Annotated in this window: 57 protein-coding genes (2 of these 57 only partly in view); 43 read left to right on the forward strand and 14 right to left on the reverse strand. The window is 37.7% G+C overall.

Annotation, left to right across the window (positions count from 1 at the left end; translation table 11 throughout):
• The 12 genes from IGJ46_RS04915 to IGJ46_RS04970 all read left to right on the forward strand — a co-directional run.
• Nucleotides 1-454, forward strand: the 3' end of a protein-coding gene (locus IGJ46_RS04915; protein ID WP_010707664.1) for a helix-turn-helix domain-containing protein. Its footprint begins 1037 nt before the window's first position; the window shows 454 of its 1491 coding nt (coding positions 1038-1491); its start codon lies off the left edge, out of view; its stop codon occupies nucleotides 452-454.
• Nucleotides 405-1079: a hypothetical protein gene (locus IGJ46_RS04920; RefSeq protein ID WP_218391572.1), complete on the forward strand. Its 675-nt coding sequence runs from the start codon at nucleotides 405-407 to the stop codon at nucleotides 1077-1079. The genes IGJ46_RS04915 and IGJ46_RS04920 overlap by 50 nt, the downstream gene beginning before the upstream one ends.
• 257 nt (nucleotides 1080-1336) lie before the next feature.
• Entirely contained in the window at nucleotides 1337-2227 is an 891-nt protein-coding gene (locus IGJ46_RS04925; protein WP_002402044.1) for a metallophosphoesterase, read from the forward strand.
• Nucleotides 2228-2518: 291 nt separating this feature from the next.
• Nucleotides 2519-3430 (forward strand): ABC transporter permease, encoded by a 912-nt coding sequence (locus tag IGJ46_RS04930; protein WP_002382199.1) that lies wholly within the window; start codon nucleotides 2519-2521, stop codon nucleotides 3428-3430.
• Between the two features lie 14 nt (nucleotides 3431-3444).
• The gene (locus IGJ46_RS04935) at nucleotides 3445-4326 is read left to right on the forward strand and encodes a carbohydrate ABC transporter permease (protein WP_002357901.1); all 882 of its coding nucleotides are present in this window, start codon (nucleotides 3445-3447) and stop codon (nucleotides 4324-4326) included.
• Between the two features lie 17 nt (nucleotides 4327-4343).
• Nucleotides 4344-5942: a sugar ABC transporter substrate-binding protein gene (locus IGJ46_RS04940; RefSeq protein WP_218391507.1), complete on the forward strand. Its 1599-nt coding sequence runs from the start codon at nucleotides 4344-4346 to the stop codon at nucleotides 5940-5942.
• 56 nt (nucleotides 5943-5998) lie between these two features.
• On the forward strand, nucleotides 5999-6592 hold the full coding sequence (locus tag IGJ46_RS04945; protein ID WP_002357898.1) for a DUF624 domain-containing protein: 594 nt from the start codon (nucleotides 5999-6001) through the stop codon (nucleotides 6590-6592).
• On the forward strand, nucleotides 6585-7502 hold the full coding sequence (locus IGJ46_RS04950; RefSeq protein WP_002385975.1) for an acetylxylan esterase: 918 nt from the start codon (nucleotides 6585-6587) through the stop codon (nucleotides 7500-7502). Before IGJ46_RS04945 ends, IGJ46_RS04950 begins: the two co-directional genes overlap by 8 nt.
• On the forward strand, nucleotides 7483-8247 hold the full coding sequence (locus IGJ46_RS04955) for an endonuclease/exonuclease/phosphatase family protein (protein ID WP_218391509.1): 765 nt from the start codon (nucleotides 7483-7485) through the stop codon (nucleotides 8245-8247). The genes IGJ46_RS04950 and IGJ46_RS04955 overlap by 20 nt, the downstream gene beginning before the upstream one ends.
• Nucleotides 8248-8251: 4 nt before the next feature.
• A complete protein-coding gene (locus IGJ46_RS04960; RefSeq protein ID WP_002413406.1) occupies nucleotides 8252-10402 on the forward strand; it encodes a glycoside hydrolase family 3 N-terminal domain-containing protein in 2151 nt (716 codons plus the stop codon).
• Nucleotides 10403-10419: 17 nt separating this feature from the next.
• Nucleotides 10420-13695 (forward strand): GH36-type glycosyl hydrolase domain-containing protein, encoded by a 3276-nt coding sequence (locus tag IGJ46_RS04965; RefSeq protein ID WP_218391511.1) that lies wholly within the window; start codon nucleotides 10420-10422, stop codon nucleotides 13693-13695.
• Between the two features lie 15 nt (nucleotides 13696-13710).
• On the forward strand, nucleotides 13711-14676 hold the full coding sequence (locus IGJ46_RS04970) for a LacI family DNA-binding transcriptional regulator (RefSeq protein ID WP_002357893.1): 966 nt from the start codon (nucleotides 13711-13713) through the stop codon (nucleotides 14674-14676).
• A 32-nt stretch (nucleotides 14677-14708) separates the two neighbouring features.
• Here the strand turns inward: IGJ46_RS04970 and IGJ46_RS04975 are convergent, their stop codons facing one another.
• On the reverse strand, nucleotides 14709-15239 hold the full coding sequence (locus tag IGJ46_RS04975) for a DUF5067 domain-containing protein (RefSeq protein ID WP_002384665.1): 531 nt from the start codon (nucleotides 15237-15239) through the stop codon (nucleotides 14709-14711).
• Between the two features lie 270 nt (nucleotides 15240-15509).
• Nucleotides 15510-16223: a GntR family transcriptional regulator gene (locus IGJ46_RS04980; protein ID WP_002366529.1), complete on the reverse strand. Its 714-nt coding sequence runs from the start codon at nucleotides 16221-16223 to the stop codon at nucleotides 15510-15512.
• A 241-nt stretch (nucleotides 16224-16464) separates the two neighbouring features.
• On the opposite strand from IGJ46_RS04980, the gene IGJ46_RS04985 reads away from it, so the two are divergent.
• The 3 genes from IGJ46_RS04985 (at nucleotide 16465) to IGJ46_RS04995 (ending at nucleotide 19904) form a co-directional block, all read left to right on the forward strand.
• The gene (locus IGJ46_RS04985) at nucleotides 16465-17898 is read left to right on the forward strand and encodes a glycoside hydrolase family 1 protein (RefSeq protein WP_002357890.1); all 1434 of its coding nucleotides are present in this window, start codon (nucleotides 16465-16467) and stop codon (nucleotides 17896-17898) included.
• A 24-nt stretch (nucleotides 17899-17922) separates the two neighbouring features.
• The gene (locus tag IGJ46_RS04990; protein WP_002394374.1) at nucleotides 17923-18972 is read left to right on the forward strand and encodes an oxidoreductase; all 1050 of its coding nucleotides are present in this window, start codon (nucleotides 17923-17925) and stop codon (nucleotides 18970-18972) included.
• Nucleotides 18973-19445: 473 nt separating this feature from the next.
• Entirely contained in the window at nucleotides 19446-19904 is a 459-nt protein-coding gene (locus tag IGJ46_RS04995) for a DUF441 domain-containing protein (RefSeq protein WP_002357887.1), read from the forward strand.
• Between the two features lie 38 nt (nucleotides 19905-19942).
• Here the strand turns inward: IGJ46_RS04995 and IGJ46_RS05000 are convergent, their stop codons facing one another.
• The 3 genes from IGJ46_RS05000 to efbA form a co-directional block, all read right to left on the reverse strand.
• A complete protein-coding gene (locus IGJ46_RS05000) occupies nucleotides 19943-20284 on the reverse strand; it encodes an iron-sulfur cluster biosynthesis family protein (protein ID WP_002391631.1) in 342 nt (113 codons plus the stop codon).
• 73 nt (nucleotides 20285-20357) lie between these two features.
• Nucleotides 20358-20621, reverse strand: coding sequence for a hypothetical protein (locus IGJ46_RS05005; RefSeq protein ID WP_002381957.1), 264 nt, complete (start codon nucleotides 20619-20621; stop codon nucleotides 20358-20360).
• Between the two features lie 155 nt (nucleotides 20622-20776).
• On the reverse strand, nucleotides 20777-22489 hold the full coding sequence (efbA, locus tag IGJ46_RS05010) for a fibronectin-binding protein EfbA (protein WP_002397201.1): 1713 nt from the start codon (nucleotides 22487-22489) through the stop codon (nucleotides 20777-20779).
• A 219-nt stretch (nucleotides 22490-22708) separates the two neighbouring features.
• Here efbA and IGJ46_RS05015 point away from each other — a divergent pair, with 219 nt between their 5' ends.
• The 4 genes from IGJ46_RS05015 to IGJ46_RS05030 all read left to right on the forward strand — a co-directional run bounded on the left by IGJ46_RS05015 (nucleotide 22709) and on the right by IGJ46_RS05030 (nucleotide 27179).
• Nucleotides 22709-23368 carry a hypothetical protein gene (locus tag IGJ46_RS05015; RefSeq protein ID WP_002397202.1) on the forward strand — a complete coding sequence of 220 codons (660 nt, stop codon included), beginning with the start codon at nucleotides 22709-22711 and terminating at the stop codon, nucleotides 23366-23368.
• 1145 nt (nucleotides 23369-24513) lie between these two features.
• Nucleotides 24514-25503: a tryptophan ABC transporter substrate-binding protein gene (gene trpX / locus IGJ46_RS05020; RefSeq protein ID WP_002391629.1), complete on the forward strand. Its 990-nt coding sequence runs from the start codon at nucleotides 24514-24516 to the stop codon at nucleotides 25501-25503.
• Nucleotides 25504-25527: 24 nt separating this feature from the next.
• Nucleotides 25528-26415: an ABC transporter permease gene (locus tag IGJ46_RS05025; protein ID WP_002357879.1), complete on the forward strand. Its 888-nt coding sequence runs from the start codon at nucleotides 25528-25530 to the stop codon at nucleotides 26413-26415.
• Nucleotides 26412-27179, forward strand: coding sequence for an ABC transporter ATP-binding protein (locus tag IGJ46_RS05030; RefSeq protein WP_002357878.1), 768 nt, complete (start codon nucleotides 26412-26414; stop codon nucleotides 27177-27179). Before IGJ46_RS05025 ends, IGJ46_RS05030 begins: the two co-directional genes overlap by 4 nt.
• Nucleotides 27180-27209: 30 nt before the next feature.
• Here the strand turns inward: IGJ46_RS05030 and IGJ46_RS05035 are convergent, their stop codons facing one another.
• Complete coding sequence (locus tag IGJ46_RS05035) at nucleotides 27210-27671, reverse strand: threonine/serine exporter family protein (protein WP_002357877.1); 462 nt, start codon at nucleotides 27669-27671, stop codon at nucleotides 27210-27212.
• 11 nt (nucleotides 27672-27682) lie between these two features.
• On the reverse strand, nucleotides 27683-28459 hold the full coding sequence (locus IGJ46_RS05040; protein WP_002378231.1) for a threonine/serine exporter family protein: 777 nt from the start codon (nucleotides 28457-28459) through the stop codon (nucleotides 27683-27685).
• 231 nt (nucleotides 28460-28690) lie between these two features.
• On the opposite strand from IGJ46_RS05040, the gene IGJ46_RS05045 reads away from it, so the two are divergent.
• Nucleotides 28691-28897 (forward strand): hypothetical protein, encoded by a 207-nt coding sequence (locus IGJ46_RS05045; RefSeq protein WP_002357875.1) that lies wholly within the window; start codon nucleotides 28691-28693, stop codon nucleotides 28895-28897.
• 17 nt (nucleotides 28898-28914) lie between these two features.
• Here IGJ46_RS05045 and IGJ46_RS05050 read toward each other — a convergent pair whose 3' ends face one another.
• Nucleotides 28915-29694, reverse strand: a complete 780-nt coding sequence (locus IGJ46_RS05050; protein ID WP_002363786.1) for a Cof-type HAD-IIB family hydrolase — start codon at nucleotides 29692-29694, stop codon at nucleotides 28915-28917.
• A gap of 214 nt (nucleotides 29695-29908) precedes the next feature.
• Between IGJ46_RS05050 and IGJ46_RS05055 the strand changes: the two genes are divergently transcribed.
• Nucleotides 29909-30628, forward strand: coding sequence for a response regulator transcription factor (locus tag IGJ46_RS05055; RefSeq protein ID WP_002381953.1), 720 nt, complete (start codon nucleotides 29909-29911; stop codon nucleotides 30626-30628).
• Nucleotides 30628-32097 carry a sensor histidine kinase gene (locus IGJ46_RS05060; protein WP_002357872.1) on the forward strand — a complete coding sequence of 490 codons (1470 nt, stop codon included), beginning with the start codon at nucleotides 30628-30630 and terminating at the stop codon, nucleotides 32095-32097. Before IGJ46_RS05055 ends, IGJ46_RS05060 begins: the two co-directional genes overlap by 1 nt.
• A 37-nt stretch (nucleotides 32098-32134) precedes the next feature.
• Here IGJ46_RS05060 and IGJ46_RS05065 read toward each other — a convergent pair whose 3' ends face one another.
• From IGJ46_RS05065 to IGJ46_RS05075, 3 genes are all read right to left on the reverse strand, one after another.
• A complete protein-coding gene (locus IGJ46_RS05065) occupies nucleotides 32135-32686 on the reverse strand; it encodes a hypothetical protein (RefSeq protein WP_002360506.1) in 552 nt (183 codons plus the stop codon).
• 14 nt (nucleotides 32687-32700) lie between these two features.
• Complete coding sequence (locus tag IGJ46_RS05070) at nucleotides 32701-33402, reverse strand: hypothetical protein (protein ID WP_002360505.1); 702 nt, start codon at nucleotides 33400-33402, stop codon at nucleotides 32701-32703.
• Nucleotides 33403-33507: 105 nt separating this feature from the next.
• Nucleotides 33508-35616 carry an LTA synthase family protein gene (locus IGJ46_RS05075; RefSeq protein WP_002366543.1) on the reverse strand — a complete coding sequence of 703 codons (2109 nt, stop codon included), beginning with the start codon at nucleotides 35614-35616 and terminating at the stop codon, nucleotides 33508-33510.
• Between the two features lie 257 nt (nucleotides 35617-35873).
• Here IGJ46_RS05075 and IGJ46_RS05080 point away from each other — a divergent pair, with 257 nt between their 5' ends.
• A complete protein-coding gene (locus tag IGJ46_RS05080) occupies nucleotides 35874-37046 on the forward strand; it encodes a class I SAM-dependent rRNA methyltransferase (protein ID WP_218391515.1) in 1173 nt (390 codons plus the stop codon).
• A gap of 66 nt (nucleotides 37047-37112) precedes the next feature.
• Here the strand turns inward: IGJ46_RS05080 and rnhC are convergent, their stop codons facing one another.
• The gene (gene rnhC / locus IGJ46_RS05085; RefSeq protein ID WP_002391377.1) at nucleotides 37113-38030 is read right to left on the reverse strand and encodes a ribonuclease HIII; all 918 of its coding nucleotides are present in this window, start codon (nucleotides 38028-38030) and stop codon (nucleotides 37113-37115) included.
• Nucleotides 38031-38248: 218 nt separating this feature from the next.
• Here rnhC and IGJ46_RS05090 point away from each other — a divergent pair, with 218 nt between their 5' ends.
• The 9 genes from IGJ46_RS05090 (at nucleotide 38249) to IGJ46_RS05130 (ending at nucleotide 48431) form a co-directional block, all read left to right on the forward strand.
• The gene (locus tag IGJ46_RS05090; RefSeq protein WP_002393199.1) at nucleotides 38249-40669 is read left to right on the forward strand and encodes a cation-translocating P-type ATPase; all 2421 of its coding nucleotides are present in this window, start codon (nucleotides 38249-38251) and stop codon (nucleotides 40667-40669) included.
• A 141-nt stretch (nucleotides 40670-40810) separates the two neighbouring features.
• Complete coding sequence (locus IGJ46_RS05095) at nucleotides 40811-42679, forward strand: Ig-like domain-containing protein (RefSeq protein ID WP_430613974.1); 1869 nt, start codon at nucleotides 40811-40813, stop codon at nucleotides 42677-42679.
• 223 nt (nucleotides 42680-42902) lie between these two features.
• Complete coding sequence (gene rimP, locus IGJ46_RS05100; RefSeq protein WP_002357863.1) at nucleotides 42903-43376, forward strand: ribosome maturation factor RimP; 474 nt, start codon at nucleotides 42903-42905, stop codon at nucleotides 43374-43376.
• Between the two features lie 143 nt (nucleotides 43377-43519).
• On the forward strand, nucleotides 43520-44719 hold the full coding sequence (gene nusA, locus IGJ46_RS05105; protein ID WP_002357862.1) for a transcription termination factor NusA: 1200 nt from the start codon (nucleotides 43520-43522) through the stop codon (nucleotides 44717-44719).
• Between the two features lie 20 nt (nucleotides 44720-44739).
• Entirely contained in the window at nucleotides 44740-45039 is a 300-nt protein-coding gene (gene rnpM, locus IGJ46_RS05110) for an RNase P modulator RnpM (RefSeq protein WP_025194437.1), read from the forward strand.
• Entirely contained in the window at nucleotides 45029-45334 is a 306-nt protein-coding gene (locus IGJ46_RS05115; protein ID WP_002357860.1) for a YlxQ-related RNA-binding protein, read from the forward strand. The genes rnpM and IGJ46_RS05115 overlap by 11 nt, the downstream gene beginning before the upstream one ends.
• A gap of 12 nt (nucleotides 45335-45346) precedes the next feature.
• Nucleotides 45347-47743, forward strand: a complete 2397-nt coding sequence (gene infB, locus IGJ46_RS05120; RefSeq protein ID WP_002357859.1) for a translation initiation factor IF-2 — start codon at nucleotides 45347-45349, stop codon at nucleotides 47741-47743.
• A gap of 24 nt (nucleotides 47744-47767) precedes the next feature.
• Nucleotides 47768-48118, forward strand: a complete 351-nt coding sequence (gene rbfA / locus IGJ46_RS05125; RefSeq protein WP_002360497.1) for a 30S ribosome-binding factor RbfA — start codon at nucleotides 47768-47770, stop codon at nucleotides 48116-48118.
• Between the two features lie 82 nt (nucleotides 48119-48200).
• Nucleotides 48201-48431, forward strand: a complete 231-nt coding sequence (locus IGJ46_RS05130) for a hypothetical protein (RefSeq protein ID WP_010713476.1) — start codon at nucleotides 48201-48203, stop codon at nucleotides 48429-48431.
• Nucleotides 48432-48490: 59 nt separating this feature from the next.
• On the opposite strand, the gene IGJ46_RS05135 is transcribed toward IGJ46_RS05130, so the two are convergent.
• Both IGJ46_RS05135 and IGJ46_RS05140 read right to left on the reverse strand, forming a co-directional pair.
• Nucleotides 48491-48976: a toxin gene (locus IGJ46_RS05135; RefSeq protein WP_002382232.1), complete on the reverse strand. Its 486-nt coding sequence runs from the start codon at nucleotides 48974-48976 to the stop codon at nucleotides 48491-48493.
• 34 nt (nucleotides 48977-49010) lie between these two features.
• The gene (locus IGJ46_RS05140; RefSeq protein WP_002360496.1) at nucleotides 49011-49493 is read right to left on the reverse strand and encodes a helix-turn-helix domain-containing protein; all 483 of its coding nucleotides are present in this window, start codon (nucleotides 49491-49493) and stop codon (nucleotides 49011-49013) included.
• Nucleotides 49494-49661: 168 nt separating this feature from the next.
• Here IGJ46_RS05140 and IGJ46_RS05145 point away from each other — a divergent pair, with 168 nt between their 5' ends.
• From IGJ46_RS05145 to IGJ46_RS05195, 11 genes are all read left to right on the forward strand, one after another.
• Complete coding sequence (locus IGJ46_RS05145) at nucleotides 49662-49844, forward strand: hypothetical protein (protein WP_073459191.1); 183 nt, start codon at nucleotides 49662-49664, stop codon at nucleotides 49842-49844.
• Nucleotides 49845-49889: 45 nt separating this feature from the next.
• On the forward strand, nucleotides 49890-50645 hold the full coding sequence (locus IGJ46_RS05150; protein ID WP_218391574.1) for a DnaD domain protein: 756 nt from the start codon (nucleotides 49890-49892) through the stop codon (nucleotides 50643-50645).
• Nucleotides 50646-50663: 18 nt separating this feature from the next.
• Complete coding sequence (locus IGJ46_RS05155) at nucleotides 50664-51506, forward strand: ATP-binding protein (RefSeq protein WP_002407040.1); 843 nt, start codon at nucleotides 50664-50666, stop codon at nucleotides 51504-51506.
• 66 nt (nucleotides 51507-51572) lie between these two features.
• The gene (locus IGJ46_RS05160; protein ID WP_002360492.1) at nucleotides 51573-51965 is read left to right on the forward strand and encodes a hypothetical protein; all 393 of its coding nucleotides are present in this window, start codon (nucleotides 51573-51575) and stop codon (nucleotides 51963-51965) included.
• 19 nt (nucleotides 51966-51984) lie between these two features.
• Nucleotides 51985-52392 (forward strand): RinA family phage transcriptional activator, encoded by a 408-nt coding sequence (locus tag IGJ46_RS05165; RefSeq protein WP_002360491.1) that lies wholly within the window; start codon nucleotides 51985-51987, stop codon nucleotides 52390-52392.
• A 220-nt stretch (nucleotides 52393-52612) separates the two neighbouring features.
• Complete coding sequence (locus IGJ46_RS05170) at nucleotides 52613-53029, forward strand: hypothetical protein (protein ID WP_002382237.1); 417 nt, start codon at nucleotides 52613-52615, stop codon at nucleotides 53027-53029.
• A 12-nt stretch (nucleotides 53030-53041) separates the two neighbouring features.
• Complete coding sequence (locus tag IGJ46_RS05175) at nucleotides 53042-53554, forward strand: phage major tail protein, TP901-1 family (RefSeq protein WP_002381948.1); 513 nt, start codon at nucleotides 53042-53044, stop codon at nucleotides 53552-53554.
• 32 nt (nucleotides 53555-53586) lie between these two features.
• The gene (locus IGJ46_RS05180; RefSeq protein ID WP_002357848.1) at nucleotides 53587-53946 is read left to right on the forward strand and encodes a tail assembly chaperone; all 360 of its coding nucleotides are present in this window, start codon (nucleotides 53587-53589) and stop codon (nucleotides 53944-53946) included.
• A gap of 17 nt (nucleotides 53947-53963) precedes the next feature.
• Nucleotides 53964-54332: a hypothetical protein gene (locus tag IGJ46_RS05185; RefSeq protein ID WP_002365551.1), complete on the forward strand. Its 369-nt coding sequence runs from the start codon at nucleotides 53964-53966 to the stop codon at nucleotides 54330-54332.
• Nucleotides 54322-57255: a phage tail protein gene (locus IGJ46_RS05190; RefSeq protein WP_218391518.1), complete on the forward strand. Its 2934-nt coding sequence runs from the start codon at nucleotides 54322-54324 to the stop codon at nucleotides 57253-57255. Before IGJ46_RS05185 ends, IGJ46_RS05190 begins: the two co-directional genes overlap by 11 nt.
• A 1-nt stretch (nucleotide 57256) precedes the next feature.
• Nucleotides 57257-57671, forward strand: partial view of a distal tail protein Dit gene (locus IGJ46_RS05195; protein WP_002365553.1) — the 5' end (the start) only. It continues 512 nt past the right edge of the window; 415 of the gene's 927 nt are visible here — the first part of the coding sequence; its start codon is at nucleotides 57257-57259; its stop codon lies beyond the right edge, outside the window.

Here is a 57671-nt window from a genome sequence, read left to right on the forward strand (position 1 = left end):
TCATCGCGCCTTAGATGGTTTTATACAAAAGACAGAGTCGCTGTATCAAAAACGATTTTTAATGTATGAACGCGTGCATCTATACTATGATTTTATGTTTTGTTTGTTAAATGATCGGTCTTTTTGCGCAATTGAAAAAACGATTCATGTATTTGTTGATTTTTCTGGTGGGGAGGATTATAACCGCTTTATTGCAAAAATTATTGCTTCTTTCAATTATATGGATGTCATGATTGATCACAAATTAACCTTAGAAACCGATTTGTATTTGTCCGATTTTTATAGTTCGAAAGTACGGTGTCGTCAATTGACATGGCGTCATTTGCCGGAAACAAAAGATTGGCAAGTATTTGCTGAGGTAGTCAGAGAACTAAGAAAGGGAGAGACTCAGAAAAATGAGCACTATGGGAGAGACCCAATCGAGATGTGGCGAGAACAAGAATACGAAGGATAGTCAATTGAGACAAGCAGGTAACTATAAAGATTTAACTGGTCAAAAGTTTGGTGAGTTGACAGTAGTAGCACCAACGGCAAAAAGAAAAGAAGGGCTAATTGTTTGGGCCTGTCGCTGTTCTTGTGGGAGCTATACAGAAGCTTCAAGAAGACAACTAATTCGTGGGTATCGAACCAAATGTGCGCACCATCGCTATCAAACAATGTTGAAAAAAAACTATCATGAATTGGTCGTGGTACGGATCGAAAGTATTCAACAGACAATGAAAGCGTATTGTCTGTGTTCGTGCGGACAATCTTGCTGGGTTCGCTGTGAAAATTTGTTGAATGGCCATACCAAAAGTTGCGGTCATCGTAAAAAGAAGGATTACCGACAAAGAGTTGCTGGTGTAATTCCAGGGAAGTTGCAAAGTAAACGCCCCAAAAATAATAGCAGTGGACACAAAGGGGTGAGCCAGACCGCTTCTGGGAAATGGCTGGCTTATATCTCTTTGAAAGGCAAGCGCCATAACTTAGGTATCTTTACGAAAAAAAGTGAAGCAATTTTAGCAAGAAAATTAGCAGAACGTCGTCTATTTCAACCAATTTTACAACAAGAAATAGTGACTATAAATAAGGAAATTTAGTAACAGAGAGGATGCGAAAGATGTTAGCAGGCTTATTTTCAGTAACTGGAATGATTTTATTGGGGATTTTATTTTGCTTAATTGGTTATCAAACGTTTCGAAAACATCATCATTAAGAGAAGAATGTTCTAGCTAGATAATTTCATCGACAGATGAAATTATCTAGCTTTTTTTATAAAAAAGCTAAGAAAAGGATAAGAGATTGTGGAAATTCTTTAGGTTGTTTAACAAAGCCTTAATTTCCTTTGTTTTAGATTGTGGTTAAGAAGATTTTTCTCTATACTAAGTCTTCGGAAATCAAAGAAAAGAAAGGAGCGAGTGATGTGGTTAAAAAAATTGGTTTAAGTATAATGCTCTTATTTTTTTTCTTAATTATCGCACTCCCAATCTATGCGTGGAAGATTGAGCCGAATTTAGTTCACGTTAATCAGGTGACTTTGGGAAAGAAAAATCAACGAGAACCATTGAATGTTGTGCAACTTTCGGATATACAAGTTTCAGAATTTTATGAGACGAAGCGGTTAGATAAAGTCATAAAAAAAGTCAATCGTGAAAAACCAGATATTATCGTTTTTACAGGTGATTTATTTGACAATTATGCCAAAAATCCGCAACAAAAAGAACCGATGATTGAAAAGTTAAAACAGTTACAAGCGACAATTGGAAAATATGCAGTTTGGGGAAATCATGATTATGGTGGCGGTGCTTCTGCGGTGTATGATGAAGTCATGGAGGCCAGTGGCTTTACCGTTATGAAAAACCAAGGAGAAACAGTAACCCTAGCAGATGGACGCCGTCTTTTTATTGGTGGTTTAGATGACTCGTTATTAGGAAATCCTTCCGTTTCAGAAACATTATCCTATCGAGAAACGTATGACTATGCGTTATTAATGACCCATGAACCAGATGTCGCGGATGCATTTATTGGTACGGGTACACAGTTAGTTTTAGCAGGACATAGCCATGGCGGACAAATTTGGATTCCTTTTTATCCAATCACAAATGTTTTAGCAGAAAAGTATACCAGAGGATTGTATCAGTTGGACCAAGAAACGCAACTATATGTTAATACAGGCTTAGGAACGACCGCCATTCATGCCCGTTTTGGGGTGATCCCTGAAATTACACATTTTACTATCTATATTTAAAAAGTCTGGTCAATCCGACCAGACTTTTTTCTGTTATTTAACAGAATTATTTTTAAGAAAAAGATGTTCATATTTTGGTGAAACGTTTCTATAAAATGCTTTAAAATATCTAGAAAAGAGTATTTTTATGGAAAAAGAAGCAGGGAAAACAATTTCTTTATAAATGGTCTATAGCGCTTTTTAATGCTGTTATTTTTAAATAAAACCATAATGTAAGGGTTTACAACTGTTTGAAGTGAATGTATAATCTGTTTGTAGAAACGTTTCACTAAAAAGAAAGGAACCCTGCTTATGAAAAAACTAAAAAAGTTTTATGATCAGCGGCAATTGCATTGGATGGTACTTCCGGGTGTAGCATTCATGATTGTCTTTAACTACATTCCAATTTATGGAATTATCATTGCTTTTAAAAATTATACGATTGTTGACACGGTTTCTTCTGCACCATGGGTTGGACTTGAAAATTTTCGAATCATTATGGAAGATAGTTTTTTTTGGGAAGCAGTTCGTAATACCTTAGCGATTAGTTTAATGAAACTTTTTTTAGGATTCGCTATTCCGATTATCTTAGCGGTAATGATTTTTGAAATGAGAGATGGACATTTAAAAAAAGTGATTCAGACAATTTCTTATATTCCGCACTTTTTTTCTTGGATCGTTTTAGGCGGGATGTTGATTTCGTGGCTTTCAACAAATGGCTTTATCAACCAAGTCATGATGTCGTTAGGCTTAATGAATCAGGGCGTCAATCATTTGTTAGATCCTGATAAGTATTGGTGGATTGCTGTTCTTTCTGATTTGTGGAAAGAAGTAGGTTGGGGCACGATTCTCTATCTTGCTGGCATGTCTCGCATTGATCCAACGTTTTATGAAGCAGCGAGAATTGATGGTGCTTCAAAATTAACACAAATCCGAACGATTACTTTGCCCTTATTAGCGCCGATTATTTCGTTGAACTTAATTCTAAATGTTAGCGGTTTATTGGGATCGAACTTAGATCAAACGTTGGTTTTAATGAATGCTCAAAACCAAAACAAATCAGAAGTAATTAATTCATTTGTTTATCGTATGGGGCTAACGCAAGGGGACTTTTCTTATGCGACGGCAGTTGGTTTAGGGATTTCTGTTATTTCAATTGTTTTATTAGTCATTACAGATCGCATTACTAGAAAAATGAACAATGGTCGGTCGGTTATTTTATAAAGGAGGCAACAGCTGTGATTAAAAGAAAATCAAAAGAAAACAAATGGTTTTACTTTTTCAATACGTTAATTCTTGTGTTGTTTTCTTTATTAATTATCGTGCCAATTTGGAATATTTTAGTTTCCTCAGTTTCGTCAAGTTCGGGTTTAGCCGGTAAAGGCTTGGTTTTATGGCCGAAAGGATTTACGCTAGAAAATTATCGGAAAGTTTTTTCGGATAGTAGCATTCCGCGAGCGTTTTTGATTTCTGTTTTAAAAACAGTCATCGGTGCGTCGACGCATACACTGTTCTGTGCGATTGTCGCCTATGGACTTAGTAAATCTAGACTAGTCGGGCGTAACATTTATACAACGATGGGTGTCATTACAATGTACTTTGGTGGGGGCATGATTCCCACGTATCTTTTGATTAAGTCATTAGGACTCTTAGATACCTTCTGGGTATATATCATTCCAGCTTTATTTAGCTATTATGATGTAGTTATCTTAATGAACTTTTTCCGAGAAATTCCACCATCTTTAGAAGAATCCGCCAAAATAGACGGCGCCAGTGAGTTTCAAATTTTTTATAAAATCTTTTTACCTTTAACAAAACCGGCATTAGCCACTATTATTTTATTTAATGGGGTAGGTCAATGGAATGACTTTATGACCACGAAATTATATATTACCAAAGAATATCTGTATCCATTGCAGATGAAAATTTATGAAATTATTGTTCAATCAAACTTGAGTACCATGACAGAGAGCGGCAGTACAGATATGGTGGTGCAGGCAACGACACGTGGTGTTCAGCTGGCAACAATTGTCATTACAACGATACCAATTTTAATCATTTATCCATTACTACAAAAACACTTTATCGGCGGTATGATGGCCGGTGCAGTAAAAGAATAAAGAAAGTAGGGAACAATATGAAAAAAGTTTTAGGCGGTTTATTGGTGGCAACGGCGCTCGTTAGTTTAGCGGCCTGTAGCGGAGGGGAAAAGAAAGCTAGCTCAGATGTCTCAATTAAGGATCGGTATGAATTAGATGAAAAGACGCCTGCTTGGAAGTTAGATAAGAAGAAAGAACCGACCAAGATTAAATGGTATATTAACTCAGATTGGACGGCGCTGCCTTTTGGAAAAGACGTGACCACTGCGCAGATTAAAAAAGACTTAAATGTGGATATTGAATTTATTTCCGGCGATGATTCAAAATTAAATGCCATGATTTCAAGTGGAGATATGCCTGATATCGTGACATTAACTGAAAAAACTGGACAAGCAGCATTGAAAGCAGATTCTTGGGCCTATTCTTTAAACGATTTAGCTAAAAAATATGACCCCTATTTAATGAAAGTTGTTAACCAAGATACGTTTAAATGGTATGCCTTAGAGGATGGAAAAACATATGGTTACCCTAATTACTCTAATACAAAAGCGGATTATGAAAGTGGAAATATCCCAGTAAATGATAATTTTGTTATTCGTGAAGATGTCTATAATGCATTAGGCAAGCCAGACGTTTCAACACCAGAAAATTTTGAAAAAGTCATGCAACAGATTAAAGAAAAATATCCTGAGATGACCCCAATGGGCTTCACCACAGTGGGCGATGGTGCAGGACCATTTTTAGACAAATTACAAGACTTCTTAGGTGTTCCTTTAGAGGATAAAAATGGTAAATACTATGATCGAAATTTAGATAAAGAATATTTAGAATGGTTAAAAACATTTAATGATGTTTACCGAGCAGGCAATATTAGTGATGATAGCTTCACAGATGATGGAGCGACGTTTGATGAAAAAGTGAAACAAGGAAATTATGCAACCATGCTCGTTGCCGGAACCAGTGGTCAAGGTGGGAACTTCACAGAATTTATGAAAAAATCTGGCACACGTTATATAGCCATTGATGGACCAAGTAGCACTTCTGGCCGAAAACCAACATTAAATCAAACCGGCATTTCAGGTTGGTTAAGTAATTACATTACGAAAGATGCGAAAGATCCAGCGAAAGTCACTCAACTATTCACATATTTAATTGATGAACCAGGACAAATTTTAACAAAATATGGCGTTGAAGGAGTTACTTATGCGTACAATGATCAAGGAAAAATTGATTATTTACCAGAAGTGAAAAAATTAGAACAAACAGACAATGATGCCTATAACAAAAAATATGGCATTAGTCGTTTCCTATACTTTAACAATGACCGTGTTAATAAACTAAAAGTGCCAATGGAAAGTGCTTTAACGCAAATGCAAGAATGGGGCAAAGGAAAATTAGTCCCACATTTCGTAATTGAAAATATTAATCCAGATGCGGGAACGCCGGAAGCTCGGGCGAATGAAGCGATTGAAACCAAACTAAATACAACCGTTATTTCAATGATTCGTGCGAAAGATGATACAGCCTTTGACAAATCTTTAGAAGACTACAAAGCATTCTTAAAATCAAATAAATGGGATGCAATTGAAAAAATAAAATCTGAGAAAATGGCGGAAAACAGAGACAAACTTAAGTAAGAGAGGAGGAGAGAAAAGCGGATAAAGCAACGAGAAATCCGCTTTTCTCTTTTAATATGAATAAGCTATTTGCATATGAAGGTTGGTATTATCGGATTTTTTCTTTTATTGCCAACTTGATCATTATTAATTTTCTCTTTTTAATTACCTGTATAACAGGCATCTTTAGCGGTGTCGGCTTAATTGCGTTGTATCGAACGATCTATCGTTTGTATCGTGAAAAAGATATTCCTGTTTTGCGAACGTTTTGGACAGCATTAAAAAATAACATCATGCGAGGTTTTATTTTAACAGGTGTCTTGTTCGTTGCTTTTTTACTGGGCGGTATTGTCGTAACAAGTTTATTTAAAATAGCCACTAGTTTAGGTTTCTTAGCTATTTTTCTATTAAGTTTTGTTGCATTATTTTTGACGAGTTTTCTTTTTCTCTTTTCCGTTTTTAATTGGTCCGTTAAAAAGACACTAGGTGAGACGGTTTATGTGGTCTTAAGTAATAGTGCAAATGCGATTATTTTGTTTATTTTACCTCTTTTAACGTTTGTTTTTTTCTATAAGCTTAATTTGTTTTTATATATTGCGTTAGGATTCGGGACAACGGCTTTTCTTCAAGTTGCGTTTTTTCAGAAAGTGTTAGGTGTGGAACATGAATGAGTATTTTGAGTTTTGGGAAAAGACCAAGGAAGAACTTCAAAAAATACCGCTAGATATCCATCGGCGGGTCATTGACTATCCATTGGAAAATGTTCAAGTGGAACAGGTCGACTTTTTAAGTTTCCTAGGTGAGCGCATCTTTGGCTATTTGTTACTTCCTAAAACGGCGGGGAAACAGCCAATAGTGATTGACTGTTTAGGCTATATGAATCATATTCAAGAACCTTGGCAATTTGCTCATTGGACACAAATTGGTTGTGCTTGTTTTGTCATTGATAATCGAGGTCAAGGGGGATTAACCAAAGATCGCGTGCCATATCAAACAATTTGGCATGAAGCACCAATGGGACGAGGATTTCTAGACAAAGAAGATTGGTACCAACGCCGCTTGTTTGCCGACCATTTACGTAGCGTAGAAGTGGTGCGGACCTTTACTGAAATTAATCAGGACCAAATCATTCTTCGTGGTGGTTCCCAAGGGGGTGGCGTAGTGTTAATGGTGAACAGTTTAGTCGACTTCCCGATTTTAGCTACTTTTGCAGATGTTCCAAGTCATTCTTGTTTAGAAAATAGAGTAGCAGAAGGAACGGGTTCGTATCAAATTATTCATCAGTACTTACAAGAGCATCCTCAAGCGCATGAAAAAATTGCCGCGGTCCTTCCTTATTTTGATAGTCGTCACTTTGTTTCGCAAATTAAAAATCCAGTCTTTGCTTCTGTTGGGAGTCACGATCCGATATGTCCAATGAAAGATTTTTTCCCTTCTTATCATCAGATAAAGGCAAGAAAAGCAGTCAGAGTGTATTGGAAAAAAGGCCATGGCGGCGGTGAAACAACCCAGATCCGTCGTGAGATGCGTCAAATTCAACAACTATTGCAGGAGGTTAAAAATGAAAATAGCTACGTATAATGTCCGGGTAGATACAGAGTATGACCAAGATTGGCAATGGTTTTTTCGTAAAGAGGCTGTTTGTCAGTTAATTAATTTTCATGATTGGAGCCTTTGTTGTATTCAAGAAGTACGACCGAATCAAGTCAGGGATTTAAAGGCGTATACAACATTCACCTGTCTTTCTGCGGAAAGAGAAGGGGATGGTCAAGGAGAAGGACTAGCGATTCTCTATAACGAACAAAAAGTTCAGGCTATTGATACAGGGTATTTTTGGTTATCTGAAACACCTCAGCAGCCAAGTATCCATCCTGAAGCTGGCTGTCCAAGAATTGCTTTGTGGGGACTATTTAAGGAAACGACTCAAAATACGCCTTTTTTAGTCATCAATGTTCATTTGGATCATATTTCAGCTCATGCTCGTTTAGCAGGAATGACCGTTATCTTAGAGGAGTTACATGACAAAATTGCACAGTATCCAACTTTATTAATGGGCGATTTTAATGCAGAGTCGGGGGAAGAGGTTCATCAACTTGTTCAAAAAAAATTTCAAGATAGCAAAAATTTAGCTACTCATTATGGCCCAAGAGGAACATTTCAAAATTTTACTTACACAAAGCCTTGGGCGGAATTAGAAGAAATTGATTATATTTATGTAAAAGGTTGGCAAGTACAGCAAACCGCAAGTTTAACAGATAGTATCGATGGACGTTTTCCCTCCGACCATTTTCCTTTAGAAGCAGAAGTATGTATTGAAGAAAGGTGAGAGTATGAAAGAAAATCAACTGATTCAATTAGTCGAAGAAATGACAATTGATGAGAAAATTAATCAATTATTACAATTAGCAGCAGCGTTTTATTCAGATAAAGCAGAAGAAAAGACCGGCCCCATGTCAGAGCTAGGACTAAGTCAAGAAACGATTGATACGGCGGGGACAACACTAGGTGTTTCCGGTGCAAACGAAGCAAAACGTGTTCAAAAAGAATATATGCAAAATCATCGATTAAATATTCCAACACTTTTAATGGCGGATATTATTCATGGTTTCAGAACCATCTTTCCGATTCCTTTGGCTTTAGGAAGCACTTGGGATGAAGCAGCGGTTGAAAAAATGGCGGAGATTTCAGCAAAAGAAGCTGCTGTTTCAGGATTACATGTAACCTTTTCACCAATGGTTGATTTAGTGCGCGATCCACGTTGGGGACGTGTCATGGAGTCAACAGGTGAAGATCCATTACTCAACAGCCGCTTAGCTGCTGCAATGGTTAGAGGTTACCAAGGAGAAAATTTAAAAGAAGACAATTGGCGAGTAGCCGCGTGCGTGAAGCACTTTGCGGCATATGGTGGTGCCTTAGCTGGTCGGGATTATAATACGGTAGATATGTCTGAACGGCAGCTAAGAGAAATGTATTTACCTGGCTATAAAGCTGGATTAGATGCGGGTGCAAAACTTGTCATGACGTCCTTCAATACAGTGGATGGGATTCCTGCTACAGGCAACCAATGGCTGTTTAGAGACGTATTACGAAATGAATTTGGATTTGAAGGGGTTGTGATTTCAGACTGGGGAGCGATTAAAGAATTAATTCCTCATGGCGTTGCCAAAGATGAAAAACAAGCGGCAGAATTGGCTATCAAAGCTGGTGTAGATATTGAAATGATGACCACGTGTTATCCAGATTATTTAAAAGAATTACTTGAAGAAGGCCGGATTGCTGAAACACTTATTGATGAAGCAGTTATGCGAATTTTAAAACTAAAAAATGAGCTAGGCTTATTTGAAAATCCCTATCGTGGTGCGGATGAACAAGCGGAAGCAGAAGTGATTTTAAGCAAAGAACATCGAGAAATAGCTAAAAAGATTGCTCAAAAATCAATGGTTCTTTTAAAAAATGAAAATATTTTGCCTTTTACACCGCAAGAAAAAATCGCGCTTGTCGGCCCAGGGGCCCAATCACAAGATATTTTAGGGGCTTGGTCATGGCAAGGAAAGAAAGAAGAAGCCATTTCCCTCGTGGCTGGGGCCCAAAAATTAACCACAAATCTTCTAGTTGCCCAAGAACCCTTTGATTACTTTGAACCGACCGCGGCGGCCATTGAAGAGGCTTTAACGTTAGCTAGTCAAGCAGATAAAGTAGTAGTGGCACTAGGCGAAACAGATTGGATGAGTGGGGAAGCTGCCAGTCGCAGTGATATTCGTCTACCCGAAAAACAATTAGCGGTAGTTGCACAAATTATTGAGAAAAATCCCAATGTTGTTGTCACGGTCTACAGTGGCCGGCCCTTAGATTTGCAAGGGATAGATGTTGCAAAAGGAATTGTGCAAGCTTGGCAACCTGGAACAGAAGGGGGCAATGCGCTAGCAGAAATTTTGTGGGGACAGTACAATCCAAGTGGTCGTTTAAGTATGTCGTTTCCAGAAACGGTTGGTCAAGTGCCAATTTTTTACAATGTCGACAATACTGGGCGTCCTTATGAGTCAGCACCAGAAGAAAAATATGTTTCTAAATATTTAGATGTCTCTAATTACGCTAAATATCCCTTTGGATTTGGCTTAAGTTATAGTCATTTCTCTTATCAACCAATTCAACTAAGTGCATTAACATTTACCAAAGAAGAACCAGTCACGGTCTCTGTTTTAGTAAGAAATGACAGTCCAATCGCTGGAGAGGAAACCGTGCAATTTTATGTACGTGATTTGGTGGGACAAGTGGTTCGCCCAATTAAAGAGTTAAAAGATTTTCAAAAAGTTTGGCTGGAACCAAAGGAAGAAAAAGAAGTTCAGTTTCTTCTTTCAGAGGATATGGTGCGCTATGTTCATTCAGACAATCAGGTAACCAGTGATGCAGGTGAATTTATCGTAATGATTGGTGGAAATAGTCGCGATGTACAAACCGCAACAGTCACGTTAAATGAATAAGATGGGAAGGATAAGTTATGCAGATAAAGAAGCTTAAGCAAGCAGACACAGTTGCTACATTTCTAGAGACAGGTGATTTAAAAGAATTGAATAGCTATGGCATGATGATTAATCAATTAGAAGGTAATCCTTTAGACGGCAGTATGAACCAACTCTATTTGCGGATAATTACAGGGGACACAATTAATTATCGACCAATGATTGGTTCCAACAGTCAAAGTGATTTTTATCTTTCAGATAACCAATTGACATGGCGGGGCGAATTTGAAGCGGTTCGTTACCAAGTTGACTTTCGTTTGGGGCCAAGCAATCAATGGTTCTGGCGGGTTAATGTCACTGGAACTGGCTTAGTAGATATTGTTTATGGTCAAGATATTGGCTTAGCGACCAAAGGAGCCGTTCAGTCAAATGAAGCGTATGTGTCGCAGTATCTTGATCATCACATTTGGCAAGAGGGCGAAGAGCTTGTTGTTTTATCGAGACAAAATCAACCGCAAAATGAGAAGTTTCCAGCCCTTATTCAAGGGAGTTTTCAAAAATTAGCAGGCTACTCAACGGACGGCTATCAATTTTTCGGACGTTCATTTAAACAAACAAACACACCAGAAGCATTGGGGAAAAGATATTTAGCAAATGAAGTCTATCAATATGAATTTGCTTACACCGCTTTACAAACGGAAGCCGTCCAATTAACGAATGAAAGTAAGGAATTTGTTTTTTATGGTGCGGTAACAGAAACACATCCGCAAGCATTAGCTGAACCTTTTTTATCGAAAGAAGCCTTACAAGCTATTTATGAAACTGTGACATTCGATTCATTAGAAGGAACACAGGACTATCCTCCGAAACTTTTAGGAGAACCTATCACAGGAAATCCATTAACAGAAGAAGAATTGGCCGCACTTTATCCCCTTCAGACACAAATTGAAAAAGTAGGAGGTCAGACGTATTCCTTTTTCACGGAAAATTACCATCATGTTGTTCTTCAAGAAAAAGAAATTGCCATGGAAAGAGCGCATGGCCACATTTTATTAAGTGGTAAAGGCTTAACGGTTGATGAACCTTTGCTTAGTACGACAGTGTATATGTATGGCATTTTCAATTCACAAGTAGTTTTAGGAAATACGACCATGAACAAATTAATGAGTAATAGCCGAAACGCTTTAAACGTTATGAAACGCTCTGGTCAACGAATCTACATTTTAGAGAATGGCTTATGGCGCTTACTAACAATGCCTTCTGCTTTTGAAATGGGGTTGAACTCTGCTACTTGGTATTATAAGTTGCCAAAGGATACAATTCGTGTACGCACTTTCACTTCGCCTGATTCAAGAGTGATTCAATTGGAAGTGACCAGTCAAAAGGATGTATATATGTGGGCTGTTTCTAACCATTTGTTATTAGGACCTGAAGAAGTACCAACCTATCAATTAGAACAAACTGGCAAAACGCTTCGAGTGACGGGAAATCATTCTGCTACAGAAAATTATTACCCAGAACTAACCTATGCATTGACAGTTGATAAATCATTTCAAGTAACCGATAGCACATTATTTGGTGGAGCTGAAGCGGACTTATTAGTCTTGGCAATCGAAAAGACCCAAAAATTTTCACTACTTATTACGGGCAGTATAGAGGACCAAGCATTAGTTAATACACCATTAGATTTTGAAAAAGCAGAAAGTCAATATTTAGCATTCATTAATGGCTTGTTACATCATTTTGAGTTAACACACACAGACTCAAGTGTGCAGCAAATGAATCAATTAACTCGTTGGTATACTCATAATATGCTCGTTCATTATTTGTCGCCACATGGCTTAGAACAGTATGGTGGAGCAGCTTGGGGCACACGAGATGTGTCGCAAGGACCGACAGAATTTTTCTTTGCGACGCAACAGCCTAAGATCGTGGCCTCCATTATTCAGCATCTATTTGAAAATCAATTTGAGGACGATGGCAACTGGCCGCAATGGTTTATGTTTGACCGATACGAAGAACAAAAAGCCAGTGAAAGCCATGGCGATATTATCGTCTGGCCATTGAAAGTAGTGACTGATTATTTGGAACAAACCGCAGATTATTCAATCTTAGCTACGGAAATCCCTTATACAAGTCGCAAAGATAATCACAAAACAAAAGAAACAGCATCTTTATTTGAACATTTGAAAAAAGAAATAAATTATATTGAACAACATTTTTTACCAGAAACTTTTCTATCCTGTTACGGTGACGGCGATTGGGATGACACGTTACAACCTTATGATAATCGTCTTAAAGAGCAAATGGCTAGTAGTTGGACCGTTGCCTTAACGTATCAAGTGTTGAAAAAATTTGCGGCTTTAATTACGGAAATCGATGCTACTTATAGTCAACACTTAGCAATTTTAGTCGCAGGAATAAAGAACGATTTTCAAAAATATATGTTGGCGGATGAAACGATTCCAGGGTTTATTTATATGGAAACGCCAGAAACTTTTGAACAAATGATTCACCCAAATGACCAAAAAACAGGGATTCAATATCGATTATTGCCAATGACTCGTAGTATGTTAGCTGAATTATTAACACCGGAACAAGTAAGTCATCATTTAGAAATTATTGAAAAAGAATTAACGTTTCCTGATGGCGTGCGCTTAATGAACAAACCAGCGAACTATCGAGGCGGTGTGAGCACTAATTTTAAACGAGCAGAACAGGCGGCTAATTTTGGTCGCGAAATTGGCTTACAGTATGTTCATGCGCACATTCGCTATACAGAAGCGATGGCGAAAATTGGTCAGCGAGACAAAACCTGGCAAGCATTAATGCAAATCAATCCAGTTCAATTAAAAGAAGTGGTTCACAATGCAGAGTTACGCCAAGCCAATGCCTATTTTAGTAGTTCCGATGGCGATTTTAAAACAAGGTATGAATCACAAGAAAATTTTGGTAAACTAAAAGATGGAAGTATTGGGGTAAAAGGTGGTTGGCGAATTTATTCAAGTGGGCCAGGAATTTATTTAAATCAATTAATTACAGCTGTTTTAGGGATTCGGCAAAAGGCCCAAAGCGTGGTTTTCGATCCCGTGTTACCAGAAAAATTGTCTGGTTTAGCACTAACTTACCAATTGTTTGATAAACCTGTCACATATAAATTTTATCCAAATCAGTCAGCGAAAATAGTTATCGATGGTCAAGAAGTTCCGTTTAAGTTTGAAGAAAACCCTTATCGAGAAGGGGGAATGGAAGTTCAAAAAGACGAGGTGCTTTCATTATTAAATGAAGCAAGTGTTATTGAAATTTACCATTAGAAAGGAGAGTAGTCCATGGTAGGAATTAAAGATATTGCAAAAAAAGCAGGCGTATCAATCTCGACCGTTTCTTACGCATTGAATGGTAGTTCAAAGGTAACTGAAGAAACACGAACGCGCATCCAAGCAATTGCTGAAGAGCTAAACTATGTTCCTAACATGGCCGCTCGCACATTAAAACGTCGTCAAACCAATATTATTGGTGTCTATTTGGCCGATTATGGCGGTAGTTTTTATGGTGAATTGTTGGAGGGGATTAAGAAAGGCTTAGCACTGTTTGATTATGAGATGATTGTCTGCAGCGGTAAAAAGTCACATCTTTTCATTCCTGAAAAAATGGTGGATGGGGCAATTATTTTAGATTGGACATTTCCAACAAAAGAAATTGAAAAGTTTGCTGAACGTGGCCATTCGATCGTTGTCCTTGATCGAACCACTGAGCATAGGAATATCCGACAAGTTCTCTTGGATAATCGTGGCGGTGCCACGCAGGCAATTGAGCAATTTGTCAATGTGGGTTCAAAAAAGGTTCTTCTGCTTTCTGGACCAGAAAAAGGTTATGATAGCCAAGAACGATTGGCTGTTAGTACACGAGAATTAACTCGTTTTGGGATACCTTATGAAATTATCCAAGGCGATTTTACCGAACCTTCTGGTTATGCTGCTGCTAAAAAAATTTTGAGTCAACCACAGACAGAACCAGTCGATGTTTTTGCTTTTAATGATGAAATGGCGATCGGTGTCTATAAATATGTTGCAGAAACAAATTACCAAATGGGGAAAGACATTCGGATTATTGGTTTTGATAATTCTGAACTAGGTGCGTTTGTGCAACCGCGATTAGCAACAATTGCCTATTCTAAACATCGATGGGGCATGGTGGCTGCAGAGAAAATTATTCATTTAATGCGGGGAGAACTTGCTGAGAGCGAACACATTTACACACGTTTTATAGAAGGAGAATCTTTTCCATCTGAATAATAAATAAAAAGTTTGGTCCAATGCTAGCTAAGCTAGCGGACCAAACTTTTTTCTGTAATGGTAATTTCTTCTGATGCAATGGGTTCATCCAGACTGAGAAGGCGATCTCTAAATTTAAAATGGACCGGCTTGTTCTCATTAATAAATTCATACGGGTAAGCGCCTTGGATTGTTTCACCAGGATTGATTTCATCTGCTAAACGATCTAATTTGTCTTGGAAAGGTGAATCTGTTAAGACTGCATATTGTAAATTTTGGGCTTTTCCGTGGACAGTTTGACTAACTTCCATAAAACTTTGAATCATTAGCTGAATATTTTGTGTTTTTTCGGTTGTATTGGTTAATTCAAACAGGACATAAAACATTGGTTTGCCTTGATAATCTTTTCCTTTATGCAAGGCAGTTAAGGCTAAACGCCCATCTGGAACCAACAATGTTCGATTTTCATACGTCCCAATACTTGTCGCCAAGACTTCATCAGGTGCGGGCGCACTTTGACTTGCTGGGCTGCCACTTACAGTTGAACAAGCACTTAATAAGGTACTTAGAACGAGTAAGCTCATTAAAATGTAGGGTTTCCTCATATAAAGTCCTCACTTTGGTTGATTGACTATGTAAAAAACAAATTGCTTGTATCTATATAAAAAAGAGTGCTACAAGCAATATTTTAATCGTAGTTCTAGTAAATAGCAATACTTTTATCAAAATTCATGTTTGGAAATATAATTTGAAAAATATTTTTAACTAGCAGAAAAACATTTCTAACAAAAAGTATTGGCTCAAAGTAAAGAGATCATTTTGTTAGAAATGAGAAATGGCAACATAAAAGTTTTCTATTTTTCTGCAATTAAGACAGTTTCAAAAGTGAATTCACTAGGAATATGATTCGCAATTGAGTATTCAAAAATATGTCCATTGCCTAGGTAAGCAATTTGTTCTGCACGCATCAGGAAATCATTATCGGTTAAGTTTAAATATTTTTTTTCCAACGCAGAAGGACGGATCCCAGAAATGCTGACCCGCGCACTTTGAATTTTTTGATGCAATTGTTCCGAAATATATTGATAAATGGAGACTTTCAATTCTTTCATTGTCAAGTTCGGAATTAAAGCAACGGGCATCCAAGTGTATTCAATAATTGAGGGCACATCTTCGATAATCCGTAAACGAATAATTTTGTAGACTAACTCTTCTTCTGTAATACTTAATTTTTCAGTCACCCAAGGCTCAGGTACTTCTGTTGCAAAGCCTAAAACCACGGATTCAACTTTTCCATCGTAGGTTGAGTAAGTGCCGGTTAACGGAGAAAATTTAGTAATGGTTCGATTTTGAAAGTCTTGAACAAAGCTGCCCGAGCCACGTCGTCTGACAACATAACCTTCTTGCACAAGCAAATGTAAGGCTTTTGTAATGGTTAGTTCGCTGACTTGATATTTTTCTGCAAGAAGACGACCTTGGGGTAACTTTTGATTAATGGGATAAACACCTGCTTCAATATCCTGTTTTATAGCTGCATAAATTTCTTTATAACGTGTATTTGTCCGCATCAGAGTCCTCCTTTATCACCAGTATTTCTCTCATTATACCATGAATTTAACATGTTAAAACTATATATTTATTTTTAACGTAACCACTTAATAATCAAGTACTTAAATAAAAGTAGTTGACTTATTCTTTTTAAAACTATATAGTTTTAAAGTGAACAGAAGAACTTATTGATCTGATTGGTACTTTTTGTGAAAACCTTTTACAATAAAAGGGTAGCACAGAAAAGAGGGAGGTATGACAATGGAACATCATCAACTAAAAGCATTTCCGCAAGATTTTTTATGGGGCTCTGCTTCGGCAGCTTATCAAGTAGAAGGTGCTTGGAATGAAGACGGCAAAGGCGCATCTGTTTGGGATGAATTTGTTCGGCTACCAGGAAAAACGTTCAAAGAGACAACTGGCGATTTAGCCGTCGATCATTATCATCGTTTTAAAGAAGATGTGGCTTTAATGAAACAACAAGGTTTAAAAGCATATCGTTTCTCGATTGCATGGACACGAATTTTACCTGAAGGGCGTGGTCAAGTAAATCAAGCGGGACTGAAATTTTATTCAGATTTAATTGATGAGTTATTAGCGGCAGGAATTGAACCAATGGTAACTTTATATCATTGGGATTTGCCAGCTGTTTTGCAAAAAGAATATGGTGGCTGGGAATCAAGAAAAATTATTGCTGATTTTGTGGCCTATGCGAAAATTTTATTTGACGCTTTCCGTGGCAAAGTTCGCTATTGGATTAGTTTAAATGAACAAAATGTGTTTACTTCGTTAGGTTATCAATTAGCCGTGCATCCTCCCGGCGTAACAGATAATAAACGGATGTATGAGGCCAATCATATTGCTAATTTAGCCAATGCAGCAGTGATTAATGCGTTTCATGAATTAGAAATGCCTGGCAAAATTGGCCCTAGCTTTGCTTATACGCCTGTTTATGCCGTTGATGCGCATCCTGCCAATGTTTTGGCGGCTGAAAATGCAGAAGATTTGCTGTCGCATTTTTGGTTAGATGTCTATCTTTGGGGAGAATACCCAATTGCCGCATTAAATTACTTAAAGGAGCAAGGTGTGGCCCCAACGATAAAAGAGGGCGATTTAGCGTTACTACGTTCAGCCAAACCTGATTTTCTAGGTATTAATTATTATCGGACGGATACGGTTGCTGCTAATCCATTAGATGGCGTTGGAATAGGGAAGATGAATACAACGGGTGAAAAGGGTTCTGAAACGGAATCTGGGGTACCGGGTTTATTTAAAAAAGTAAATAATCCATATGTTGAACGAACGAACTGGGATTGGGCCATTGACCCGCAAGGTTTGAGAATTGCCTTACGACGATTAGCTAGTCGCTATCAAGTGCCTATTTTAATTACTGAAAATGGGTTAGGCGAATATGATACCTTAACAGAAGATAAACAAATTCATGATACGTATCGCATTGATTATTTGCGAAGCCATATCCAAGCGATTCAAGAGGCGATTACGGATGGTGTTTCAGTTATTGGTTATTGTACATGGAGTTACACCGATTTACTGTCGTGGCTCAACGGCTATCAAAAGCGTTATGGTTTTGTCTATGTGGATCAAGATGAAACACAAAAAGGTTCCTTAGAAAGAATCCCGAAGGACAGTTATTATTGGTATCAAAAAGTCATTGAAACAAATGGACTTATCTAATTATAAGAAAAGAGTGTGGAAAATATGACAGTAAAAATGGGGTTTATTGGATTTGGTAAAAGTGCCAACCGCTACCATTTACCTTACGTAATGATTCGAGAAACACTAGAAGTGAAAACGATTTTCGATTTACATGTTAATGAAAAAGCAGCAGCGCCCTTTAAAGAAAAAGGCGTAAATTTTACCACTGATCTTAATGAATTATTGACGGATCCAGAAATTGAATTGATCACAATCTGTACACCTGCGCATACACATTATGATTTAGCCAAACAAGCCATTTTAGCTGGTAAATCAGTGATTGTGGAAAAACCATTCTGTGATACGTTAGAACATGCAGAGGAATTATTTGCTTTAGGGCAAGAAAAAGGGGTAGTAGTGATGCCTTATCAAAATCGACGTTTCGACGGCGATTACCTAGCGATGAAGCAAGTAGTAGAGCAAGGCTTTTTAGGAGAAATCAATGAAGTGGAAACACATATTGATTATTATCGACCAGGAAGTATCACGGAACAAGGACCTAAAGAAAATGGTTCGTTTTACGGACTAGGCATTCATTTAATGGATCGCATGATTGCTCTTTTCGGGCGTCCAGATCAAGTCACTTATGATATTCGTAATAATGAAGTGAGCGAGGCAGTCGATAATTATTTTGACGTTGATTTACATTATGGTTCAAAATTAAAAGTAAAAGTTAAAACGAATCATTCTGTCGCTAGTCCGTATCCACGTTTTATTGTTCATGGCAGCAATGGCTCGTTCATCAAATATGGTGAAGATCAACAAGAAAATGATTTAAAAGCCGGAATCATGCCAGATGCACCAGGCTTTGGAGAAGATTCACCAATGTATTATGGAGAAGTGACCTACCGTAATGGCAATGGCGACTGGATTAAAAAACAAATTAAAACGCCTGTAGGTGATTACGGTCGTTATTATGATGCCGTTTATGAAACGTTGAAAAATGGTGCACCGCAACTAGTAACTAAAGAGCAAGCATTAACTAACATCGAAATTTTAGAAGCAGGTTTTCTTAACCCAAGTCCAAGTGTTTATCATTTGAAAGAAAACTAAAGCGTATTTAAATGACTTGAAAAGCGCCTGCCCTACAGTCCAGACAACTGTGGGGCAGGCGCTTTTATTTATAAAGAATTGTGAATTTTAATATAAGAAACGTATATTGTTAGTAAAAATAAAAAAAGGAAAGACATCTTAGTAGCACTACTTCCCCAAGAATTGCTACTAAAATGTCTTTTGTGATGCTCGCTCAATTGAAGAGCCTTAAATAGGATATCGAATATCCAGTATAAATGCAAGTAAACTACTTTATAGTTAATATTAGTATACTTCATAAAATAATTTTTCAAAGAGAAAAAGGCTTGTTATGAGAAAAAATTAATTTTTAACTCGTTTTTTCTAAGCAAGATTCAGGTGAAAAAGACAATAATTACTGAAGCTGAATGGTAATTAAAGAGGTTCTTTGCTAAAATAGGAAAGACAAGAAAGTTTGGTTAACGAAAGAACCAAATCAGAAAGGAGGACAACCAGTGGAAAGTTGGCTTTTTTTACTACTGATTGCCTTGATTGCGTTTGTTGCAAAAAATCAAAGTTTATTAATTGCGTCAGTTGTTGTGCTTGCTTTAAAAGCTTTACCAAATAGTGCGAAAATCATGTCGTGGTTGTCAGATAAAGGCATTAATTTAGGCGTCACAATTATTTCAATTACCATTTTAGTCCCGATTGCTACAGGACAAATTGGCTTAAAGGATTTAATTCAATCATTCAAAACACCGATGGGATGGCTGGGGATACTTTGTGGAATTCTGGTGGCTGTTTTATCCTCAAAAGGAGTAGGTTTAATTAATCAATCGCCAGAGATTACGGTGGCCTTAGTTTTTGGAACGATTCTTGGCGTCGTTTTTTTAAAAGGAATTGCAGCTGGTCCGATTATTGCATCGGGGATGATGTACGTAATCATTACTACCTTTCAAGCCTTTCAACACTAAAAAAGCAAACAAAACGCGTAAACGTTTTGTTTGCTTTTTTAGTGTTGATAAATGTCCACATTACTATCTAATATGCCACTTTCATTTTTTAAAGTAATGGTTCCCGCATTCGGATGAATCACTAGCTGTAAATGCCCTGTTAAAAACATCTGGTCATACGTCGAAGTATAGACGTGAAAAGAATCATTAGCAATTGTTTCGGTATAAGGCGCTTCTGCTTGATCAACAGGAACGATAATGAAACGATCGCCAATCATACAACAACCTTCTGCGGAAGAATAAGGATTAGAGCCGTCATTTGCTACCAACAAGAAGGTGTTCGTTTCAGTTAAGAAAGGGGCTAAACGTTGTTTTACTTCTTCAGAAATAGTCAGAGACATTTGCCTCACTCCTTTAAATAGTATGTAAAAGGAAGAGGGTAGCTTGTCGCTATGCCGCTCTTCAAAGGTTTTATTATTTGCTTGTTTCTTTACTGCTTTTTTTGAAAAGAGCAATAGAAAAGGCGACAACTAAGACAACTGTTGCAGCTAAAACAAATGGATTTTTTGTTGCTGATGTGAACCCTAGGACTGTTGAACCAATCGCACCTACGTAAGATAAAATAATCGCTGCTTTCTTTGGTGTTGAAAGTTCTGTAAAGCTATCGCGGAAGGCGACACCTAAACCTAAAGCGCCAATAAAGGCAAACATCCCAAAAATAATGTGTAAAAAGACCATGAATTTCACCTCCAACAGTCAGTATAGAGAGAAATAGCTAGTTTGTAAACTAATTGAGCTTACTTGTGTTATTTATCACTTGATAAATGTCTTTGCCAATGCAAAAAAACAACGTACGATCAATCGGCAGTACGTTGTTTTTTAGTTTAATATAATTAGGAAGCAGAAGCCTTATTTTGCTGGATTTTTTTGATCGATTCTTCTGTTGGCGTCACATATAACGTTCGTTGGTTTTCATAAATCACATAACCTGGTTTTGCTCCATTGGGTTTATGCACATGTTTTACTTGGACATAGTCAACAGGAACTTGTGAAGAAAGTCGATATTTTGAAAAATAAGCTGCTAGAAGTGCGGCTTCAGTAAGGGTTTCTTCGCTAGGATGTGCGTCACGAATAATTACATGAGATCCAGGAATATCTTTGGCATGGAGCCAATAATCAGTTTTTTTAGCGGTTCGTAAAGTCAATTGATCATTTTGCAAATTGTTTTTTCCAACGAGAATAGGTGTGCCATCTGTGGCATAAAAAAGATCGGGTTGGCTTTTTTTCGGCTGTTTTTGTTTTTTATTTTTTTTACGTTTTAAATAGCCTTGCTCAATCAGTTCTTCACGAATCACTTCAATGTCCATTGGTGTCGCAATTTCAAGTTGTGCCACAACTGACTCTAAATAAGAAATTTCTTGTTGTGTTTGCTGAATTTGTGTCTTAACAACTCGGACAGCATTTTTCAATTTTTGATATTTTTGAAAATATTTTTGTGCATTTTGATTAGGTGAAAGTGCAGGATTTAGCGAGATACGCAACGGTGCATTTTCTTCATAATAATTTGGTAATTCCACCTCGGTGGCTCCTTTTGGGACTTGTGCCATGAAGGTTGTTAATAGTTCTCCGTCGCGACGGTAATTTTCAGCGTTTTCTGTATCGGCTAAGGTTTGTTGTAATTTTTTAAGTTTCTTTTGATTTCTTTTTAGTTCATTTTCAATTTTGCGAATTAGTTCGCCGCCTTGTTGTTTGACACGGTCTTTCTCTGCTTTACCAGAATAAAAAGCATCTAGTAATTCACTGAGTGTCGGATACGTTGTTTGTTCACCAACTAATGATTGATAAGGAGTGGGCGTAAAATATTCTTTTTTTTCAGTGACTGTTAATGTCGGTACAACAGCTTCAGTGACTGAGGACCAAAATTCCGTCCAGATGGCCATTTTTTCATTTGGTTGTGCAAGTAAACGGGCACTTAATTCGTCTGCTGTATCTTTGCCTAGACCTTGGAAATGTTGTTGTAAATAGCGTCCGTTTAATTCAGGAGCTGTAGAAAGAAGCGCAAAGACTTCTTCTTTTGAGGCCGTGAGCGGATTAAGTCCCATTGGTTTTGGCGGTTCAATATAAGTTGCTCCAGGAAGCAACGAACGATAACTATTTTGGCTCATTCCAATGTGTTTAATCGCATCTAAGATTTTTCCAGAAGATTGGTTAACTAAAACGATTGTACTGTGACGTCCCATTAATTCAACAATCAAAACAATATTTTGTAAGTCACCTAGTTCATCTCTTTTTGAAAAGGTGAAGTGAATCACACGATCATTTTCTATTTGTTGAATCGTTTCTAAAATGGCACCGTCCAGAAATTTTCGTAACATCATCACAAAATTAGGAGGTGTTTCCGGATTGCTATAGGTAATTGTAGATAGTTGTATGCGCGCATAACTAGGATGTGCTGATAATAATAATTTATGGTTTTTACCTTTCGCACGAATGACTAAAACGACTTCGTTTTCATAAGGCTGATGGATTTTTGAAATCCGGCCACTTACGAGTGTTTCTGTCAACTCATGAACCATGCTATGAGTAAATACGCCATCAAATGACATAATAAATCCCTCGTTTCTTTCCGACTAATAGCTTTATTATAGCGGAGTTTTTGAATTTAAGAAAGAAGCTTGTTAAAAAGGAGTTGGGTTTTCCTTAGAAAGCTGGGGAAGTTTGCTGGTTTTTTTAGTAATTAAAGCGCAAGGGTAGGCAAGAAAGAAAATGATTAGTATAATAGATAAGAACTAAAAGCGAGGAGCGATTAGAAGTTGAATAATTTTATGGAAGAACTAAAAGAGGCACTTTATGAATTAAGACAAAGAAAACTGTTAATGATTACCGCTATTGTAGCATTAGTATTAATAATTGGCTCAATCATTTTTATTCCAACGATGCAAAAAAATATTCGAGCTGCTCAAGTTGAATCGTTAGTCGCAGGACCCATCAAATCAGAGAAAGTCAGTGTCTTAGATTACAAAACAGCAGACAAGAAAATTCAAGAAACAGGAGCCATGTCAGTCATGTTTGCTAAACCGTCTGGCAAGCAATACGATCAAATGGTGAAGCTGTTTAATTCAGATAAAATGAATGAATTTCATCGTTCGCTGTATATCTATCCGTTAATTTATAATGCTGGCAAAGCAGAAGAGCAATACAATGTTAGCGGCGATGAGATTACGCTTGTTTTCTTTGAAAACGGCAAAGAAAAGACACGGACGGTTGTCGAAAAATCTATGGATTTAAAAACACAATTAATACCAGAATTAAATCGATTACCGATGGCTGGCGTTTTGAAAGACCAACAAAAGGCAGCCCAAGAAGCTGAAAAAGAAGCAGCAAAGACCGCTGAAACACAGACGACGACCAGCACGACTGGCGTTGCTCAATCTACTGAAACGACGACAGAAAGCACTGATACAGTACCAGAAACTGGTGAATAATAGCTAGCTATGTTAAACTTAGATTGTAGAAAGTTTTAAGGAATTAGAAAGAGGGGATTTTCGATGGCATTAGTAATTTCAATGACGATTTTAGTAAGTTTATGGCTGATTCAATCGCAAAAACAAGCAGTTAAAGTTCCCGTGAAAATTGAAAGAAACCGAAACAATTAAGTGGTAAATATGCTGAAATAAAGAAAAACGAGCCTCTCATAAGAGTGGCTCGTTTTTTAGAAGTAAAAGAAATGCAAGAAAATAAAAACTTTTTCTTGACGAACAAAATCAATATAGTGTAGACTACCTTTAACAACATAACTAGGAGGGAAAATACATGACACAATTATCTAACGTAAAAGAAATGCACCAATCATGGCAAAACTGGCGTAGATAGTTGTATGTATGATTCTTTCATAGATACAACTTTAGAAGACTTATTCTAAAAAGTGTATCTATGCTGGTTATATTCAAGAAGAAAAAACGACCACATAGAGGACCCATCTATGTGGTTTTTGTTTTGCATAAAAACAACGACCACTCCTAAACACTTAGGATAAGTCGTTGTTTTTTTGCTACGAATCACTATGATTGGCACGAAGTGACAGAGTAGATGATGAGTAGTACAAGGTGAGCGAAGAGAACGTTGTCACATTCGTAGAATCACTACGATTGGCACGAAGTGACAGAGTAGATGCAGGCTGCGCATACTCGCCGCAGTTTGGCCTTCAAGAGTGATGAGTAGTACAAGGAGAATGGAGAGAACGTTGTCCCATTCGTAGAAAAGTGCTCCTGCGATTCTCACCAAAGTTGCGATCCTCGTCGCAGCTAAATCCTGACAAGCACTACGATTGAGTAGATGCAGGCTGCGCATACTCGCCACAGTTTGGCCTTCAAGAGTGATGAGTAGCACAAAGTGAACGAAGAGAACGTTGTCCCATTCGTAGAAAAGTACTCCTGCGATTCTCACCAAAGTTGCGATCCTCGTCGCAGCTAAATCCTGACATTTGTAAAAAAGTGTTCCTAGGATTTTGACTAAGCAGAGGATTACGAATCTCAGTTTCACTTTCAACGGAAGAAATGCCCTATAGATAATGGTTTTATTATTAAAAAGAAAAAGTTGCCAAACAAAAGGGCAGTTAGGAGAATGCAAAATGAAAAATAAACGTTTAACGTTTGTCGTGTCTTTATTAGCTATTTATTTAATTGGTGCTTTTTTTGTGAATCAAAAAGTGACGAATTCAAAGAAAGAAACAGTTACTGTAGGGGTTCTGCAGTTTGTCAGTCACCCCGCATTGGACGAAATTTATAAAGGTGTTGAAGAAGGGTTAAAGGAAAATGGCTATGACAAAGGCAAAAACTTAGAAATTATTTTTCAAAATGGTCAAGCCGACCAGAGTAAGTTAGCAATCATGAGTCAACAATTAGTACAAAAAAAGGCAGACGTTTTAATTGGTATCGCCACGCCAGCTGCGCAAGCGTTAGCCAACACTACCCAAGAAATCCCGATCATTTTAGGCGCCATTACGGACCCTGTTAGTGCTGGATTGGTGAAAGACAATCAAAAGCCAGGCGGTAACATCACGGGTGTTAGTGATCAATCACCTTTGTCAGCCCAGATGGATTTACTAAAAGAATTGATACCAGCTGCCAAAAAAATAGGTATTCTCTATGCTTCCTCAGAAGAAAACTCTCGATACCAAGTAGCTGAAGCGCAGAAAGCAGCTGAAGCCAAAGGATTGACAGTGAAAACATATGCTGTGCCATCAAGTAATGAAATTGCACAAACGGTTCAAGTGATGACTAAGGAAACAGATGTGATTTATATACCAACTGATAATACGATTGCTAATGCCATGCAAACGGTAGTCGGAGAAGCAAATCGAACCAAGACGCCGATTATTCCTTCGGTGGATACAATGGTAGAACAAGGCGGTTTAGCAACAGTAGGGATTAATCAACATGCGTTGGGGGTACAAGCCGGCAAAATGGCAGCAGAGGTTCTGTCTGGAAAAAGTCAACCAGCAACTACACCCATTTATACCTTTAATACAGGCGACACAATTATCAATGAAAAACAAGCTCAAAAGTTAGGAATTACGATTCCCGCAGAGTTAGCAAAAAAATCGAAATTGATTAACTAATTATCAAAGAAAGTAGGAGAAGCGATGATTGTTTCAGCAATTGGACAAGGAATGTTATGGGCCTTGTTAGGACTAGGTATTTTTATGACTTATCGTATTTTAAATTTTCCAGATATGACCACAGAAGGTTCATTTCCGTTAGGGGGGGCGGTTTGTGTAACTGCCATTACAACGGGGGTTTCACCATTTGTAGCGACTCTTTTAGGGGTCGGAGCAGGAATGCTTGCCGGTTTAGTGACTGGTTTACTATTTACAAAAGGAAAAATTCCAATTATTTTAGCAGGAATTTTAGTGATGTCTGGTTTAAATTCCGTGATTTTATTTGTGATGAAGTCGCCAAATAAGTCTTTATTAAATCAACCGAAGATTCAAGATGTTTTTCAAAAAATGGCCTTACCCGATTATTATGATACTATTTTTTTAGGGATTAGTGTTTTGGCTGTGGTAATGATTTTACTGTTATTTTTCTTTAACACTAGTTTAGGACAAGCCTATATTGCGACAGGTGACAATGAAGAAATGGCTCGCTCGATTGGCATTCAAACGGATCGCATGAAAATTTTAGGATTGGTTTTATCGAATGGCTTGATTGGCTTATCTGGCGCTTTGATTGCTCAAAATGATGGATATGCGGATGTAAGTAAAGGAACCGGTGTCATTGTGATTGGCTTGGCTTCACTCATTATTGGTGAAGTACTGTTTGGAGAATTAACGTTTGGTGAACGGCTGATGGCGATTGTTGTAGGGAGTATTATTTATCAACTATTGATTTTATTAGTGATTAAATTAGGCTTTGATACGACGTATTTGAAAATCTTCTCAGCAGTGATTTTAGCAATCTGTTTAATGATCCCACAATTGAAAAAAGCATTACGACTACACGGCTTTTCTGATAAGGGGGAAACGAAATGAAACCAGTTGTTGAATTAAAAAATGCGACAAAAATCATTGATAATGGGATGAATGAAAAAAAAGTGATTTTGGATCATGTGAACTTAGCCATTTATCCTGGGGACTTCATTACTGTTTTAGGTGGAAATGGCGCAGGTAAGAGTACGCTATTCAATAGTTTAGCAGGAACTTTGACACTAACAGAAGGACAATTTTTAATTGAAGGAGTCAATCGCACCAATCTTTCTGAAGTCAAACGGGCCAAATCTCTAGCGCGTGTTTTTCAAGATCCTAAAATGGGGACAGCACCAAGAATGACTGTGGCAGAAAATTTATTGCTTGCCATGAAACGCGGACAAAAACGTCCCTTAACATTACGGAAGATAAATGAGCAACGCGCCTTGTTTACAAAAATCTGCCAAGAAGTTGGCAATGGCTTGGAAAATCATCTGGATACACCGACAGGTAACCTTTCTGGCGGTCAACGCCAAGCCTTAAGTTTATTAATGGCCACTATCACAAAACCAGAATTATTACTTTTAGATGAACATACTGCTGCCTTAGATCCCAAAACATCCAAGCAGCTGATGCACTTAACGGAACAACGGATTGAAGAAGGGAACTTAACTTGTTTAATGATTACCCATCGAATGGAAGATGCTTTACGATATGGCAATCGTTTAATTGTTTTACAAAAAGGTAAAATTGTTCAAGATTTAAACGCTGCTGAAAAAGCACAATTAACGCTACAAGATTTGTTGCTGTTCTTTGAAGAAGTAGAATAAAAAACAAGCTCAGAAAATGAGCTTGTTTTTTTATTTTTTGACCAATCGGAAGAGTCGCTTGGGGAAAAAACGTTTGACAATTCGTTCCAGTAGCGAGGTCACCATAAAGCCCGCTGCGATAGCTGCAGCAGTAAAGACAACTTTTAAAATCAACTGCAAACCGTCATCAATATTTCCTAACAAAATGCTCCGAACTGCTTGATAGGCAGGGCCTCCTGGCACTAAAGGAACCAAACTCGGAATATAAAAAATAATCATCGGCATTTTTTTGTAACGGGAAAAAAAGATACTAGCGATTCCTAACCCGACCGTTCCTAAAAAGTTTGCAAAGGTTTGACTAGCATCAAAAGTTTGCGTTAAGACATAATAAATCATCCAGCCTGTCATGCCAGTAATGCCACAAGCCACCAGTGCTTTACGAGGAATGTTCGTAATAATACCAAACGTCACAGTCGCTAAAAAACTAAAGAGAAGATGAAAAATTAGTTCCATTTGAACACTCCTTACATAAATAATTTAAAAATCAAGGCAATTCCCAGGCCAACAGACCCAGCAATAAAAATAGCTTCTGTCCCTCGCGCCGTCCCGCTGATGAGGTGGCCCGCTAAAATGTCGCGAAAAGAGTTCGTAATCGCCACACCTGGAACTAACGGCATTACCGCACCAATAATAATATTATCGATGTTGACCGCTAAGTGAAAATGCACAGCCAAATAGGCCAACAAACCAATGACAAAAGCGGCTGCGAATGAATCGAGGTAAGGAACTTGGAATAACTTTTGGGTAAAAAGATAACTGGCATACCCAATCACGCCAACAAAAAAAGTTGCAATAAAATCTTGCCAAGTGCCACCAAAAATGTACATTAACGTACAACTAACAATCCCGGCTGCTAACAAGCGTAACGAAATTGAAAAAGTGGGGGTATCTGTTTCTAATAGAGTTAAGCGCTGATAAAGCTCTGGTAGAGTAATCTCTTTTTGCGCAAATTCTCTTGATAATTGATTGACAAGGCTAACTTTTTCCAAATTAATCGAGCGCTGGGGGATGTTTTCTAATTGCGTATAATTACTGGAACGAAAACCCACGAAAATCCCTGTAGCCGTCGTGTAACAAACGCTCTCTGGCTCGCCAGCATTTGCTGCAATCCGAGTAATTGTATCTTCGGTTCTATATACTTCAGATCCGCTTTCCAGCATAATTTTTCCAGCTAAAATGCAAGTATCAATAATTAATTGTTTTCTTTTTTCGCTATTAACCAAAGGAATGGCTCCTTTCATTTCGAGTTCACTTTTAGTGTATCATTTTTTTTAAGAACTGTACGCAATTTAAAACAGAGATAGAAAAAAAGTGTGATTTTTTACAAAAATGAAACGAATCTTAAGAATAAATGAAAACAAATAAGGAATTAGTAAAAATTATGGGTTAGTTGTAAGAATCTAGGATCTTTCCTTGCATTTTAGTAGGAAACATCCTATCCTAAACATAGAAAAACAAAGGGGTCAATAAAAATGGACAACCAATGGTTACTCTACGGAATTAGCAGTGTCGTATTAATTATTTTAATCAGAAGAACAATCCTATCAGGAAACATCGTATTAAGTTGTTTGTTGGGAGCGATTTTGCTGATTCAAGTAGTGGGAGTAGCTCTCTGTGCACAGCAGAAAAAGAAAAATGAACATACAAAAGAACTACCTTCTTCTAAAGTACATCAATAGAAGAAGGTAGTTTTCTCTTATAGTAAATCAAATTTTTTCAAGCCATTAACAATGCCATTTTCAGTATTTTTAGTTGAAATAAAGGTGGCTTTTTCTTTTAGTTCTTCTCGCGCATTACCCATGGCAATTCCATAATCACAGGCCTCAAACAGCGCCAAATCATTGATGCCATCACCAAAGGCATAAGTGGGAATGCCGTTTAATCCCAAGGTGTTAAAAAGATTTTTGACACCAGAGCCTTTAGAGACCCCTTTACGAACAATATCAATTGAAAAAGGACCATTGCGATAAAAGGTCAATTCAGGAAACCGCTCATAGTAATATTCATCATCATCGCCATGTTGACTTAAGACCAACATCATGTTGACGGCATCATTCTCATAACCTGTGGGATCAATTTCTGGAACAGCTGAATGAATATAATCATAGGCTTGTTTCACTGTGCCAGTATGCCCTGTACAAAAAATACGGCGCTCATTGTAAAAAGCCAATTCATGACCACGCTGTTTGACATGTTCATGCAGTGAAACACATTCCTCTGTTGTAAATTCATCTGAATAAATCGTTTTTCCTTCATAATGAATAAATTGCCCGTTCATTACAATCGCAGAATCAATGCCACTGGCTTTCATAATTGGCTGAATCTCACACAAGGTCCGTCCTGTCGCAATTAAAGGTAAAATTTGATTGTCTTTCAAGGCCGCCACTGCTGCGGTAATCTCAGGAGTTATTTGCGATGTTCCATCTAACAAAGTTCCATCTAAATCAAAAAAAGTAATAGCTTTCATTTTATCCATACCCTAACATCCTCTCTACGCTTGTTATTTTAACAAACTTTTCTGAAAAGACAATGGGTTCCTTTCGTTTTCTTTAAAAGAGCAGGAAAAAAAGTGATTTTTGATGGTTCTGTAAAGGATTTTTGAAGAAATATAGAATCGGTTGGTACAAATTCAATTTTAGAGTATACTACAATAGAGCAGTTTTATGAAAAGTGAATAAGGAGTGAATGAAATGAATATATTAATGATTGAAGACAATGAATCCGTCTCAGAAATGATGCAAATGTTTTTCTTAAATGAAGGGTGGGAAGCTACCTTTAAAGATGATGGCAAAGAAGGATTGGCGACTTTTCTTGCTTCGCCAGAAAAATGGGACATGATTACGTTAGACTTAAACTTACCTAGTATGGATGGGATGGCTGTTTGTCGTGAAATTCGCAAAGTTTCAGCCAATGTTCCCATTATTATGTTGACCGCTCGTGATTCTGAAAGTGACCAAGTAATTGGCCTTGAAATGGGTGCGGATGATTATGTGACAAAACCATTTAGTCCATTAACTTTGATTGCACGGATGAAAGCTCTACATCGTCGTGCCGAGGTGGCAGAGGCTGCGCATGATACGTCTGAGAATACAGATGAAACATTTGATGTGATTACGGATCATTTTAAAATGAATACGAAAACACGAGAAACATATTTAGATAATCAATTAATTGAAGGCTTAACACCTAAAGAATTTGATTTGCTATACACTTTAGCAAAAAAACCACGCCAAGTCTTTTCACGCGAACAACTACTAGAATTGGTTTGGGACTATCAATACTTTGGCGATGAACGGACAGTTGATGCCCATATCAAAAAATTACGACAAAAAATTGAAAAAGTAGGTCCTCAAGTCATCCAAACGGTTTGGGGCGTAGGGTATAAATTCGACGATTCAGGTGTTGCTTAATGAAGTATTTGTATCAACAATTACTTGCTTTTATAGGTGTGATCGCTCTGATTATTCTCATTGTCGGAACGTCTTTCACACAATTGACCAAGCGCACAATGCAAGAAAATAACTATGAACAGCTATATGGTTATGCAGAATCGGCTTTAGAAACACGTGACTTTTTTATTAATGTCGCAGGCGTTTCGGATCGAGATGTTTTATCCTATTCATTTCAGTTGACTGAACGTGTACTCCAGAAGCAAGATGTGCAATTTGTGTTTATTAACAAGGACCGCGAAGTGCAGTACCCACCAGTTGATAGCACAAAAAAATTAGACTTTTCCTTAATCGATAAAAATTGGGATCAAATCATGAAAGGCAATCGTGTTTATGCAACAGAAAACATTGATATTTACGGGGCCCGAAATACTTCGTCCTATGTAATGTTACCGGTGTATGCATCAAATCAGTCTTCTGATAAAAAAGTGATTATTGGTTCACTCGTTATTACACAACCTGCCAAAAACGTTGACCGAAGTGTTCAGTCCGTGACACAAAACTTGATTAAAGGCTTTATTTTTTCTGGTGTGATTGCCTTGTTACTAAGTTATCTATTTGCGACTTTCCAAGTGAAACGAATTAATCGGATGCGTAAAGCCACCAAAGAAATTACTAGTGGAAATTTTGATATTCAATTACCGGTTCATGACAAAGATGAATTTGATGACCTAGCAGAAGATTTTAATAAAATGGCCGCGTCTTTAAAAGAATCACAAGAAGAAATCAATCGGCAAGAAGAGCGCCGTCGTCAATTTATGGCGGATGCCTCTCATGAAATGCGGACGCCTTTAACAACTATTAATGGCTTGTTAGAGGGATTGCAGTATAATGCTATTCCTGAAAATCAAAAAGAGAATGCGATTAAACTGATGCAGAATGAGACCGCTCGCTTGATTCGCTTAGTCAATGAAAATCTTGATTATGAAAAAATTCGGACCAACCAGATTCAAATTGTTGTGAAGAAGTTCAACGGAACAGAAGCTTTAGAAAATATTGTGACTCAACTAACGGCCAAAGCTGAAGCCGCCGGTAATCAATTGTATTTAGACACCACCGAACCAATTGATGTGTATGCCGATTATGATCGTTTCGTTCAAGTAGTTGTCAATATTGTTCAAAATGCCATCCAATTTACTGAAAATGGCGAAATTCATATTGCTTTAGAAAAAGGCTATTTAGAAACTATTGTCCGTATTTCTGATACAGGAATCGGCATGACGGAAGAGCAAATTCTGAATATCTGGGATCGTTATTACAAAGTAGATCCATCCCGTAAAAATACGAAATATGGAGAATCAGGATTAGGCTTACCAATCGTTCAACAATTGGTCCGTTTGCATAAAGGAAAAATCAATGTTGAAAGTGAACTTGGTAAAGGCACCACATTTATTATTTCATTTCCTGATGTTGAAATTACTGAAAACTAAAGAAAACGTCTGGTCACAATCAGTGCCAGACGTTTTTTTAGTTTAATAACGCATGTAGAGACAGAGGGTGCACATAGGGACTATCAATAATTTGTGGATCTTTTGTCAGAAATAGCAAGCGCTTGTTTCTTTTTTGAACTGCTATTTTTAATTGAGGTAAAATTTCTTGACGTTGTCCAATCGTTAATGAAGAAAAGATGTCATCAATCACTAACGTACTTGTTTTTGAAAGCAAAAGTTGTATTATGCGCATTTTAATTTTTTCAAAAGTCGTAAAAGAAGTAAATGAACGACCAAGTAAGGCAGGTTCTAATTGGAACACCTGGAAAGCTTCGGCTAGAACTACTTTTCGATCCCGTTCTTTGATCGTACTAGCGATAAATAAATTTTCTTCTAATGGCAAGTAGGGCAGAAAGGTTTCACTAGAAGAAAGCCTAGTAATGGTTAGTTGGTTTGTTTGGAAAAAATCGGCCAATGCGAGTTCTTGTTCTGGAGCAGAATAAATGATTCCATAAACTTCTCGCAAAGCTAACGCGTCGAATGAGGATTTTTTTTCGGTTGTTTTTTTGAATGATGGTGTGACATTCATAGAAAATCCCTCCCTTATTTCTTATGTGTACGTAAATAAATCAACGTGAAAGGAGTCCCGCAAACAAGAGGAATGCCAAGCAAGATTAAGCAGTTAACAAAGCAGTTACGGATTGTATAAAGTGACTGCATACTTTTAAAATCAAAAGAAAACGCTTGGATCGTTTGAATCCCTAAATGCTGGATATTTGTAATCGTGACATCCTGGTCGGTACTTTTAGCTAAAAATGCTGGAGTTTCCAAATGAGACCACTGTAAAATAGCATCACGAGCAGCCCAAAGAACAGTATTATACGTTTCTTGAAACATTAAAGTGAAAAGTAAAAAACTGAAAATTCCTAATAGAGCCGGTAAACATAACTCTAGTAAGAGCTGTTTGGTGACATACATATTTGAAAAGTGCATGTGATACCATGTATGTATTTCTTCCTTTTTTATGCGTAATGTCACATACATCAACAGAAGAAAAGTAACACCAAAGAAAATGACACTACCTAGATAGAGGTGCCAATAGTATTGGATCAGTTGGTAATGGTAACTAGTTTGTTTTTCAATATCGACAAAGTCTGGCATCGTTCGTAAAAACTCTTTTTCAAAATCAATCAAGTTAAACAGCCCAGTCAATAAGAAAGAGAACAGGAAGAAGAAGAGTGCGGTGATTAACGTGATTTTTTTATGATAAAAACTACTAGCTGTAGCGTAACGGACACTTCTCATCAACTTTCACCTCTCTAAACTATCTTTAGTATAGTGAAATAATATGAATTAATTATGAAAAAGTAGCAAAAAAGCTTGAGCAAATTGCTCAAGCTTTTTGAAGATTTATTTACCAGTTTTTTGATAGCCTTGATAACTGTCAGTGTGATATTCATCAACGGTTGATTTATTATTGTTTTTACTGTAAACACTCGTTGATTTTTCACCTTTTTCTTTTTCAATTGCTTCCAGTTGTTGCAATTGGTTCTTGTAATCATAGTCTTCTGGGTTAACTGGTTTTAAGCCGCTATTGGTATAGAAACGAAGCAAGTCACCGTTAGTAATTTGGTCAGACGTTTCTAATTGTTTCGTCGCTTTGGCTTTTAAATCAGCGACTTCTTTCTTAACTTCTTCGGTTGGCTCTGTAATTAAAGCGCCTGTTTTAGTATCGTAAATGCTAGAACCTAAAATAGTATATTTAGGTGTTACAACATTGCCGTTGCGGAAAGCAACGATTTGATTGTGTTGTTTAGAGAATAAATCTTGGCCTAACTGAATGTAGTTTTTCGTATCGACACCAAGCAAGTGTAGAAGGGTTGGTAAGGCATCAACTTGGCCGCCATACGTATGGTTCACACCGCCATTTTCTTGACCAGGAACGTGAATCATATAAGGAACACGTTGCATATTGGCGTTGTCAAAATCGTTCCAATCTGCTTTGGTTTTACCTACTAATTCTGCTAAGTTTTGGTTTCTTGAATTAGAAACCCCATAGTGATCGCCATAAAGAACAATGACTGAGTTTTCATAGAGACCTGAAGATTTCAAGTAGTTAAAGAATTCTTCGACCGCTTTATCTAAATAATTCGCTGTTGCAAAGTAACCATTAATTGTTTCGTCAGAGGTTTTTGCAATTGGGAATCCTGCTTCATCGTTTGTAAATTGAGAATAAGGATAATGATTGGACACAGCAATAAATTTAGAATAGAAGGGTTGTTGTAAATGTTCTAAATATTGAACGGATTGATTAAAGAATGGTTTATCGTGTAACCCATATTGGAATGAGTTATCTGAATTAACATCATAATAACTAGCATCAAAGAAATAGTCATAGCCTAAACGTTTATAGGTTTCATTCCGATTCCAGAAGTTACCAGCATTTCCGTGGAAAGCAGCGCTAGTGTAACCTTGCGTTTGTTTTAAAATATCGGGTGCTGCTTCAAACGTATTTTTGCCACCAACTTGTGTAAAGAGTGAACCTTGGTCTAAACCAAATAGTGAATTTTCAAGTAACGTTTCGGCATCACTTGTTTTTCCTTGACCAACTTGGTGGAAGAAGTTATCAAAGCTAAAGGTACTTTTACTATTGTAAAGACTATTGATAAATGGTGTGACTTCGTGTTCTACGCCATTTTCATCTTTTAATTTGTAATTAACTAAAAATTGTTGGAAACTTTCTAAATGGATATAAATTACATTTTTGCCTTTTGCAATACCAAACTTACTATCATCGGGTGCCGCATATTGTTGTTTCACGTAATCTTCAACTTGTTTCATATCGTTAGCACTGGCTTCGGCACGGACTTGGTTTGTTTGGTAAGTTGTAATGCCATCGTATACGGTAAAGGCATTTAAGCCTAAGAATTTCACGATATAGTCACGAGAGAATTGACGTCCTAATAATTGGGGACGTTCTGTTTCAGCCATAAATAGATTGAATAAGAAAAAGACAACAGAAAGGAGTGTGACAGAGACTGCTACACGTGCGCGGACTGGACGGGCATCTGTTTTAATTTTTTTCGTTAATAATAATACGCCAATAATAATGAAGTCTAAGAAATAAATGACGTCATAAGGTCTAAAGAGACGTAAGGCACTTTCGCCAAGACCGCTAGCTACTTTGCCAGCACCAAGCATCGTATTAACTGTGATGAAGTCAGTAAATTCTCGATAATACACGACATTTGAGAAGAGCAGTAAACTCATCAAGAAGTAAATAATCATCATTGTAATATAAGAAGCTTTTTTACGGCGAACATACAAAGCAATGGCTAATAAAAAGACCGTTGTGGCAATTGGATTAATTAAGAGTATGAAGTACTCGTTAATATTTTCCAAACGTAAATGGAAATCAACGGCGTACGCAAAGAGGTTTTTTAGCCACAGTAAGATGGCGATTAGCGAGAATAACCCCAGTCGCGTGTTTAAAATATTTGTTTTAAATAATTTTTTCAAAATAAACGTCCTTTCTAAACGATGATTCTATAAAAGTAAAATTAGGTAAATTTCGTATTTTACAATATCGCTTTAATTTTACTCTTTCACAAATTTTATGTCAATTCTTACCGAAGTGAGGAATGGTGATGTTAAAGAAAACTTACTATTTCCTTAAACTTTTTAGTTCGTTAAATGACGTGAAGTTTGAATCCTTTAAAGACAGATGGGCCTTTTTTTGCTATACTAGATAGGACTTTGAAAAGTAGGTGTACAGAATGAAACTTCAAGTAACTAAAAAAGCAGAACATAAATTTAAAAAAGGATATCCTTTAATTCAGAAAGAAGATTTGCAACAAGTGCCGGCGCCGTTACCAACAGATTGGCTTACTTTGATTGATAGTAAAGGCCAGCGCTTAGCTGAAGGATATTTAGGCGAACAAAATAAAGGAATTGGTTGGTTGCTGTCATGGCATGGACCAATTAATCAATCTTTTTTTCAGCAACTTTTTGAAATAAGTCGTGAGAAGCGGACGTCTTTTGAAAAGGATTCGCTGACAACCGCTTATCGATTATTTAATGGAGAAGGGGATGGCATTGGGGGAGTGATCATCGATCGCTATGCAGATTACGCCGTTTTTTCATGGTATAATGAAACCCTTTATCAGAAAAAAGCCGAACTTTTGACGGCGTTTCGCACAGTTTACCCTGACATTATTGGTGCCTACGAAAAGATTCGCTTTTCCACAAAAAATTTACCCGAATCACAGTTTTTGTATGGCGAACAAGCACCCGAGCCATTACTTGTCACTGAAAATGGCGTTCAATTTGCTACCTATTTAAACGAAGGATTAATGACAGGCATCTTTTTAGATCAAAAAGAAGTTCGTGGTCGATTAGTAGATGGGTTTGCAGTAGGTAAAACAGTCTTAAATATGTTTAGTTATACAGGTGCTTTTTCAGTAGCTGCCGCTATGGGGGGTGCCGTGGCCACCACTAGTGTGGATTTAGCTAAACGAAGCTTACCGAAAACGACTGAGCAATTTGAAGTCAATCATTTAAATCTTGCCGCGCAAAAGATTATTGTTATGGATGTTTTTGACTACTTTAAATATGCTTCACGTAAAGGCTTGAGTTATGACATGATCATTTTGGATCCGCCAAGTTTTGCTCGCAACAAAAAGAAAGTTTTTTCCGTTGCTAAAAATTATGGGGAGCTAGTGAAAGATTCTATTGATATTTTAACGGATAAGGGAACGCTTATTGCCTCAACCAATGCGGCAAATTTATCCTTAGCCAAATATAAAAAAATGGTGATTACTGCCTTGCAAGAGAAAAATGTTCGTTACAAGATTACGGACACGTATCAATTACCGGCAGACTTTCAAGTGAATCCTAATTTTCCAGAAGGTAATTACTTAAAAGTCCTGTTTATCGAAATTGAAAAATAATTTTTTACACCAAGCAAAAGTCCCAGCGCCGCTAATCGGCATTGGGACTTTTGCTTGGTGTTTATTTTATAGTAACTTTTGGGCTTTTTGGGTATTTGCAAAATGCAGCTTCGCGTAGTTCGCTAATAAGTCTAGGCCGCCTTTTTTCAAAATACGGGCGGCTACTTGGTCTGATTTGCTGCCAGCACCAGAGGGCACAGAGAAACCCAATTCTGCAGATTCTTTGTCTAACTCTTCTAAAAAAGCAGCGCGGCTAATAATAGAGGCGGCAGCAACGGCAACATGATACTGCTCTCCTTTAGTGACGAAGAACAATTTTTCAGTGACTTGATTTTTTTCATTACGAACATATTTCCGATAATTATTTTCAGGGGTGAACTGGTCAATCAAAATCCCTTCTGGCTTTGTGGGAGCCAATTCTTGTAGCAACAGATAAATCGCTTGGTTATGCAAAGCGACTTTCATGTGTACAGCATTGTAGTTTGGTTGGATCTCATTGTATTTTTTGGGTTCAACGATTAATAACTTGTAAGGAATCCGTTCTTTAATGACATGTGACAATTGAATAATTTGTGGGTCGGTTAATTCTTTGGAATCACGAACACCTAATGCTTTTAGTTTGCTAATCATGCTTTTGTCAACATAGGCAGCACAGACAGTTACTGGACCAAAATAGCTACCATTACCGACTTCATCGGAACCTATCACAGACCAGTTGCCAAAATCAGCAGGCAGTGTAGTAGTCTGGGGAGAAACTTTTTTCTTTGGTGTGGTACTCGTTCCTTCCCAACGAGCGGCCTCTTTTTCAGCTTGAGGTCCCTGAAACATGACTTTACCTGATTGATAAGCAGTGATGGTAGTGGTACCAACCTTGGCCACAAAGACAGTATAAGGGACCGTTTTATTTAAACGATTGGGTTGATAAACAGTGGTCATCTCTGCTAATGTTTTTTTACTAACTTTAATTACGTGATTCTGTGCCATCAATTGTTCCTCATTTCTTGATATTTCTTCTTTACTATAGTAAAGGAAAAACTAGTAAATGAAAAGGTTTTGCGTTAGCTTGTTCCTGAAAATGACAATGTTTAGGAAATGTATAATTTTTTTCTATAGTTGGGCGCTAGTTGTTATCTAAATTTTTATTCAGTGCTATACTGTGGGAGAGAAGGAGACGATGAAAGAGTCGACTAGAACAAGGGGTGATGTGTTTGAGAAGAAAAAAAGAAATGCAAGAAAATGAACCAATAGCAGTGACTGCTAACGCGGAACGCTATTATCCAGAAGATAAACAAGGCTTGACGGCCGCACAAGTTGAAGAAAGACAGCGAAAAGGCTTAGTCAATGCCGCCGTCGACACAGAGTTTATCACAACGAAACAGATTGTTATTAATAACGTATTTACGTATTTCAACTTAATTTTTGTGGTACTAGGTGTGTTATTAATGCTGGTACAATCTTATAAAAATATGACCTTTTTGCCAGTAGTAATCATTAATACGGTCATTGGAATTTACCAAGAAATTAAGTCGAAGAAAGTATTAGATAGCTTAAATATTCTAAACGCTACAAAAGTAACCGTTGTGAGGGATGGCCAAGAACAAGAAATTTCGCCAGATGAACTGGTTTTGGACGATGTGGTGCTCTTTAAATCGGGTGAACAGATTTCTGGGGATGCAATTGTCTTATCTGGTGAAGTCCGTGTGAATGAATCCTTGTTAACTGGGGAATCTGATGAGATTACCAAAGTAGCAGATAGCCAACTTTTGTCAGGTAGCTTTATTGTGTCAGGTTCTTGTTATGCAAGAATTGATAAAATTGGCGCTGAGGCCTATGTTCATCAATTAACGCTTGAAGCGAAATCAATTAAAAAAGGGGAACAATCAGAGATGGTCGGTTCCATTAACCGTTTGGTGAAATGGGTAGGGATTATTATTATCCCGATCGGCTGTGTTCTATTTTTCCAAAGTTATTTCATCAACCATCAAGGGCTTCATGACAGCATTGTCTCCATGGAAGCTGCCTTGATTGGGATGATTCCAGAAGGGTTGTACCTTTTAACAACCGTTGCATTAGCTGCCAGCACAATGCGCTTAGCGAAGCGCGGCGTTTTATTGCACAACATGAAAAGTATCGAATCCTTAGCACGTGTTGATGTGTTATGTGTAGATAAAACAGGAACAATTACTGAAAACACGATGGAAGTCCAAGAGTTGGTTCCTGTGGTGAGTATCGAAAATGATGGTACAGACTTAACCAATGTCGAAAAATTAATTGGCGATTTTTGCCGAACAATGTCAGCTGACAATGATACGATGAAAGCGATGAAAGAATTTTTTGTTACTAATAATCAGAGGGAAGCCGTTAGCTATACCTCGTTTTCGTCTGTCGAAAAATTTAGTAGCGTGACTTTCCCAGAAGCGACGTATATTCTTGGGGCGCCAGAGATGATTTTGAGAGACAATTATGAAATGTATCAATCTGAAGTGGAACATTATACAAGTCAAGGCTATCGCTTATTGGTGTTCGGAAAGTATTTAGGAGAATTTCAGGAAACGTTGACAGCAGAGGTACAACCTCTAGGCTACATTCTTCTTTGGAATCCGATTCGTAAAGAAGCCAAAGCAACTTTTGAATATTTCGCTGAACAAAATGTGGCCATTAAGGTCATTTCTGGTGATAATCCTTTAACAGTATCCAATGTAGCACAAGCGGCAGGCATTATTGGTGCTGAAAATTACGTGGATGCGCGAACATTAACTACAATGGAAGCCCAGACAGAAGCTTTAGAAAAATACACCGTTTTTGGTCGTGTCACGCCAGAACAAAAGAAACAATTTGTGCTATTGTTGAAAAAATTAGATCATACAGTGGCGATGACAGGGGATGGAGTCAATGATATTTTAGCCATGAAAGAAGCAGATTGTAGTATTGCCATGGCTTCAGGAAATCAAGCTACAGCACAAGCCTCGCAAGTTGTGTTGTTGGATTCTGATTTTTCAACGATGCCGGAGGTTGTCTTTGAAGGCCGCCAAGTAGTTAATAACATTGAACGCTCTTCAAGTTTATTCCTTGTAAAAAATATTTTCTCCTTGCTGATGTCTGTCTTTGCTATGATTTTTGCCGTGACATATCCTTTACAACCGACACAAGTCACATTGATTAGTTTATTTACAATTGGGATTCCTTCGACATTTCTAGCTTTGGAACCAAATCATCGTCGCATTGAAGGGAAATTTCTTTTCAATGTGTTATCAAAAGCAATTCCTGGTGGGTTAACGGATATGTTAGTAGTCGGTGCCTTACTAATTTGTGGTGATATTCTTGCACTTCAAAAAACGGACATTTCAACGACTGCAACATTGTTGCTAGTTTCAGTCGGCTTTATGGTTCTTTATAAAATTAGTTCACCAATGAATCGTTACCGCAAGCGCGTAATGATTGGCTGTTTAATCGGAATGGTTATTACAAGTATTTCCATGAAAAACTTGTTCTCGTTAACTTCGGTATCGCCAACAGCCTTGTTACTTTTAGCCATTCTTTTCTTTGCAGCAGACTCAACTTTCCAACATTTATCAACCATTTCTGAAAAAGTTCAATTATGGTTTTATAAGAAAAGACATTAGGAGCAAAACACCGAGCCAAAATTATTTTGGTTCGGTGTTTTTTGTTTTTTATCGTTGGGAAAAATAAAAACACTTGCACCTAGTTAATCCTTGATAGTATAAACCTAACCAATTATTTTAGATAGGAAGGATTGAATAAAAATGAAAAAAAGAAGTTTTGTCTATTGGGGAATGTTTTTCATTCTTTTGTCGACGCTGATAACGCCTTTTCTGAAACTTGAAACAGGATATGCGCAAACGGAACCAACTAGTACCAGTGAAACCAATCAAATTTCTGCTACGCCAAATGTAGTGCCGCGTAAACAAGTGGGCAACATTGTGACAGCGATTCAACTAACGGACAAAGAGGGAAACCCACTTGGGACCATTAATCAATATACAGACATCTACCTCCGAATTGAGTTCAACTTACCGGATAATACCGTTAATAGTGGGGATACGAGTGTGATTACTTTACCCGAAGAGCTACGTCTCGAGAAAAATATGACCTTTAATGTAGTAGATGATACAGGTGCTGTGGTTGCAATCGCACAGACCGATGTAGCAAATAAAACGGTCACGTTAACGTATACAGATTACGTAGAAAACCATGCCAATATTAGTGGGTCTTTATATTTTACAAGTTTGATTGATTTCGAAAATGTCGAAAATGAATCCAAGATTCCTATTTACGTCACGGTTGAAGGGGAAAAAATATTTGCTGGCGATCTTGATTACCAAGGTGAAGGCGATGATGTTAACGAAAAATTTAGCAAGTATTCGTGGTTTATCGAAGACGATCCAACCGAAATTTACAATGTACTACGGATTAATCCAACAGGGCAAACGTATACTGATTTAGAAGTGGAAGATGTGCTAAAAACAGAAAGTTTAAGTTATATGAAAGACACTATGAAAATTGAACGAGGACAATGGACACTGGATGGAAATGCTATTTGGCAATTCACGCCAGAGGAAGATATAACTGGTCAGTTGGCTGTCCAGTATGGTCCTGATGACCGTAATTTTTCGGTGCATTTTGGCAATATTGGGACTAACGAATATCGTATCACCTATAAAACCAAAATTGATCATCTTCCCGAAAAAGGTGAAACCTTCACAAATTATGCAAAATTAACAGAAAATCAAACGGTGGTGGAAGAAGTCGAAGTGAGTCGTGTCTCACAAACGGGTGGTGGAGAAGCCAATGGTGAGCAATATGTTGTTGAAATTCATAAAGAAGATGAAGCAGGCCAGCGTTTAGCAGGTGCAGAGTTTGAACTCATTCGTAACTCAACCAATCAAACAGTGGCCAAAATCACAACAGATCAAAACGGAACAGCGATTGTTAAAGGCTTGTTAAAAGATAACTATACTTTAGAAGAAACCAAAGCACCTACCGGTTACCAGCTTTCGCAAAACAAGATTTCAATAACACCTGAAGACTTTGGTAAAAACTTAGTTGCACTGAAAACTGTTGTGAATCATAAGATTTCATATCAACCAGTCGCTGCTTCATTTTTAGCTGGAAAAGTTCTTTTAGGAAAACCACTGAAGGATGCTGAATTTCAATTTGAATTGTTAGATAAGAAAGGCACAGTACTAGAAACGGTTAGTAACGATACTTTAGGGAAAATTCAATTTTCACCATTAACCTTTGAAACTCCTGGAAAGTATCAATACACCATTCGGGAAGTAAACACGCAACAGGCAGGTGTTTCCTACGATACGCACAACCTTCAAGTTCAAGTAACCGTCGAGGCGCTTTTAGGAAATCTTGTGGCGACTACTCAGTATGATGGAGGTCAAGTATTTACTAATCACTATACGCCAGAAAAACCTATAGAAAGTACCACACCACCAACGAGTGGGACAACAGATACTACCACGAATTCAACCACAGAAACTACTTCAATAACCATTGAAAAACAGGCGATTCGTAATAAGGAATTGCCAAAAACAGGAGAAACAAAAGAAAACGCGTTTCTTTTCTTAGGTAGCCTTCTTTTGATTCAAGGATTATTTATCTAGTTTAAAACGAAAAAATAATCGCTTAGATAGTTTCAGTAATCGAGACAAAATGTGCAAATTTCGAGAGATTTAGCTTGTTCATTTGAGTTTGGAGTGGTTCTGTGCTATACTATCTTTAGCGTAATGATACTAGTTGGGAGTGAGCGGATTTCTGCTCACTCTTTTTGATGGAAAAGTCATCAGGACACGGTTCGTTACATCAATCTCGAAGGAGGCGAAAATTTTGAGTAGTGCTGTGGAAACTGTAACAAAGTTAGTCACACCAATCTTAGAAGAACAAAATTTTGAACTTGTGGAAGTAGAGTTTGTTAAGGAAGGAAAAAATTGGTTTTTACGAGTATTTATCGATAAAGAAGGTGGCATTGATATTGAGGAATGTGCCTTTGTCAGCGAAAAATTAAGTGAAAAACTAGATGCAATGGATCCAGATCCAATTCCGCAAGCGTACTTTCTGGAAGTTTCTTCTCCGGGAGCAGAACGTCCGTTAAAGAAAGAAAGCGATTATGAACAAGCGGTAGGTAAGTACATTCATATTTCTCTTTATCAAGCAGTTGATGGAGAAAAACAGATTGAAGGTACCTTAGTCCATCTTGATTCAGAACAATTAACATTAAGTGTAAAAATTAAAACCAGAGTGAAGGAAATGACTTTTGAACGTAAAAATATCGCAAAAGCTCGTTTAGCCATTCAATTTTAATCAACAGACTCGAATGTAAAAAAGGGTCCACTAAAAGTTTTACTTTTAGCTAGGCCTGTGACAAGTTTTAACGAGAAGTTTTTCCCTTGGAAGAAGAACCACTCGTTCAGCTTTAACGAATCCATAGGAGGAAAAGAAAAACAATGAGCAAAGAAATGTTAAATGCATTAGACGTATTAGAAGCTGAAAAAGGGATTCCTAAAGATACGGTGATTGAAGCGTTACAAGCAGCTTTAGTTTCTGCATATAAAAGACATTATGGACAAGCAAGCAACGTCGAAGTTGAATTTGAACCAAAAAAAGGCAATATTCATGTGTATGCTGTCAAAGAAGTAACAGAAGAAGTATTTGATTCACAATTGGAAGTTTCATTAAAAGATGCCGTTGCATTAAATGGTGCATATGAAATCGGCGACAAAATTCGTTTTGAAGTTACGCCAAAAGACTTTGGCCGCATTGCTGCCCAAACAGCAAAGCAAGTAATTTTACAACGTGTCCGTGAAGCAGAAAGAACAATTATTTATAATGAATTTAGCGAATACGAAAATGACATCATGCAAGGAATTGTTGAACGTCAAGATCGTCGTTATATCTATGTAAACTTAGGCAAAATCGAAGCAGTCTTATCAAAACAAGATCAAATGCCAAATGAATTTTACCAACCGCATGATCGGATTAAAGTTTACGTATCACGTGTTGAAAACACATCAAAAGGCCCACAAGTTTTTGTAAGCCGTAGTCATCCAGATTTACTAAAACGTCTTTTTGAACAAGAAATTCCAGAAGTTTATGATGGAATTGTTGAAATCGTAAGTGTCGCTCGTGAAGCTGGCGATCGTTCAAAAGTAGCCGTTCGTTCAACAGATCCTAATATTGACCCAGTGGGTACCTGTGTTGGTCCAAAAGGCCAACGTGTCCAAGCGATTGTGAATGAATTAAAAGGCGAAAATATGGATATTGTGGAATGGAACGAAGATCCAGCTATTTATATTAGTAATGCCTTGAATCCAGCTCAAGTATTAGATGTTATTTTTGATCCAGAAAATAGCAAAGCATGTACAGTTGTTGTACCTGATTATCAATTGTCATTAGCAATTGGTAAACGTGGTCAAAATGCGCGCTTAGCTGCTAAATTAACGGGCCATAAAATTGATATCAAATCAGAATCTGATATGGCTGAATTTTATGAACAACAAGCCAATCAAGAAGTTGCCGAAGTGGCAGAAGAAATGGATGAAGCAATTATCCATTCAGATATGACGGCAGATGATTACGAAAACTTGGCTGCTGAAGAAGCAGTTGTTGAAGCAGAAATTACAGAAGAATTACCTGAACAAGAATAACGTTTTTGGAGGGTGAAAAAATGAAAAAGAGAAAAATTCCAATGCGTAAATCGGTTGTTTCAGGCGAAATGAAACCGAAAAAAGAATTAGTCAGAATTACTCGCTCCAAAGAAGGCGAAGTGGCCATAGATCCAACTGGTAAATTACCAGGACGTGGCGCTTACGTTGATTTGGATCCTGCGGAAGTCCAAAAAGCTTGGGATAAAAAAATTCTTGATCGTGTCTTAGAAACAAAATTAAGTGATGAATTTTATCAAGAACTATTGGATTATGTAACACATCAAAAAGCCCGCAAAGAGTTGTTTGGCGATGGAAAATAAAACCAAAATTTTGAACCTTTTAGGTTTAGCAATGCGCGCCGGTAAATTAGTCACAGGCGAGGAATTAACTCTTAAAGATATTCGTGCAAACAAAGCGAAATTTGTGTTTGTTGCGCAAGATGCCAGTGAGAATACTAGAAAGAAAATCAAGGACAAAAGTTCTTATTATAATGTTCCTGTTAGCGAACTGTTCAGTCAATTCGAGCTCAGCCAAGCGATTGGGCGACCACGAATGGTTATCGGAGTAACTGATGCAGGATTTGCCACCAAAATCAAGGAATTACTAAAAGGTTAGGAAGGTGATTGCATGGGAAAAAAAAGAATTTATGAACTAGCAAAAGAAATGAATAAAGCAAGCAAAGACGTTGTCGATAAAGCGCATCAATTAGGTATGGATGTTAAAAACCATATGGGCGCAATTAGTTCCGAGCAAGAAACAAAGCTTCGTCAAGCATTCGGAGGAGGAAGTACCGTAAATACTCAATCAAAAGCAACAAACAACCAAAAGCAACAAACAACACAAAATAAACCAGCCAATAAGAAACCAATGAACAATAAACCTGGTGAACAAAGAAATAACCAAAATCGTCCAAACAATCAATCAACGAATGGACAACAAAGAAACAACAACAACCAAAATCGTCACGGCCAAAGCAACACACAAAACCGTAGCAATCAAACAAATACAAACAATCAAAACCGCAATACCCAAAACAATAACGGTTCTACAACGAATCAAAATCGGACCAGCCAAAATAACAATGGCGGGAACAACCAAAACCGTGGCGGCCAAAACCGTAACAACAATTTTGGTGGCGGTCAAAATCGTAATAACCGGAATAACTTTAATAACCAAAACCGCAATCGTTTCAACAAAAAAGGGAAAAAAGGCAAACATCAACAAGAATCAGCGAAGCCAGCAGTACCAGCACGTAAATTCCGTGAATTACCAGATGTTTTAGAATATACAGAAGGTATGAACGTGGCAGATATTGCGAAAAAAATCCACCGCGAACCAGCGGAAATCATCAAAAAATTATTTATGATGGGTGTCATGGTTAACCAAAACCAAGCCTTAGATAAAGATACAATTGAATTATTAGCTGTGGACTATGGCATGGAACCGCAAGAAAAAGTCCAAGTTGATATTGCGGACATTGATAAATTCTTCGAACCAGAAGCAGTTGTTGAAGAAAACTTAACTACACGTCCCCCTGTTGTCACAATCATGGGACACGTAGACCACGGGAAAACGACATTATTAGATACATTGCGCCATTCTCGTGTGACTTCAGGTGAAGCGGGCGGAATCACGCAGCATATTGGGGCCTATCAGTTAGATATTGATGGCAAACCAATTACGTTCTTAGATACACCAGGACATGCGGCCTTTACTAGTATGCGCGCGCGTGGTGCCAGCATCACTGATATTACCATCTTAGTTGTTGCAGCGGACGATGGAGTAATGCCACAAACAATCGAGGCGATTAACCATGCGAAAGCGGCAAAAGTGCCAATTATTGTAGCAGTTAACAAAATTGATAAGCCTGGTGCAAATCCTGATCATGTGAAACAAGAATTAAGTGAACATGAATTAATTCCTGAAGAATGGGGCGGAGATACGATTTTCGTCAATATTTCAGCGAAATTCAATCAAAACATTGATGAGTTGTTGGAAAATATTTTATTGATTGCTGAAGTAGAAGACTTAAAAGCTGATCCAACGCAAAAAGCAATTGGAACAGTGATTGAAGCACGCTTAGATAAAGGTAAAGGTCCGGTTGCGACATTACTCGTTCAACAAGGAACTTTACATGTTGGTGATCCAATCGTTGTTGGTAATACTTATGGACGTGTTCGTGTGATGACCAATGACATGGGCCGCCGTGATAAAGAAGCAGGACCCGCAACTCCTGTAGAAATTACCGGATTAAATGATGTTCCTCAAGCGGGTGATCGTTTTGTGGTCTTTGAAGATGAAAAAACGGCACGTCAAGCAGGGGAAGAACGGGCTAAACGTGCGTTGCTTGAACAACGTTCAGCAAGTAGCCGTGTGACATTGGATAACTTATTTGAAAGCCTAAAAGAAGGCGAATTAAAAGAAGTTAATATCATTGTCAAAGCAGACGTACAAGGATCTGCCGAAGCCGTTTCAGCAAGTTTACAAAAAATTGATGTAGAAGGCGTTCGTGTGAAAATTGTTCACGCGGCAGTTGGGGCCATCAATGAAAGCGACGTAACTTTAGCCGCAGCAAGTAATGCGATTATTATCGGCTTTAACGTTCGCCCAACACCACAAGCGAAACAACAAGCAGAACAAGAAGAAGTTGATATTCGTTTACACCGTATTATCTATAAAGCCCTAGAAGAAATCGAAACAGCGATGAAAGGGTTATTAGATCCAGAATTTGAAGAAAAAATTACGGGTCAAATGACGGTTCGTGAATTGTACAAAGTATCTAAAGTTGGCACAATCGCTGGCTGTTATGTTACAGAAGGATTTATTCGCCGCGATAGTGGCGTGCGTGTCATTCGTGATGGTATTGTTATTTATGAAGGTAAATTAGCAAGCTTGAAGCGCTTTAAAGATGACGTGAAAGAAGTCAAACTTGGTTTTGAATGTGGCGCTATGATTGAAAACTTCAATGATTTACGTGTAGATGATGCGATTGAAGGCTTCATTATGGAAGAAATCAAACAATAATTTTAGTAATTGGAGGAAGACACTATGGCAAATTATCGTGACCGTCGTGTAGGTCAAGAAATCATGCGTGAAGTGAATGATATCTTGAACAAACGCATCAGAGATCCACGCGTCCAAGGCATCACTATTACAGATGTTCGTGTGACCGGTGATTTACAACAAGCAACGATTTATTACAGCTTGTTATCTGATTTAGCTTCCGAACAACAAAAAGCTCAACAAGGCTTAGACAAAGCCAAAGGACTGATTCGTAAAGAATTAGGACAACGGTTAACCTTGTATAAAACACCAGAGTTGATTTTTGAAAGAGACGAATCTGTCCAATACGGAAATCACATTGATGAGTTGATTCGTAAGTTGAATCAAGGTGAATAATTAAAAAGAAAAAGCACACCAGACGAATGGTGTGCTTTTTCTTTTCATGATTTCTTGATAAAATAGTCATGGAGGTGCAAAAATGAAAAGAATTGTTGGTTTCTATAAAAATGGAGATCGTTATTTAAAAGAAATGGGTTCAGGCAAGAGTTCCCTGTACTTTTTTCTTTTCTTCTTTGTACTACATAGTATGCGGGAACATATTATTCAGTTCATCGGATTTTGGCCGTCATTTATATTCGTCCTTATACTTGTCCCCAATCTTATGCTTGGCGTTGGACATATTAACCATTGGTACAAAAACCGCTCTTGAATTTTCCAGAATACTTTTAAGCATGGAACAAAATCCTTATTGATTTTGTTCCATGCTTTTTAAGTTAACCCAGTATTTAATACCATCACAGAATAATCCCTAAATTCAAAAATCCGTCCTTTATAAAGATAAGTGGCGCCATACTTTTGTCGATAGTACGTAATCACATTTTTTAATGTTTCAACATCGATTTCCAAAAATTCAGCACAAGAATAATGGTTACTTAAGCCAGCTTCAGAGCAACGAATTAAATCGTCTAATGTAACTAATTGCTCTAAGGCCACATTGCGAGCTTTCAACTCTTGCTTCCGATTTTCTGTACAATTTTGATTTAAAATAGTGCCAACGGATGTTTGATAATGCCCGTATTCCTCGGCTAAAATGTTCTTCTTTTGACGGGTACTCAATGTTTTTTCAATATAAATTTTGCCATTTCGATACAACCCATAACAACCTGTTTGATTGTATAAATCAATTTCTAAAACCGTCACATCCTTTTGAATGGAACTGACGAGTTTTTCATAATCATTCACTTTACCATTCACCTGCCATTACTTAATAAAAAGAGTAGATGGGAAGTTAATCCTCTTTTTTGTCAGAAGAAATCGATTGTTGATATTTGGCATCAATTTCATCCAAGTAATCGTGAATTTTCTCGATTTCTTCTTTTGAAAATATCTTTTCTGGATCCCCAGCGTGGGCAGCCAGTGTCATTTCGTCACGGCGAGGGAATGAGAGAATTTCTGCTTGCGTTTGTTGTTCGTGTAATTGTTGTTCGGCAAATTGATAAACGATGGCTTGTCGTTGGGGCTCTAATTTTTTATAAATGCGGTCGATAGTTGAGGCATTTTTTTCCATGGGAACCTCTTGTCCCATCAACCAGGCCTCATTAATGTCTAATGCATCTGCAATGCGATAAACTTTGTCTTGTTTTGCTTCGTAACGACCAGCTAGCCAATCGCTGATCGAAGATTTACCGATGCCAGTTTTTTTCGCTAAATCACTAGGTTTGATGTTCTTGGCTGTTAAAGCCTCTTTTAAACGGACAGCAAAAATGTTCATATTTCCGAACCTCCTATTGCCTCAAAGTATACTATACCTGTTTAGAGAAGGCAAGTAACAATCGCAATTAAAATTAGAGGTTCATAAAACCGAACTTATGAGTTGACAGTGAAAATATTTGATGCTAAGATAGAGCCATTCAAGTGTTCGGTTAACTGAACTATTTTTTTGAACATTTTGTTCGGAAAACCGTATTTTTGTAGAAAGGGTGAAGAAATGAGTCGGAATTATAAAAAAACGTTGTCGGATATGTTACTTTTAGCAATTATTTTATTAATAAGCAGTGTCTCAATAAAAATTGGGGCCATCGTGATTGGTATGATTGGCCTCATGGAATTACTAACAGAGTAACAATAATTTAGTCAAAAGGAGAGAAGCGGATTGGCAGAACGACGCATGTTTGCAAAAACGATTATTGATAGTGATGCGTTTTTAGATATGCCCTTATCAAGTCAGGCCCTGTACTTTCATTTAGCGATGCGTGCCGATGATGATGGATTTATCAATAATCCCAAAAAATTGCAGCGAATGGTTGGTTGTGGGGAAGACGATCTAAAATTGCTAATGGTTAAAAAATTTATTCTAGTATTTGAAAGTGGTGTGATCGTTATCAAACATTGGAAAATTCATAATTATATTCGCAGTGATCGTTACAAACCAACCTTGTATCAAGAAGAGAAAAAACAGATTGTTGAAAAAAATAGCAAAGCTTATACGTTTAAAGCAGAATCGTCTGTCGGTGGTCAACCAGCTGACTACCAACGGTTACCACAGGAAAGCATAGTCCAGTCTAAGTTAGGTCAGAGTCAAGATAGTAGTTCAGAAAACGATTGTTTAAAGATGATTTATCATTTTTATGAGGAAAACGGCTTTGGTACACTGGCCTCAAAAACAAGACAAGATTTTAAGTATTGGTTGCAAGATTTTATGCAAAAAGGGGCTAGCCAAGAGGAAGCATGCCAATTAATCTTGCATGCTTTAGGAATTGCCGTCGATCGAAATAAACGGAATTACGGCTATGTAAATGCTATTTTGAAAAGTTGGGAGCAACAAAATTATTTATCCGTACATGAAGTTCTGGTAAATGATAAAAAACAAGTGTTGGAGCATGCGCCGCAAATGACAGAAGAATATCAAGAGTTAGGTTTTTAAAGAAAGGAGGAAATCAGTATGCATGCGACAGATCAAACTTTTCAAATACTATTGAGTCAATTGTTAGAAAAAGTTGAAGACCGTTGTCCTGAATGTGGCAGTGAACAATATGTTTGGCAACAAAAAAATAAAGATGGCACAGAACGTTGTGCCCCAACTTGTTGGTCGTGTGGGTATAAAATGCTAAAAAAACATGAACAACAAGCCAATCAACAACGTTCTCAAGAGAGTTTTATGGCACGTACACAAAAATTTTTTCATCAAGGGTCCTTAATTGCTGATGATGCGCTACGGCAATGTCGTTTAACCAATTACCAAACCACTGAATTAGAAACAAGACAAGCAAAAGAACGGGCCTTAGCAGCAGTTTCAGCGATTGTTGAAGAAAAGCCAATTCACGTTATTTTTTCAGGGAAACCTGGTGTCGGTAAAAGTCATTTGGCTATCAGTATTTTAGTTGAAGTCTTAGAACGCTCTGCATATCAAAAGTATTGTTTATTTGTCAGCTACTCTGAGTTATTAGAAAAACTAAAAATGTCCATGAATGAATCGGCCAAAAGCCAAGCAAAGGCTCAAGCGTATATTACTAGAATGAAAAAAGCAGATGTTTTGGTCTTAGATGATTTAGGTGCTGAATTAGGAATTAAAAATAAAGTTAGTACGGATTTTAACAATGACATCTTAAACCGAATTTTAGAAGCTAGACAGAATAAAGCAACTATTTTTACTACTAATTTTTCTGGAAAACAACTGGTGGAGGCCTATGGAACACGCATTATTTCTCGTCTAATGAAGCACGCCAGTGGCTATGTTTTCCAATATAAAGACACAACAGACAAACGAATGAGGAGTGTGAAATAAATATGTTAACAATTATTATTGGGTTTATCTTTTGGACAATGACACTAATGTTAGGTTATCTAATTGGTGAAAGAGAAGGCCGTAAACATGAGTAATTTAACAAAACGTAAAAAAGATTTATTTGAAATGAAAAGCGTTGTATTTAAAGATATTTCAAAGCAACAAAGCGAAAAAGCACAAAAAAGAAAACGACTCTTACAACTAATGAATCAATATCCCGATTGGGCAAGTCAAAAAAATAAACTTATTATGCAGGAAATTCAAGAATTAGGACAAGCAATCGGTAATTGGTCGATGGATCAATCAAGACCCATCCAATCCATCAAGGCCGCATCGTTTACAAAAAGCGAGTATCTCTATTTAATTTGGCTCGGTTATTCAGATGAAGCGATTCGTCACGGCTTAGACATGTCGAAAGAGTGTTATTTTATTTATCGATTAACACTTTTAAATGAATAAAAGTAAAGGAGATTAACCAATGCGTACGTCAACATTTAATTATATCAAAGATATTTTAGCAGACTTTTATAAAACAGATGAGTATATCCGTCAACGGGAAGAAGAATTACGGCACCCTTATCAAGAAGCAGATTTAAATGCTGGTATTAGAGGACAAGGACTTCACTCTGTAGTGACCGAACGAATGGCGATTACGATAGCTATGGATCGTCGTCTGTGGAACTTAGAGAGAAATCGAGACATTATCAAAAATTGTTTAGCCGAAGCGGATGAACAAACGCGCGTGATTATTGAAGAACTATATATGAAAAAACGGCCCTCTTTAACATTAATTGGACTTGCCCAGCAATTATTTATTAGTAAAAGCCAAGCCTATAAATTAAGAAATCATTTCTTTGAAGCGGTGGCGGATGAACTAGGGATGTAAACATGGAAAAAGCGTGGAATTTTTTCAGGTGTCAACATGGTAAATTAATAGTGTCGAAAGAGATAGATAAACGTGAGGCAACCAAAAAATGAAGACACGGAATTCTATAATTTTGACTGCTTTCTTGTGTCAGCTATGAAGGAGCAGAAAATGCCGGCTACTTTCAAAATCCTTCATTTTGACTAGAAGAGAGCCAATTTGTTAACCAATCCTGAATTTTTTGAATGGAAAGGTGGCGCTAAAAATGAATGAAGCGGAACAAGAGTTATATGAAGCCCTTGTTGCAATATGCCAGACGTCAGGATTTTTGTTGCTAGAGGAACTGCCGACAGATTTACCAGATCAGCCATTTGTTTACTTAGGTGATAGTAAAGAATTACCTAAGCCAACTAAATCAGCTATTTTGGGTGAAATTGAATTAATAATGCATGTTTATGGTGCGTTATCTGAACGACAACAAATTTCTACAATTAAAGGAACGATTTTACGGCAGGCAACCAGTAACTTAAAACGAACGGCTCATTTTAATTGGGGTATCAAACATCAAGAAGTCAAAGCACAAATGGTAAAAGATACCAAACAAATGAAAAAAACAATTTGGCATGCTGTACTACCATTACACATGCAATTTTACTAGGAGGAATTATCAATGGGAGAAGTTATGCAAGGAAAAGACCGTATTTTATTAGTTCGTCGCTTGGATGAAGCAGCGACAAAGAAAGCAATGAAACCCTTATTTCAAATTGAACATGAATGGGAATTCTCACGTGAATCGAGCGGTACGCAAACAAAAGATGGCGTTGCGAATGCTGTATCTGGTTTAGAAGTTACGTTATCGTTAAGCGGTTTAGCCTCTCGAGATGATGAAAATTTATACATGAAAGACGCAGTCGAAGATGGCATCTTAATGGAATTTTGGGATGTTGATTTAAAAGGTGAAAAAAATGCGGAAGGTAAATATCCAGCAATTTATGCCCAAGGTTATGTAAATTCATGGAGTTTACCAGCCAATGTAGAAGAATTAGTAGAAATTGAAACAGAAGCCTCTATTAATGGCAAACCACAAGATGGTTTTGCAACAGTAGAAGCAGATATTATTGCAGAAGCACAATATGCGTTCCAAGATACCGTTCCAGATAAAGCACCACAACCTGGCGCATAATCAAAAAGTGTTGAATTTTAGGAGGATAAAAAATGAATTTAGAGATTAACGGAAAAACAATTGAAGTGAAATTTACGATTGGCGCGATTCGTGAATTAGATAAACGTTACCAAATTGAAAATGGCGCTGCCAAATTCGGCATGGGCATCAGTTCAGCAATGATTTATTTACGCCAATACAATCCAGTAATCTTAGTTGACATCATGGAAGCTTTACAAAGTGGGCAATTAAAAATAGGTAAGTCGGAAATTGAAGCATGGTTAATGACCCAAGATGTCAAAAAACTTTCAGATGATTTGCTTAAAGAAATGGGAAAGCAACCTCTTACAAAACCAATGATCGATCAGTTCAGCAAAGAAGCGAAGAAAGCAGAAGCGCAAGCGACCAACTAATTAAAACGAGCGATGACGTGTATCACGACATCGCTCTTTCTGCTTTTCGCTACTTAGGCTGTCATTCATTTGAAGAAGTGGATCGGATGACCATGTCTGAATTTGAATTACGAATGATTGCTTTTAATTTAGCAGAAGTAGATGAAGAGCGGAAAAGGCACGAGCTTGCCTACTTAAATGTTAAAGCGCAAGCGACGAACAAAAAAGGAAAACCCGTTTTTGAAAGCTTTAAAAGTTTTTATGATTATGAAAAACGAGTTGCTGAAGTTCTGGCAGCTAACCAGCCACAACGAACGAAATTAAATGAGCGGAAAAAAACGCAACTTGCCACTGTGGCAGAGCGTCTACGCCGCTATCGAGAAGGGAGGAGAGTAGATGGAGAATGACAAAGAAAAAACGCCGTTGTCGGAGGCAAAGAAAAGCCTTGCAGGCGTCCAACAAGCATTAAAAAGTATGAGCGGTGAGTATGCCTTATTAAGTGGATATTTAGGGAAAATTAGTGCGGGTGTCAATCAGTCAGCCACGGTCATGAACACATTTAAAACCGTCATGCAACAATCTGGAGAAACAGTGAAAAAAACAGGAGACGAAACAGCAAAGGCAGCAGATCAAATGAACACAGCGTTAACAGATTCTGCTGAACAAGCCGGTGAAGCAGCTAAAAAAGCGGGGAAAGAAACCTCTGATGGCTTTACTAATGCACAAAATAATATGCTGAGCTTTGGGACGGCCATGACTAGTGCCGTTTCCTTACCTATGCTGAACGTTTTAAAAACAGCTATGGGCGTCGGTGCTGGGGTCAGTGGCGAATTTCAAGGAATGCAAGGACTGATTATGGCTAGTGCAGGAGGGATTTCTGATTCATTGCAGGGCGAGTTGCAAGGGGCATTGACTCAGATGAATCAATCATTTGAAGCGGCAGCACAAGTGATTCAAAGCGTGATGGCTCCAGGAATGGAAATTTTGGTTCAAGTGGTTATCACAGTCGTCAAAGGCATTACAGCTTTGGTGAATTTATTTATCAAATTACCAAAACCCGTCCAAGTTTTTATTGTTGCCATTATGGGCATTTTAGCCGCCATTGGCCCCATGTTGATTATGGTAACGATGGCTCAGCAAAAATTTCAACAGTTTAGTGCTGGTTTGGCTCTTGTACAAGGAAACATTGGGAAGTTAGGTGGTGGCTTATCAAAACTAAGTGCTAGTTTTAGTGCCTTAGGTGGAGGACCATTAATTTTAATTGTAGCAGCCGTTTTAGCAGCGGTAGCAGCGTTTATTTATTTCTATAAAACCAATGAAACATTTAGAAATAGTATCAATAGCTTAGCTAGTGCCATTCAAGGAGCTGTTTCAGCGGCGTTTGGCAAATTGGTAGGATTGCTACAACAGATCCAGCCGGCCTTTCAGCAAGTAATGGCAGTTTTTAAACAATTTTTTGCAGTAGGCTTAGAGAAAATGGCGACTATTTTTTCAACAATTGGTCGTGTGCTAGCAGGCGTTTTTGCCAGCGGTTTGCAATTAGGTAGTAACTTATTAGGGCAATTTGGTGGCACCTTTGACAAAGCTGGTTTAGCGGTTGGTCTTTTGGTAAAAGTTCTGACAAAGGTTGCACTGGCTGCATTAGGAATTTCTGGGCCGTTTGGTCTAATTATTTCCTTGATTGTTTCATTCGTGACGGCCTGGATGAAAACCGGTGATTTGAGTGCAGGTGGTATTACCCAAGTCTTTGATAATTTAGGTAACACGATTACATCGGTTACAACAATGCTTGCGGCTAATCTACCGAAAGTTATACAACTTTTTACAACCGTCTTAACCAGTATTCTCGGGAAAATAACAGAAGCTATTCCAAGCATCGTAACCGCGTTATCTAGTTTAATTACGTTAATTGTTGGTGCGATCGTTGCCAATTTGCCAGTCTTAATTGAAGCGGCAACACAAATTATTACTACGTTGATTCAGGGGATTACAACAGTCTTACCAATGTTGATAGAAGTTGGTTTGAGCTTATTAATGACTTTAGTTAATGCGATTGTCACCGCCTTGCCAACAATTACAACTGCAGCGATTAATATCATCACTACATTAGTGACAGCTTTTGTCACAGCGTTACCAATGCTAGTTACAGCAGGTGTTTCAATTATCACGGCCTTAGTCAATGCATTTGTTACTTTGTTACCGTTGATTTTGACTGCTGGTTTACAAATTTTGATGGCATTAATCACTGGGGTTATGACGATTTTACCTCAGTTAATTCAATCAGCGCTGACGATTATTCTAGCGTTAGTGACAGCGTTGATAGGTGCCTTACCACAGATTATCAGCGCAGGTGTCAAATTGTTAATGGCGTTAATTCAAGGAATTATTTCGATTTTACCAACCTTAGTTGCGGCAGCTATTACCTTAATTTTGACATTGGTAAATGCCTTAATTGGTGCCTTGCCACAAATCATCAGCGCAGGTGTCAAATTGCTAATGGCTTTGATCCAAGGGATTATTTCAATTTTACCGCAACTGGTTACTGCAGCAATTACGCTCATTACCGCTTTAATGGGTGCGTTAATCAATGCGTTGCCACAGTTGTTAAGTGCTGGGATTCAACTGATTCAAGCCTTAATTAATGGTGTACTCAGTCTATTGGGTGCCTTGCTGTCCGCAGCAGGAACATTAATCTCACAAATGATCACGAAGATTGGTTCTTATTTTGGTCAACTGTTAGCTTCGGGCGGACAGTTAGTTGAAAATATCAAAAATGGGGTTACCAATGCAGCCGATCAGGTAAAAACTGCCATTGGTTCTGTAATTGAAGGTGCTTGGCAAGCAATCCAAGGTTGGTTTTCAAAATTCACCGATGCCGGTGCGAATATTGTCGGTATGATTGCTGATGGAATTACAGGCGCAATTGGAAAAGCCAAAGAAGCAATCGATGGGGTCGTCAGTAAAATTCGTAACTTTTTACCATTTTCACCAGCAAAAGAAGGTCCCTTATCTGATTTGCATAAATTGAATTTCGGCGGCACGATTGCCACGGGGATTTATGCAGGCGAAACAGCCGTTAGTAGAGCAATGGCTTCTATTTTAGATTTACCGCTGTTAAATGATTTTGCCTTGGACTTAGCTGGTCGAGGAAACTTCACGGCAACGATTGACCATCGTTTAGAAAATGATGCATACAATCGACCATTATTTGTGACAGTAGAGTCAACGTTAGATGGAAAAGTTGTCGCAGCAACTACGGCGCCTTATTTAGCAACAGAGTTACAACGACAACAAGTGAAACAAAATAACCGCTTAGGAAGGAGAGGATAACATGTATAAATTTGTTGATACCAATCAAGCAACTCATTCAACGCCTCTTCCTTCAGAAGCGTTGAATTTTAACGGCCAATTTTTAGAAAAAGTCATCCCTGGTTATCAAACATTATCAGTTTCAGGACGAGAATTAGTTCCAAGCGAAATTGAAAGCTATCAATTAGGGATTCGTGATGGTAAACGTCACGTTTATGCGCGAATTCCAGAACGAGAATTAACAGTCAAATATCGGCTCTCAGCTGTGAATAATGAAGCGTTTCGAGATGCATTTAATCATTTAAACGTTGCTTTGTTTACGGAAAAAGACGTTTCTATTTGGTTTAACGATGAACCGGAAATGCTGTGGTTTGGCAGTAAGTCTTCAGTGAGTGATGTACCCGAAGGTGTTAACCAAGTAACAGGCACCTTTACTT

Source organism: Enterococcus sp. AZ120 (genome assembly GCF_050546165.1).
Lineage (GTDB): Bacteria > Bacillota > Bacilli > Lactobacillales > Enterococcaceae > Enterococcus > Enterococcus faecalis.

What these genes read in the sequence shown, in the direction of transcription:
- IGJ46_RS04920 (WP_218391572.1), top strand. Translation starts at nt 405, where the DNA reads ATGGGAGAGACCCAATCGAGATGTGGCGAGAACAAGAATACGAAGGAT.
- IGJ46_RS04930 (WP_002382199.1), top strand. Translation starts at nt 2,519, where the DNA reads ATGAAAAAACTAAAAAAGTTTTATGATCAGCGGCAATTGCATTGGATG.
- IGJ46_RS04940 (WP_218391507.1), top strand. Translation starts at nt 4,344, where the DNA reads ATGAAAAAAGTTTTAGGCGGTTTATTGGTGGCAACGGCGCTCGTTAGT.
- IGJ46_RS04945 (WP_002357898.1), top strand. Translation starts at nt 5,999, where the DNA reads ATGAATAAGCTATTTGCATATGAAGGTTGGTATTATCGGATTTTTTCT.
- IGJ46_RS04950 (WP_002385975.1), top strand. Translation starts at nt 6,585, where the DNA reads ATGAATGAGTATTTTGAGTTTTGGGAAAAGACCAAGGAAGAACTTCAA.
- IGJ46_RS04955 (WP_218391509.1), top strand. Translation starts at nt 7,483, where the DNA reads ATGAAAATAGCTACGTATAATGTCCGGGTAGATACAGAGTATGACCAA.
- IGJ46_RS04960 (WP_002413406.1), top strand. Translation starts at nt 8,252, where the DNA reads ATGAAAGAAAATCAACTGATTCAATTAGTCGAAGAAATGACAATTGAT.
- IGJ46_RS04965 (WP_218391511.1), top strand. Translation starts at nt 10,420, where the DNA reads ATGCAGATAAAGAAGCTTAAGCAAGCAGACACAGTTGCTACATTTCTA.
- IGJ46_RS04970 (WP_002357893.1), top strand. Translation starts at nt 13,711, where the DNA reads ATGGTAGGAATTAAAGATATTGCAAAAAAAGCAGGCGTATCAATCTCG.
- IGJ46_RS04975 (WP_002384665.1), bottom strand. Translation starts at nt 15,239, where the DNA reads ATGAGCTTACTCGTTCTAAGTACCTTATTAAGTGCTTGTTCAACTGTA.
- IGJ46_RS04980 (WP_002366529.1), bottom strand. Translation starts at nt 16,223, where the DNA reads ATGCGGACAAATACACGTTATAAAGAAATTTATGCAGCTATAAAACAG.
- IGJ46_RS04985 (WP_002357890.1), top strand. Translation starts at nt 16,465, where the DNA reads ATGGAACATCATCAACTAAAAGCATTTCCGCAAGATTTTTTATGGGGC.
- IGJ46_RS04990 (WP_002394374.1), top strand. Translation starts at nt 17,923, where the DNA reads ATGACAGTAAAAATGGGGTTTATTGGATTTGGTAAAAGTGCCAACCGC.
- IGJ46_RS05000 (WP_002391631.1), bottom strand. Translation starts at nt 20,284, where the DNA reads ATGTCTCTGACTATTTCTGAAGAAGTAAAACAACGTTTAGCCCCTTTC.
- IGJ46_RS05005 (WP_002381957.1), bottom strand. Translation starts at nt 20,621, where the DNA reads ATGGTCTTTTTACACATTATTTTTGGGATGTTTGCCTTTATTGGCGCT.
- efbA (WP_002397201.1), bottom strand. Translation starts at nt 22,489, where the DNA reads ATGTCATTTGATGGCGTATTTACTCATAGCATGGTTCATGAGTTGACA.
- IGJ46_RS05015 (WP_002397202.1), top strand. Translation starts at nt 22,709, where the DNA reads ATGGAAGAACTAAAAGAGGCACTTTATGAATTAAGACAAAGAAAACTG.
- trpX (WP_002391629.1), top strand. Translation starts at nt 24,514, where the DNA reads ATGAAAAATAAACGTTTAACGTTTGTCGTGTCTTTATTAGCTATTTAT.
- IGJ46_RS05025 (WP_002357879.1), top strand. Translation starts at nt 25,528, where the DNA reads ATGATTGTTTCAGCAATTGGACAAGGAATGTTATGGGCCTTGTTAGGA.
- IGJ46_RS05030 (WP_002357878.1), top strand. Translation starts at nt 26,412, where the DNA reads ATGAAACCAGTTGTTGAATTAAAAAATGCGACAAAAATCATTGATAAT.
- IGJ46_RS05035 (WP_002357877.1), bottom strand. Translation starts at nt 27,671, where the DNA reads ATGGAACTAATTTTTCATCTTCTCTTTAGTTTTTTAGCGACTGTGACG.
- IGJ46_RS05040 (WP_002378231.1), bottom strand. Translation starts at nt 28,459, where the DNA reads ATGAAAGGAGCCATTCCTTTGGTTAATAGCGAAAAAAGAAAACAATTA.
- IGJ46_RS05045 (WP_002357875.1), top strand. Translation starts at nt 28,691, where the DNA reads ATGGACAACCAATGGTTACTCTACGGAATTAGCAGTGTCGTATTAATT.
- IGJ46_RS05050 (WP_002363786.1), bottom strand. Translation starts at nt 29,694, where the DNA reads ATGGATAAAATGAAAGCTATTACTTTTTTTGATTTAGATGGAACTTTG.
- IGJ46_RS05055 (WP_002381953.1), top strand. Translation starts at nt 29,909, where the DNA reads ATGAATATATTAATGATTGAAGACAATGAATCCGTCTCAGAAATGATG.
- IGJ46_RS05060 (WP_002357872.1), top strand. Translation starts at nt 30,628, where the DNA reads ATGAAGTATTTGTATCAACAATTACTTGCTTTTATAGGTGTGATCGCT.
- IGJ46_RS05065 (WP_002360506.1), bottom strand. Translation starts at nt 32,686, where the DNA reads ATGAATGTCACACCATCATTCAAAAAAACAACCGAAAAAAAATCCTCA.
- IGJ46_RS05070 (WP_002360505.1), bottom strand. Translation starts at nt 33,402, where the DNA reads ATGAGAAGTGTCCGTTACGCTACAGCTAGTAGTTTTTATCATAAAAAA.
- IGJ46_RS05080 (WP_218391515.1), top strand. Translation starts at nt 35,874, where the DNA reads ATGAAACTTCAAGTAACTAAAAAAGCAGAACATAAATTTAAAAAAGGA.
- rnhC (WP_002391377.1), bottom strand. Translation starts at nt 38,030, where the DNA reads ATGGCACAGAATCACGTAATTAAAGTTAGTAAAAAAACATTAGCAGAG.
- IGJ46_RS05090 (WP_002393199.1), top strand. Translation starts at nt 38,249, where the DNA reads ATGTGTTTGAGAAGAAAAAAAGAAATGCAAGAAAATGAACCAATAGCA.
- IGJ46_RS05095 (WP_430613974.1), top strand. Translation starts at nt 40,811, where the DNA reads ATGAAAAAAAGAAGTTTTGTCTATTGGGGAATGTTTTTCATTCTTTTG.
- nusA (WP_002357862.1), top strand. Translation starts at nt 43,520, where the DNA reads ATGAGCAAAGAAATGTTAAATGCATTAGACGTATTAGAAGCTGAAAAA.
- rnpM (WP_025194437.1), top strand. Translation starts at nt 44,740, where the DNA reads ATGAAAAAGAGAAAAATTCCAATGCGTAAATCGGTTGTTTCAGGCGAA.
- IGJ46_RS05115 (WP_002357860.1), top strand. Translation starts at nt 45,029, where the DNA reads ATGGAAAATAAAACCAAAATTTTGAACCTTTTAGGTTTAGCAATGCGC.
- infB (WP_002357859.1), top strand. Translation starts at nt 45,347, where the DNA reads ATGGGAAAAAAAAGAATTTATGAACTAGCAAAAGAAATGAATAAAGCA.
- rbfA (WP_002360497.1), top strand. Translation starts at nt 47,768, where the DNA reads ATGGCAAATTATCGTGACCGTCGTGTAGGTCAAGAAATCATGCGTGAA.
- IGJ46_RS05130 (WP_010713476.1), top strand. Translation starts at nt 48,201, where the DNA reads ATGAAAAGAATTGTTGGTTTCTATAAAAATGGAGATCGTTATTTAAAA.
- IGJ46_RS05140 (WP_002360496.1), bottom strand. Translation starts at nt 49,493, where the DNA reads ATGAACATTTTTGCTGTCCGTTTAAAAGAGGCTTTAACAGCCAAGAAC.
- IGJ46_RS05150 (WP_218391574.1), top strand. Translation starts at nt 49,890, where the DNA reads ATGTTTGCAAAAACGATTATTGATAGTGATGCGTTTTTAGATATGCCC.
- IGJ46_RS05155 (WP_002407040.1), top strand. Translation starts at nt 50,664, where the DNA reads ATGCATGCGACAGATCAAACTTTTCAAATACTATTGAGTCAATTGTTA.
- IGJ46_RS05165 (WP_002360491.1), top strand. Translation starts at nt 51,985, where the DNA reads ATGCGTACGTCAACATTTAATTATATCAAAGATATTTTAGCAGACTTT.
- IGJ46_RS05175 (WP_002381948.1), top strand. Translation starts at nt 53,042, where the DNA reads ATGGGAGAAGTTATGCAAGGAAAAGACCGTATTTTATTAGTTCGTCGC.
- IGJ46_RS05180 (WP_002357848.1), top strand. Translation starts at nt 53,587, where the DNA reads ATGAATTTAGAGATTAACGGAAAAACAATTGAAGTGAAATTTACGATT.
- IGJ46_RS05190 (WP_218391518.1), top strand. Translation starts at nt 54,322, where the DNA reads ATGGAGAATGACAAAGAAAAAACGCCGTTGTCGGAGGCAAAGAAAAGC.